41 protein-coding genes, 3 pseudogenes and 1 riboswitch are annotated in these 47,032 nt (G+C 70.4%); of the genes and pseudogenes, 29 read left to right on the plus strand and 15 right to left on the minus strand.

What is annotated here, in order from left to right:
- Nucleotides 1–944: aldehyde dehydrogenase family protein (locus VIU94_RS12335; protein ID WP_331910648.1), on the minus strand; the 944-nt coding region annotated here is incomplete at its 3' end.
- A gap of 142 nt (nucleotides 945–1,086) precedes the next feature.
- On the opposite strand from VIU94_RS12335, the gene VIU94_RS12340 reads away from it, so the two are divergent.
- The 7 genes from VIU94_RS12340 to VIU94_RS12370 all read left to right on the plus strand — a co-directional run bounded on the left by VIU94_RS12340 (nucleotide 1,087) and on the right by VIU94_RS12370 (nucleotide 8,884).
- Nucleotides 1,087–2,127: a Strvi_7410 family MBL fold metallo-hydrolase gene (locus VIU94_RS12340; protein WP_331910712.1), complete on the plus strand. Its 1,041-nt coding sequence runs from the start codon at nucleotides 1,087–1,089 to the stop codon at nucleotides 2,125–2,127.
- A 125-nt stretch (nucleotides 2,128–2,252) separates the two neighbouring features.
- A riboswitch (cobalamin riboswitch) is annotated at nucleotides 2,253–2,329 on the plus strand.
- 98 nt (nucleotides 2,330–2,427) lie between these two features.
- Nucleotides 2,428–3,690, plus strand: a complete 1,263-nt coding sequence (locus VIU94_RS12345; protein ID WP_331910650.1) for an SCO2321 family membrane protein — start codon at nucleotides 2,428–2,430, stop codon at nucleotides 3,688–3,690.
- Complete coding sequence (locus VIU94_RS12350; RefSeq protein ID WP_331910652.1) at nucleotides 3,687–4,358, plus strand: SCO2322 family protein; 672 nt, start codon at nucleotides 3,687–3,689, stop codon at nucleotides 4,356–4,358. Before VIU94_RS12345 ends, VIU94_RS12350 begins: the two co-directional genes overlap by 4 nt.
- 7 nt (nucleotides 4,359–4,365) lie before the next feature.
- Entirely contained in the window at nucleotides 4,366–5,460 is a 1,095-nt protein-coding gene (locus VIU94_RS12355; protein WP_331910654.1) for an energy-coupling factor transporter transmembrane protein EcfT, read from the plus strand.
- A gap of 2 nt (nucleotides 5,461–5,462) precedes the next feature.
- Nucleotides 5,463–7,331 (plus strand): ABC transporter ATP-binding protein, encoded by a 1,869-nt coding sequence (locus VIU94_RS12360; protein WP_331910656.1) that lies wholly within the window; start codon nucleotides 5,463–5,465, stop codon nucleotides 7,329–7,331.
- A complete protein-coding gene (locus tag VIU94_RS12365; protein ID WP_331910658.1) occupies nucleotides 7,328–8,167 on the plus strand; it encodes an ECF transporter S component in 840 nt (279 codons plus the stop codon). Before VIU94_RS12360 ends, VIU94_RS12365 begins: the two co-directional genes overlap by 4 nt.
- 309 nt (nucleotides 8,168–8,476) lie before the next feature.
- A complete protein-coding gene (locus tag VIU94_RS12370; RefSeq protein ID WP_331910660.1) occupies nucleotides 8,477–8,884 on the plus strand; it encodes an aggregation-promoting factor C-terminal-like domain-containing protein in 408 nt (135 codons plus the stop codon).
- A gap of 133 nt (nucleotides 8,885–9,017) precedes the next feature.
- On the opposite strand, the gene VIU94_RS12375 is transcribed toward VIU94_RS12370, so the two are convergent.
- Nucleotides 9,018–10,196, minus strand: a complete 1,179-nt coding sequence (locus VIU94_RS12375; RefSeq protein ID WP_331910662.1) for a steroid 3-ketoacyl-CoA thiolase — start codon at nucleotides 10,194–10,196, stop codon at nucleotides 9,018–9,020.
- A gap of 248 nt (nucleotides 10,197–10,444) precedes the next feature.
- On the opposite strand from VIU94_RS12375, the gene VIU94_RS12380 reads away from it, so the two are divergent.
- From VIU94_RS12380 to VIU94_RS12390, 3 genes are all read left to right on the plus strand, one after another.
- Nucleotides 10,445–11,686 carry a cytochrome P450 gene (locus VIU94_RS12380; RefSeq protein ID WP_331910664.1) on the plus strand — a complete coding sequence of 414 codons (1,242 nt, stop codon included), beginning with the start codon at nucleotides 10,445–10,447 and terminating at the stop codon, nucleotides 11,684–11,686.
- A 76-nt stretch (nucleotides 11,687–11,762) separates the two neighbouring features.
- Entirely contained in the window at nucleotides 11,763–12,863 is a 1,101-nt protein-coding gene (locus VIU94_RS12385; protein WP_331910666.1) for a DUF2330 domain-containing protein, read from the plus strand.
- Nucleotides 12,860–13,528, plus strand: a complete 669-nt coding sequence (locus tag VIU94_RS12390) for an O-methyltransferase (RefSeq protein ID WP_331910668.1) — start codon at nucleotides 12,860–12,862, stop codon at nucleotides 13,526–13,528. Before VIU94_RS12385 ends, VIU94_RS12390 begins: the two co-directional genes overlap by 4 nt.
- Before the next feature lie 7 nt (nucleotides 13,529–13,535).
- Here VIU94_RS12390 and VIU94_RS12395 read toward each other — a convergent pair whose 3' ends face one another.
- Nucleotides 13,536–14,627: a serpin family protein gene (locus VIU94_RS12395; protein WP_331910670.1), complete on the minus strand. Its 1,092-nt coding sequence runs from the start codon at nucleotides 14,625–14,627 to the stop codon at nucleotides 13,536–13,538.
- A gap of 12 nt (nucleotides 14,628–14,639) precedes the next feature.
- Between VIU94_RS12395 and VIU94_RS12400 the strand changes: the two are divergent.
- Both VIU94_RS12400 and VIU94_RS12405 read left to right on the plus strand, forming a co-directional pair.
- Nucleotides 14,640–14,771, plus strand: a pseudogene (locus tag VIU94_RS12400) (antibiotic biosynthesis monooxygenase family protein); the annotation flags it as partial.
- A gap of 70 nt (nucleotides 14,772–14,841) precedes the next feature.
- Nucleotides 14,842–15,171 (plus strand): antibiotic biosynthesis monooxygenase family protein, encoded by a 330-nt coding sequence (locus VIU94_RS12405; protein ID WP_331910672.1) that lies wholly within the window; start codon nucleotides 14,842–14,844, stop codon nucleotides 15,169–15,171.
- 624 nt (nucleotides 15,172–15,795) lie between these two features.
- Here VIU94_RS12405 and VIU94_RS12410 read toward each other — a convergent pair.
- Together VIU94_RS12410 and VIU94_RS12415 are read right to left on the minus strand one after the other, a co-directional pair.
- Nucleotides 15,796–21,147, minus strand: a complete 5,352-nt coding sequence (locus tag VIU94_RS12410; protein ID WP_331910674.1) for a DUF6531 domain-containing protein — start codon at nucleotides 21,145–21,147, stop codon at nucleotides 15,796–15,798.
- An 889-nt stretch (nucleotides 21,148–22,036) separates the two neighbouring features.
- Nucleotides 22,037–23,389, minus strand: a complete 1,353-nt coding sequence (locus VIU94_RS12415) for an NsdA family TPR-like regulatory protein (protein ID WP_331910676.1) — start codon at nucleotides 23,387–23,389, stop codon at nucleotides 22,037–22,039.
- A gap of 171 nt (nucleotides 23,390–23,560) precedes the next feature.
- Here VIU94_RS12415 and VIU94_RS12420 point away from each other — a divergent pair, with 171 nt between their 5' ends.
- The 3 genes from VIU94_RS12420 to VIU94_RS12425 all read left to right on the plus strand — a co-directional run bounded on the left by VIU94_RS12420 (nucleotide 23,561) and on the right by VIU94_RS12425 (nucleotide 25,060).
- Nucleotides 23,561–24,109 carry an ATP-binding protein gene (locus VIU94_RS12420; RefSeq protein ID WP_331910678.1) on the plus strand — a complete coding sequence of 183 codons (549 nt, stop codon included), beginning with the start codon at nucleotides 23,561–23,563 and terminating at the stop codon, nucleotides 24,107–24,109.
- 214 nt (nucleotides 24,110–24,323) lie between these two features.
- The gene (locus VIU94_RS44930) at nucleotides 24,324–24,560 is read left to right on the plus strand and encodes a DUF7848 domain-containing protein (protein WP_524540628.1); all 237 of its coding nucleotides are present in this window, start codon (nucleotides 24,324–24,326) and stop codon (nucleotides 24,558–24,560) included.
- A 203-nt stretch (nucleotides 24,561–24,763) separates the two neighbouring features.
- Nucleotides 24,764–25,060, plus strand: a complete 297-nt coding sequence (locus tag VIU94_RS12425) for a hypothetical protein (protein WP_331910714.1) — start codon at nucleotides 24,764–24,766, stop codon at nucleotides 25,058–25,060.
- 407 nt (nucleotides 25,061–25,467) lie between these two features.
- Here the strand turns inward: VIU94_RS12425 and VIU94_RS12430 are convergent, their stop codons facing one another.
- Nucleotides 25,468–26,247 (minus strand): GntR family transcriptional regulator, encoded by a 780-nt coding sequence (locus VIU94_RS12430; protein ID WP_331910680.1) that lies wholly within the window; start codon nucleotides 26,245–26,247, stop codon nucleotides 25,468–25,470.
- Between the two features lie 164 nt (nucleotides 26,248–26,411).
- On the opposite strand from VIU94_RS12430, the gene VIU94_RS12435 reads away from it, so the two are divergent.
- From VIU94_RS12435 to VIU94_RS44700, 5 genes and pseudogenes are all read left to right on the plus strand, one after another.
- Nucleotides 26,412–26,759, plus strand: a complete 348-nt coding sequence (locus VIU94_RS12435; RefSeq protein ID WP_331910682.1) for an SCO3933 family regulatory protein — start codon at nucleotides 26,412–26,414, stop codon at nucleotides 26,757–26,759.
- Nucleotides 26,759–28,060 (plus strand): FtsK/SpoIIIE domain-containing protein, encoded by a 1,302-nt coding sequence (locus VIU94_RS12440; protein WP_331910716.1) that lies wholly within the window; start codon nucleotides 26,759–26,761, stop codon nucleotides 28,058–28,060. The genes VIU94_RS12435 and VIU94_RS12440 overlap by 1 nt, the downstream gene beginning before the upstream one ends.
- Nucleotides 28,057–28,254, plus strand: a complete 198-nt coding sequence (locus tag VIU94_RS12445) for a hypothetical protein (RefSeq protein ID WP_331910684.1) — start codon at nucleotides 28,057–28,059, stop codon at nucleotides 28,252–28,254. The genes VIU94_RS12440 and VIU94_RS12445 overlap by 4 nt, the downstream gene beginning before the upstream one ends.
- Nucleotides 28,255–28,555: 301 nt before the next feature.
- A complete protein-coding gene (locus VIU94_RS12450) occupies nucleotides 28,556–29,923 on the plus strand; it encodes a replication initiator (protein WP_414720937.1) in 1,368 nt (455 codons plus the stop codon).
- Nucleotides 29,924–30,253: 330 nt separating this feature from the next.
- Nucleotides 30,254–30,517: pseudogene (locus tag VIU94_RS44700) on the plus strand (endonuclease domain-containing protein); the annotation flags it as partial.
- A 763-nt stretch (nucleotides 30,518–31,280) separates the two neighbouring features.
- Here VIU94_RS44700 and VIU94_RS12455 read toward each other — a convergent pair.
- A complete protein-coding gene (locus VIU94_RS12455) occupies nucleotides 31,281–32,915 on the minus strand; it encodes a recombinase family protein (RefSeq protein ID WP_331910686.1) in 1,635 nt (544 codons plus the stop codon).
- A 25-nt stretch (nucleotides 32,916–32,940) separates the two neighbouring features.
- Here VIU94_RS12455 and VIU94_RS12460 point away from each other — a divergent pair.
- Nucleotides 32,941–33,147, plus strand: a pseudogene (locus VIU94_RS12460) (antibiotic biosynthesis monooxygenase family protein); the annotation flags it as partial.
- Nucleotides 33,144–33,632, plus strand: a complete 489-nt coding sequence (locus tag VIU94_RS12465) for a GNAT family N-acetyltransferase (protein ID WP_331910688.1) — start codon at nucleotides 33,144–33,146, stop codon at nucleotides 33,630–33,632. The pseudogene VIU94_RS12460 and the gene VIU94_RS12465, both read left to right, overlap by 4 nt.
- 9 nt (nucleotides 33,633–33,641) lie before the next feature.
- Here VIU94_RS12465 and VIU94_RS12470 read toward each other — a convergent pair whose 3' ends face one another.
- Entirely contained in the window at nucleotides 33,642–35,693 is a 2,052-nt protein-coding gene (locus VIU94_RS12470; protein WP_331910690.1) for an MDR family MFS transporter, read from the minus strand.
- Between the two features lie 157 nt (nucleotides 35,694–35,850).
- On the opposite strand from VIU94_RS12470, the gene VIU94_RS12475 reads away from it, so the two are divergent.
- Nucleotides 35,851–36,903 (plus strand): peptidoglycan-binding domain-containing protein, encoded by a 1,053-nt coding sequence (locus VIU94_RS12475; RefSeq protein WP_331910692.1) that lies wholly within the window; start codon nucleotides 35,851–35,853, stop codon nucleotides 36,901–36,903.
- Between the two features lie 152 nt (nucleotides 36,904–37,055).
- The gene (locus VIU94_RS12480) at nucleotides 37,056–37,703 is read left to right on the plus strand and encodes an HAD family hydrolase (RefSeq protein ID WP_331910720.1); all 648 of its coding nucleotides are present in this window, start codon (nucleotides 37,056–37,058) and stop codon (nucleotides 37,701–37,703) included.
- Between the two features lie 172 nt (nucleotides 37,704–37,875).
- Here the strand turns inward: VIU94_RS12480 and VIU94_RS12485 are convergent, their stop codons facing one another.
- Nucleotides 37,876–38,460 carry a TMEM165/GDT1 family protein gene (locus tag VIU94_RS12485; RefSeq protein WP_331910694.1) on the minus strand — a complete coding sequence of 195 codons (585 nt, stop codon included), beginning with the start codon at nucleotides 38,458–38,460 and terminating at the stop codon, nucleotides 37,876–37,878.
- A gap of 275 nt (nucleotides 38,461–38,735) precedes the next feature.
- Complete coding sequence (locus tag VIU94_RS12490; protein ID WP_331910696.1) at nucleotides 38,736–39,482, minus strand: ABC transporter permease; 747 nt, start codon at nucleotides 39,480–39,482, stop codon at nucleotides 38,736–38,738.
- A 187-nt stretch (nucleotides 39,483–39,669) separates the two neighbouring features.
- On the opposite strand from VIU94_RS12490, the gene VIU94_RS12495 reads away from it, so the two are divergent.
- The 4 genes from VIU94_RS12495 (at nucleotide 39,670) to VIU94_RS12510 (ending at nucleotide 43,499) form a co-directional block, all read left to right on the plus strand.
- Entirely contained in the window at nucleotides 39,670–40,326 is a 657-nt protein-coding gene (locus VIU94_RS12495) for an HNH endonuclease family protein (RefSeq protein ID WP_331910698.1), read from the plus strand.
- A 102-nt stretch (nucleotides 40,327–40,428) separates the two neighbouring features.
- On the plus strand, nucleotides 40,429–42,105 hold the full coding sequence (locus VIU94_RS12500; protein ID WP_331910700.1) for an alkaline phosphatase D family protein: 1,677 nt from the start codon (nucleotides 40,429–40,431) through the stop codon (nucleotides 42,103–42,105).
- A 159-nt stretch (nucleotides 42,106–42,264) separates the two neighbouring features.
- The gene (locus tag VIU94_RS12505; protein WP_414720936.1) at nucleotides 42,265–42,744 is read left to right on the plus strand and encodes a DoxX family protein; all 480 of its coding nucleotides are present in this window, start codon (nucleotides 42,265–42,267) and stop codon (nucleotides 42,742–42,744) included.
- Between the two features lie 152 nt (nucleotides 42,745–42,896).
- Nucleotides 42,897–43,499 (plus strand): DedA family protein, encoded by a 603-nt coding sequence (locus VIU94_RS12510; protein WP_331910724.1) that lies wholly within the window; start codon nucleotides 42,897–42,899, stop codon nucleotides 43,497–43,499.
- Here the strand turns inward: VIU94_RS12510 and VIU94_RS12515 are convergent.
- Together VIU94_RS12515 and VIU94_RS12520 are read right to left on the minus strand one after the other, a co-directional pair.
- The gene (locus tag VIU94_RS12515; RefSeq protein WP_331910702.1) at nucleotides 43,465–43,707 is read right to left on the minus strand and encodes a DUF2277 domain-containing protein; all 243 of its coding nucleotides are present in this window, start codon (nucleotides 43,705–43,707) and stop codon (nucleotides 43,465–43,467) included. The two genes, VIU94_RS12510 and VIU94_RS12515, sit on opposite strands and share 35 nt — an antisense overlap.
- 38 nt (nucleotides 43,708–43,745) lie before the next feature.
- Nucleotides 43,746–43,988, minus strand: coding sequence for a hypothetical protein (locus VIU94_RS12520; RefSeq protein WP_331910704.1), 243 nt, complete (start codon nucleotides 43,986–43,988; stop codon nucleotides 43,746–43,748).
- A 209-nt stretch (nucleotides 43,989–44,197) separates the two neighbouring features.
- Here VIU94_RS12520 and VIU94_RS12525 point away from each other — a divergent pair, with 209 nt between their 5' ends.
- Nucleotides 44,198–44,956, plus strand: coding sequence for a GntR family transcriptional regulator (locus VIU94_RS12525; RefSeq protein WP_331910706.1), 759 nt, complete (start codon nucleotides 44,198–44,200; stop codon nucleotides 44,954–44,956).
- Between the two features lie 6 nt (nucleotides 44,957–44,962).
- On the opposite strand, the gene VIU94_RS12530 is transcribed toward VIU94_RS12525, so the two are convergent.
- The 3 genes from VIU94_RS12530 to VIU94_RS12540 form a co-directional block, all read right to left on the minus strand.
- On the minus strand, nucleotides 44,963–45,508 hold the full coding sequence (locus VIU94_RS12530) for a hypothetical protein (protein WP_331910708.1): 546 nt from the start codon (nucleotides 45,506–45,508) through the stop codon (nucleotides 44,963–44,965).
- A gap of 291 nt (nucleotides 45,509–45,799) precedes the next feature.
- A complete protein-coding gene (gene lepB / locus VIU94_RS12535) occupies nucleotides 45,800–46,465 on the minus strand; it encodes a signal peptidase I (protein WP_331910726.1) in 666 nt (221 codons plus the stop codon).
- A 289-nt stretch (nucleotides 46,466–46,754) separates the two neighbouring features.
- Nucleotides 46,755–47,032 (minus strand): hypothetical protein (locus VIU94_RS12540; protein ID WP_331910710.1); only part of this gene is annotated, 278 nt, incomplete at its 5' end.

Here is a 47,032-nt window from a genome sequence, read left to right on the forward strand (position 1 = left end):
GCCAGCGCGCCGGCCGCCGCCGCGAACGCCTCGGCGATCTCGTCGTACCGGCTGCGCGGTACGAGGATCCGGGTCTGGGCGACGCACGCCTGGCCGTTGTTCATCCAGGCGGCGGGGACGATCCCGGCGACGGCGGTCGCCAGGTCCGCGTCGGGCAGGACGACGGCCGCGGACTTGCCGCCGAGTTCCAGCGTGACGCGGGTGTGGTTGCGCGAGGCCACCTCCATCACGCGCTTGCCCGCGGCGACGGATCCGGTGAACGAGACCTTGTCGACGCCCGGGTGCCCGACCAGGTACTCGCTGACCTCGCGGTCGGCGGGCAGGATCGACAGCACGCCCTCCGGCAGTCCGGCCTCGGCCGCGATCTCGGCGAGGATGTAGGAGTCGAGGGGGGACTCCGGTGACGGCTTGAGGATCACCGAACAGCCGGCGAGCAGCGCGGGACCGAGCTTCGCCGCGGCCGTGAACTGCGGCACGTTCCAGGGCACGACGGCGGCGACCACGCCCACCGGCTCGCGTCGCACCAGAAGCGGCCCGAGCGCGCCCGCGCGCCGCTCCTCGTACGGGAAGTCGCGCGCGACGGTGATGGCGGCCTCCCACACCATCATCGCGCCGAGCGCCTGCGCGAGCACGCTCCACGAGTACGGGGAGCCGTTCTGGGAGGAGATCGAGCGGGCGATCTCCTCGTGGCGCACGGCGACGGCGTCCTTGATGCGGCCGACGACCTCGATCCGCTCGTCCAGGGTCGTCCGCGGCCACGGCCCGTGGTCGAAGGCCGCGCGCGCGGCGGCGACGGCCCGGTCGACGTCGGCCTCGGAGGCGTGCGGCACCCGGCCGATGACCTCCTCGGTGTGGGGCGAGACGACCTCGATGACATCACCGCCGAGCGGGTCGGCCAGTGCTCCGCCGATGAACAGCTTTCCGTGCTCCACAAGCTCGGTCATGGCTGATTGCCTCCCGTGGACCGGCGACTTCGGCGTCGGCTCGGTATCGGTTCTGACGCAGTATCAGAACTGATATCAGTTCTAGTTATAGTGAGCAATGGCCGGAGACCCGGAAGAGACGAGGACGCCGATGTCGACGCTCATGCCGCAGGTGACCGAGCACGGCGGAGGGGTCTGGTCGATCCGGGTCCCCATCCCGGACAACCCGCTCGGGCACACCCTCGTCCACCTCCTCGACACCGACCGCGGCCCGGTCCTGATCGACACCGGCTGGGACGACCCGGCGTCCTGGGACGAGCTCACCGGCGGGCTCGCGACGCTCGGCACGTCGGTGCGGGAGATCCACGGGGTCGTCATCACCCACCACCACCCCGACCACCACGGGCTCTCGGAGCGGGTCCGGGAGGAGTCCGGGGCCTGGATCGCGATGCACGCCGCGGACGCCGCTGTGGTCCGCCGGACCCGCGCGTCCGAGCCCGGCGACTGGCTCGACTACCTCGCGCGCAAGCTCGCAGCCGTCGGCGCGCCCGAGGAGCACACCGCGCCGCTGCGCGCCGCGCGGGCCTCCGGCGGCCGGATGCGCACCCTGCCCGGGCTGCGCTCCGCGCTGCCCGACCGGGAGATCGTCCCCGGCGAGCTGCTCGACCTCGCGGGCCGGCGGCTGCGCGGCATCTGGACGCCCGGACACACCCCCGGGCACGTGTGCCTGCACCTGGAGGAGGACCACCCGGCGAACCTGCCCGGTCGCGGCCGGCTGTTCTCCGGCGACCACCTGCTGCCCGGGATCAGCCCGCACATCGGCCTGTACGAGGACCCCGACGACGCGACCGCGACCGACCCCCTCGGCGACTACCTGGACTCGCTGGAGCGGATCGGCCGGCTCGGCGTCGCCGAGGTCCTCCCCGCCCACCAGCACGCCTTCACGGACGCGGCCGGGCGCGTACGGGAGCTGCTGGACCACCACGAGGAGCGGCTGACCGGACTGCTCGCGCTGCTCTCCACGCCGCTGACGCCGTGGCAGCTGGCCGAGCGGATGGAGTGGAACCGCCCGTGGGACCAGATCCCGTACGGCTCCCGGAACATCGCCGTGAGCGAGGCGGAGGCGCATCTGCGACGCCTGGTGAAGCTGGGGCGCGCGGAGGCGGTGGCGGGGACGGACCCGGTGGCGTACGGGGCGGTGTGAGGGGTCTGGGCCGTACGCGGGCCGTCGGCCCGGGCCGTCCGTGCGCCGTGTGAGACCGCTCCCACCCCGGCGGCGGGCGGAGTACCTGCCGGTAGAGTGTGCGAGTCGTCATCATGCCCGTACGGGGGGAAGCCGGTGCAAATCCGGCGCTGACCCGCAACCGTGAGCCACGCCCTTCCTGACGTGGCGAGTCGGAATGCCCCGTCCGGGACGTGACCGCCGGCACCGTCGAGGAATACGGAGCCGAGCCTGGTGCCCGAAGTGTGCCGGCGCCCGGCCCCGCAGGAGAGGCCCGCCCGCATGACCACCGTCCGCCGCGCCGCCGCGGCGCTCGCCGCCACCGCCGTGCTCTGCACCGCGGGCGCCGCGATCGCCGCCCCCGCCGCGACCGCCGCGCCCTCCCCCGTACCGTCCCCGGTGATCCCGTCCGGTCTGTACGGCGCCAACGACCCCACGTACGACGGCGTCTGGCGGCAGTCGCTCGCCTTCATCGCGCAGCACTCCGTCGGCATCGAGCCCGCCCAGGAGTCCGTGGACTTCCTGATGGCCCAGCAGTGCGACAGCGGCGCGTTCACCTCGTACCGCCCGAACCCGGCCAAGACCTGCGACCCGGCGACGATGCTCGACACCAACGCCACCGCCGTGGCGGCCCAGGCGCTCGCGGGCACGGAGCGGCCGCCGGCCGTCAAGGGCGCGGAGACCGACCCGGTCACCAAGGCGTTCAAGGCGGCCGCCGGCTGGCTGAAGGGCATACAGAACCCCGACGGCGGCTGGGGCTACAACCCCGGCAGCCCGAGCGACGCCAACTCCACCTCGATCGTCATCGGGGCGCTCGCCGCGATCGGCGAGAAGCCCGGCGACGTGAAGACGGCGACGGGCAGGACCCCGTACGACGCGCTGCTCACCTTCGCCCTGCCGTGCTCCGACAAGGCGGGCCCCGGCGCGTTCGCCTACCAGCCGGACAAGACCGGCAAGCTGTTCGCGAACGCCGACGCCACGGCCGCCGCCGCGCTCGCCGGGCTCGGCAAGGGCATCATCGCCGGGAACGTGCAGCCGCAGCAGAACCCGAGCTGCGAGGACAAGACGCCGCAGACGATCGACCGGGCCGCGCTCAACGGCGCGTCCTACCTGGCCGCCGCGCTCGCGAAGACCGGCCACCTCACCAGCCCGCCGATGCCCGGCGCGGCCGACCCGACCGAGCAGCCCGACTTCGGCAACACCGCCGACGCGGTCGTCGCGCTCGGCGCCTCCGGCCACACGAAGGAGGCCACCGGGGCGCTCGCCTGGCTGGAGCAGAACGCCCCCGCGTGGGCGAGGACGGGCGGCCCGGCCGCGTACGCGCAGCTGATCTTCGCGGCGAAGGCGATGGGCGCGGACCCGCACAAGTTCGGCGGCACGGACCTGGTCGAGGCGCTCAACGCGACCGGCCCCGCGCCGCAGGGGCCGGAGACGACGGCCAACCACGAGGAGGACGAGGGCTCGTTCGACATGTGGTGGATCATCGGCATCGGCACGGTCGTCGGGGTCGGCATCGGGTTCCTGCTGAGCGGTCGCAAGAAGTGAGGAAGACGGGATACGCGGGGGGTGTCGCCGCCCTGCTCCTGGGCCTGCTGCTGTCGCTGTTCGCCGCGGCGCCCGCGCAGGCGGCCGGGTACCGCTACTGGTCGTTCTGGGAGAGCGGCGCGGGTAAGTGGACGTACGCCTCGCAGGGCCCGGCGACGGCCCGCCCGGCGGACGGCGCGGTGAACGGATTCCGCTTCGCGGTCAGCGTGGACTCCTCCGACTCGACGCAGCCGCGCAACGCCCCGGACTTCGCGGCGATCTGCGCGGACACGCCGGCGAAGGCGGGGACGAAGCGGGTCGCCGTGGTCGTCGACTTCGGCACGCCCGAGGACGCGCCGTCCGGCGAGACGCCGCCGGAGCGACGCACCGGCTGCGCGCGGATCGGCGTGGACGGGACGAGCGCGGAGGCGCTGGCGGCGGTGGCGAAGCCGCTGCGGTACAACAGCGAGGCGCTGCTGTGCGGGATCTCGGGGTACCCGGTGAAGGGCTGCGGGGAGCAGGTGGAGGGGCCGGCGACGGCGCGTCCGTCGAAGGGGAACGCCTCGCCGGTCGCGGAGAAGTCGTCCTCCGGCTCCGGCGGTCCGTCGGTCGGGATCATGGCGGGGGCGGCGGCCGTACTCGCGCTCGGCGCGGCCGGGTTGTGGCAGGCCCGCCGCCGGCGCGGCTGACCTCTCGGTGAACTCGCTCCGCGCCCCCGAGGCGAACCGTTCCAACGCGCTGCACGCCGGGGCCTGGTGGCTGTGGGCCCTGGGCCTTGCGACGGCCGCGTCCCGGACGACGAACCCGCTGCTGCTCGGCCTGATCGTGGCGGTCGCGGGTTATGTCGTGGCGGCCCGCCGCACGGATGCGCCGTGGGCGCGTTCGTACGGGGCGTTCGTCAAGCTGGGTCTGTTCGTGGTGGGCGCGCGGGTGCTGTTCACGGTGGTGCTCGGCTCGTCGATCCCGGGCTCTGACGTGTTGTTCACGCTGCCGGAGCTTCCGCTGCCGGCGTGGGCGCAGGGGGTGCGGATCGGGGGCCGGGTCACGGCGGAGCAGCTGGTGTTCGCGCTGTACGAGGGCGCGAAGCTGGCGACCCTGCTGATCTGCGTGGGCGCGGCGAACGCGCTGGCGAATCCGGCGCGGCTGCTGAAGTCGCTGCCGGGGGCGTTGTACGAGGCGGGCGTCGCGGTCGTGGTGGCGATGACGTTCGCCCCGAACATGGTCGCGGACGTGGCCCGGCTGCGGACCGCGCGGCGGCTGCGGGGGCGGTCGGCGGGCGGGGTGCGGGCGGTGCTGCAGATCGGGCTGCCGGTCCTGGAGGGCGCGCTGGAGCGGTCGATCGCGGTGGCCGCGTCGATGGACGCGCGGGGGTACGGGCGTACGGCGCAGGTGCCGACGGCGGTGAGGCGGACGACGAACGCACTGACGCTGGGCGGACTGCTCGGCGTGTGCGCGGGGACGTACGGGCTGCTGGCGGCGGAGGGCGCGGGGTATGGGCTGCCGCTGCTGTGCGTCGGGCTGGCGGCGGCGGTGGCCGGCCTGCGCCTCGGCGGCCGGCGCGCGGCGCGGAGCCGGTACCGGCCGGACCGGTGGGGGGTGCGGGCGTGGCTGGTCGCGGGTTCAGGGGTGGCGGTGGCGGCGCTGATGATCTGGGCGAACGGGTACGCGCCGGAGGCGCTGCACCCCGGGGTGGTCCCGCTGGTGGCCCCGGAGTTGCCGGTGTGGCCGGCGTTGGGGGTGCTGCCGGGCTTGCTTCCGGCATGGGTGGCACCGGTGGCGAAGGAGGCGTAGGGATGATCCACTTCGAAAACGTCGGGGTCACGTACGAGAACGAGCCCACACCGGCCCTGGATCGGGTGACCCTGACGATCCCGGAGGGCGAGCTGGTCCTGCTGGTGGGCCCGTCGGGGGTGGGCAAGTCGACGCTGCTGGGTGCGGTGTCGGGTCTGGTACCCCACTTCACGGGCGGAACGCTGCGCGGCAGGGTCACGGTGGCGGGCCGGGACACGCGCACGCACAAACCGAGGGAACTGGCGGACGTGGTGGGCACGGTCGGCCAGGACCCCCTGGCCCACTTCGTCACGGACACGGTCGAGGACGAGCTGGCGTACGGGATGGAGTCGCTGGGTCTCGCGCCGGCGGTCATGCGGCGGCGGGTCGAGGAGACGCTGGACCTGCTGGGCCTGGCGGAGTTGCGGGACCGCCCGATCGCGACGCTGAGCGGGGGCCAGCAGCAGCGGGTCGCGATCGGCTCGGTCCTGACCACGCACCCGAAGGTCCTGGTCCTGGACGAGCCGACGTCGGCTCTGGACCCGGGCGCGGCGGAGGAGGTCCTCGCGGTCCTCCAGCGCCTGGTGCACGACCTGGGCACGACGGTCCTGATGGCGGAGCACCGCCTGGAGCGCGTGATCCAGTACGCGGACCAGGTGATCCTGCTCCCCGGCCGCGGGGAGCCCCCGCTGATGGACACCCCCGAGTCGATCATGTCGGTCTCGGACATCCACCCCCCGGTGGTGGCCCTGGGCCGCACAGCCGGCTGGCACCCCTTGCCCCTGACCATCCGCAACGCCCGCCGAGCGTCGCCGCCCCTACGCACGCGCCTGCAGGGCATCAGCCCCGCGGGCCTCCTCCCCCACCCCGCCCCTTCCCGAAATCAGGAGCTCCGCCCCCGAACCCCCGGGGCAGCAGGGGCGACCGACGGGCCGCAGGCCGAGGCGGGGCCCGGGGGCGGAGACCCTGGGCCTTCCGGGACGCCCGGCCGCCCGGTCGGCGGGCCGCAGGTCTCGCCGGCCACCCGGCCCGGCACCCCCGTGCCCTCGCCCCCCACCAGCCCCCGGCAGGGTCTCGGGAAGGGGTGGGGTGGGGGGCTCTTCCGGCGGCGGGCCGCCGGGCCCCTCGCGTCCCACCCCGCGCTCGTCGACGTGCGTGGCCTCGGCGTGCGGCGGGGGCGGGTCGAGGCGTTGCGGCGGGTCGACATCTCCGTCCGCGCCGGGGAGACCGTCGCGCTCATGGGGCGGAACGGGGCCGGGAAGTCCACCCTGCTCAGCAGCCTCGTGGGGATGGTCGAGCCGACCTCCGGCAGCGTGCTCGTCGCCGGGCACACCCCCCACCGCACCGACCCCCGCGAGCTCATCCGGCACGTCGGGCTCGTCCCGCAGGAGCCCCGGGACCTCCTGTACGCGGACACCGTCGCCGCCGAGTGCGACGCCGCCGACTCCGACGCGGCCGCACCGGCCGGTACCTGCCGCGCCCTCGTCACCGCCCTCCTCCCCGGCGTCGCCGACGACACGCACCCCCGCGACCTCTCCGAGGGCCAGCGCCTCGCCCTCGCGCTGGCCGTCGTCCTGACCGCCCGCCCGCCCCTGCTCCTCCTCGACGAGCCGACCCGCGGCCTCGACTACGCCGCGAAGGCCCGGCTCGTCGACGTGCTGCGGGGTCTCGCCGCCGAGGGGCACGCGATCGTGCTGGCCACCCACGACGTCGAGCTCGCCGCCGAGCTCGCGCACCGCGTGGTGATCCTGGCCGGCGGCGAGGTCGTCGCGGACGGCCCGACCGCCGAGGTCGTGGTCTCCTCCCCCGCCTTCGCCCCGCAGGTCGCGAAGATCCTCGCCCCGGAGCCCTGGCTCACCGTCGCCCAGGTGAGGGAGGCCCTCCGGCCATGAGCCAGCGCCCCCTCCGCCTCGGCCCCCGCTCAGCCGCCGCGATCGCCCTGATCTCCCTCCTCGGGCTCATGGCCTTCGGCTGGCCCCTGCTCGCCGACGCCGACTCCGCCGTCACCTCGCACGCCGCCGACGCGCCCTGGCTCTTCGCCGCGCTGCTCCCGCTCCTCGTCGCCGTCGTCGTGGCGACCGTCGCCGACAGCGGCATGGACGCCAAGGCCGTCGCGATGCTCGGCGTCCTCGCCGCGGTCGGGGCGGCGCTGCGCCCGCTGGGCGCGGGCACGGCCGGCCTGGAGCCGATGTTCTTCCTCATGGTGCTGAGCGGCCGCGTCCTCGGCCCGGGCTTCGGCTTCGTCCTGGGCTCCGTGACGATGTTCGCGTCCGCCCTGCTCACGGGCGGTGTCGGCCCGTGGATGCCGTTCCAGATGCTCTCCATGGCCTGGTTCGCGATGGGCGCGGGCCTGCTCCCCCACAGCGCCGCGCTCCGCGGCCGCGCCGAGCTGCTGCTCCTCGCCGCGTACGGCTTCCTCGCCTCGTTCGCGTACGGCACGGTCATGAACCTGTACGGCTGGCCCGTCGTCGCCGGTCAGACCGGCGCGGACTTCGTCCCCGGCGCCCCCGTCCACGAGAACCTGCTGCGCTTCGCCGTCTACGTGCTCACCACCTCCCTCGGCTGGGACCTCGGCCGCGCCGCCCTCACCGTCGTCCTCACCCTGACCGTCGGCGGACCCCTCCTGAAGGCCCTCCGACGCGCCACCCGCCGTGCGAACTTCGAGGCCCAGGTCACATTCGAGGCCCCTGAACGGCCCCTCCCCGGTGAGCCGCCCCACAGGACCTAGGTCACATTCGACCCGGGATAGTAGACCTCCGAGGCCCCGCCTCACCCCCTGACAACCCGCCCCCACCTGCCCTTATTCGGACATTTCCCACCCCCTACCCAGAGGCCCCATCTGCGAGCCTCCGTAGTAAGAGGGGGTGATTGCCAGGGCTTCCGGACCCTGCTTCTCTGGAGTCGTCGCCGGGCAGCAGCGCAACCAGCGCAGCGCCTCGGACAGGCCACTCCCCCAGTTCCCGGGTCTCCCGGGCTCTGGTTCCGGCTTGCCTGAAACGCCCGGCGACAGCCCCAGTCCCCGACGTTAGGTCGCGTTTTGTTCCGCTCCATCGCCACCCGTGCCAACAACCGCAAGAAGACCCTCGCCGTCTCCGCAGCCGTGCTGCTGAGCGCCTCGGGTGCGGTTCTCGGCACGACGGCTTCGGCCTCGGCCGCTCCCACCGACGCCAAGTCGATCGCCAAGCAGATCGTCCCCGCCGCGCAGTTCGCGTCGTTCAGCAAGATCGTGGAGCACGAGTCCGGCTGGAACCCCACCGCCACCAACTCCTCCAGCGGCGCGTACGGCCTGGTCCAGGCCCTGCCGGCGTCGAAGATGTCCTCGGCGGGCTCCGACTGGAAGACCAACCCGGCCACCCAGATCAAGTGGGGCCTCAACTACATGAACGAGCGCTACGGCTCCCCGAACGGCGCCTGGGCGTTCTGGCAGGCCAACGGCTGGTACTAAGCCGACAACCGGCCGCACCGAGCCGTAAGCCGCCGCATCGCAGCACCGCAAGGCCCCGCCTCCCCCTCGGAGACGGGGCCTGCGGCATACCCGAAACAGCCGCTCACAGCCGCTCACGGCCACTCACGGCCACTCAGAGCCGCTGGATGATCGTCCCCGTCGCCAGCGCCCCGCCCGCGCACATCGTGATCAGCGCGAACTCCTTGTCCCGCCGCTCCAGTTCGTGCAGCGCCGTGGTGATGAGCCGCGCCCCGGTCGCCCCCACCGGGTGCCCGAGCGCGATCGCCCCGCCGTTGACGTTGACCTTCTCCAGGCCGTTCAGGTCGGACTCGAACTCCTGGGCCCAGCTGAGCACCACGGACGCGAACGCCTCGTTGATCTCGACCAGGTCGATGTCCTTCAGCGACATCCCGGCCTTGCCGAGCACCGCCCGGGTCGCGTCGATCGGCCCGTCCAGATGGAAGTGCGGGTCCGCGCCGACCAGCGCCTGGGCGACGATCCGGGCGCGAGGTTTCAGCTTCAGCGCGCGGGCCATCCGCTTGGACGCCCACATGACGGCCGCCGCCCCGTCGGAGATCTGCGAGGAGTTCCCTGCGGTGTGCACGGCGGTCGGCATGACCGGCTTGAGCCGCTCCAGGGCCTCCATCGAGGTGTCCCGCAGCCCCTCGTCACGGTCGACGAGCCGCCACATCCCCTGCCCGGCGGCCTGCTCCTCCTCCGTCGTCGGCACCTGGACCGCGAAGGTCTCCCGCTTGAACCGCTCCTCGGACCACGCGATCGCGGCCCGCTCCTGGGAGAGCAGCCCGAGCGAGTCGACGCGCTCGCGGGTCAGGCCGCGCCGGCGGGCGATGCGCTCGGCGGCCTCGAACTGGTTCGGCAGGTCGACGTTCCACTCGTCCGGGAAGGGCTTGCCCGGCCCGTGCTTGGAACCGGAACCCAGCGGGACCCGGGACATCGCCTCGACGCCGCAGGAGATGCCGACGTCCACGACCCCGGCCGCGATCATGTTGGCGACCATGTGGCTGGCCTGCTGCGAGGAGCCGCACTGACAGTCGACCGTGGTGGCCGCGGTCTCGTACGGCAGCCCCATCGCGAGCCAGGCGTTGCGCGCCGGGTTCATGGACTGCTCGCCGGCGTGGGTGACCGTGCCGCCGACGATCTGCTCGACGCAGTCGGGCTGGATCGCGGTGCGGCCGAGGAGTTCCCGGTAGGTCTCGCCCAGGAGGTAGGCGGGGTGCAGATTGGCGAGCGCGCCTCCGCGCTTGCCGATGGGGGTGCGTACTGCTTCGACGATGACGGGTTCCGCGGCCATGAGCTCGTCCTCTCCTCGCATCCGGCGGGGGCGTCCCGGCGCCCACCCCGGGGAACTAGTACGCGTTCTAGTTCTCAGTGCAGTCTTATGACTGCTACCCCGGGTACGCAAGGGTTGTGCACCGCTCCGCGCTGCTCTACGCGCGCCCCCTCCGGCAACAGTTCCCGCCGCGACCCTTGCGACTTGTAGAACTCGTTACTACCTTTCCGGCAACTTCTGACGGGCCATCAGACATGGAGTGTGCCGCGATGCCCTGCCCCCATCTCCCCGAAGGGTTCGACGCCACCGACCCCGACCTTCTCCAGGACCGCATCCCCTTCCCGGAGTTCGCGCAGCTGCGGCAGACCGCGCCCGTCTGGTGGTGCCCCCAGCCGCGCGGGATCACCGGCTTCGACGACGAGGGGTACTGGGCCGTCACCCGGCACGCGGACGTCAAGTACGTCTCCACCCACCCGGAGTTGTTCTCGTCCACCGAGAACACCGCGGTGATCCGTTTCAACGAGCACATCACCCGGGACCAGATCGAGGTCCAGAAGCTGATCATGCTCAACATGGACCCCCCCGAGCACACCCGGGTCCGTCAGATCGTCCAGCGCGGCTTCACCCCCCGGGCGATCCGCACCCTGGAGACCGCCCTGCGCGAGCGCGCCCGCGCGATCGTCGCCGAGGCGAAGCGGAACGCGGCCGCCGACGGTTCCTTCGACTTCGTCACCCAGGTCGCCGTCGAACTCCCGCTCCAGGCCATCGCCGAGCTGATCGGCGTACCGCAGGAGGACCGGTCCCGGATCTTCGACTGGTCGAACAAGATGATCGCGTACGACGACCCCGAGTACGCGATCACCGAGGAGATCGGCGCCGAGGCCGCCATGGAGCTCATCGGCTACTCCATGAACATGGCCGCCGCCCGCAAGGAGTGCCCGGCGCAGGACATCGTCACCCAGCTCGTCGCCGCCGAGGGCCAGGGCAACCTGTCCTCCGACGAGTTCGGCTTCTTCGTGCTGCTGCTCGCCGTGGCCGGAAACGAGACCACCCGCAACGCCATCAGCCACGGCATGCACGCCTTCCTCACCCACCCCGACCAGTGGGAGCTCTACAAGCGCGAGCGCCCGGCCACCGCCGCCGAGGAGATCGTCCGCTGGGCCACGCCCGTGGTCTCCTTCCAGCGCACGGCCACCCAGGACACCGAGATCGGCGGCCAGAAGATCAGGAAGGGCGACCGGGTGGGGCTGTTCTACTCCTCCGCCAACAACGACCCCGAGGTCTTCGAGAACCCCGAGGTCTTCGACATCACCCGCGACCCCAACCCGCACCTCGGATTCGGCGGCGGCGGCCCGCACTTCTGCCTCGGCAAGTCGCTCGCCGTCAACGAGATCGACCTGATCTTCAACGCGCTCGCCGACGAACTGCCCGGCCTGTCCCTGGCGGGCGATCCGCGCCGGCTGCGCGCGGCCTGGCTCAACGGCATCAAGGAACTCCAGGTCCGGATCTGAGGCACCCGGCGCGGCCGACGGCGAAGCCACGGCCCGTGGCCGGAACCGATTGCTCCGATCGGTAGTCTCACACCCCATGACGTGGGGCAGACAAAGAATCTTGGCACTGGTGTTCGCGCTCCTGGCGCTGCAGCTCGGCTCGCTGGTGTCTCCGGCGTACGCGTGCGGCTGCGGCGCCATGGTGCCCGGCCACGACCAGCAGATCGGCGTGGACCGGGAGACCTCGGTGGTGCGCTGGAACGGGCGCACCGAGCAGATCGTCATGCGCTTCACCGTGCGCGGGAACGCCAAGCAGGCCGCCTGGATCATGCCGGTGCCGGACCGGGCCGACGTGGAGCTCGGCGACCCGCAGGTCTTCACCGACCTCGCGTGGGCCACCCGGCCCGAGGAGAAGGACCGGTACTACTTCTGGCCGCGCAACGGCGACTGGCCGTTCGCCGACACCACCGCCGACGGCGCGGGGGCGCCCCCGCTGCCCGGCGCGGGCGACCCGGGCGTCGGCGTGGTCGGGCGCGAGCGCCTCGGCCCGTTCGACGTGGCACGGCTGACCGCCACCGACCCGAACGCGCTGAGCGGCTGGCTGAAGACCAACGGCTTCGAGCTGTCCGACCAACTGTCGGGCGCGCTCCGACCGTACGTCGACATGAAGTGGGAGTACGTCGCCGTCCGCCTCGCGCCCGACGAGAAGAACGCGACGCTGTACGGCGAGCTGGACCCGCTGAAGATCCGCTTCGCCAGCCATGAACTCGTCTACCCGATGCGCCTGTCCAGGCTGGCGAAGAACCCGCAGTCGCTCGGCCTGTACGTGCTCGCCGACCACCGCATGGAGCCGCAGGCCCCGATCGGCGGCAAGAAGCCGGAGGTCAAGTTCGCGGGCAAGATCACCCCTGAGGGGCCGGTGGCCGCGCTCACCGAGGGCAAGCCGGTCTATCTCACGCAGATCGACCAGGAGTTCCCGAACCCTGCGCGGATCGACGGCGACCACGTGCTGCGCGCCGCCGACGCCGACACCCCGTACCGGGAGGTCACGTACAACGACCGGCTCCAGATGTTCGGCGGCATGCCGGCCTGGCTCGCGACGGTGACGGGCGTCCCGTTCGCAGCGGCCGCCGCGGCCGCGGCGTTCGTGTTGATACGCCTTCGGCGGCGGCGCGCTGGGGTACGTTCGGCCGCATGACACAGGATCAATGGAACGCTGTGGACGGCTACTTCACCGATCTGCTCGCCCCGGCGGACGAGGCCCTGGCCGCCGCGCTCGCCGACAGCACGGCCGGCGGGCTGCCCGCGATCAACGTGGCTCCCAACCAGGGCAAGCTGCTGCACCTCCTGGCGGCCGCGCAGGGCGCCCGCAGCATCCTGGAGATCGGCACGCTCGGCGGGTACAGCACGATCTGGCTGGCCCGGGCGCTGCCCGCGGACGGCAGGCTGATCACCCTGGAGTACGACCCGCACCACGCCGACGTGGCCCGCGCGAACATCGCGCGGGCCGGCCTGGACAAGGTCGTCGAGGTGCGCACCGGCGCGGCCCTGGAGACCCTGCCGCTGCTGGAGGCCGAGGACGTGGGCCCGTTCGACCTGACCTTCATCGACGCGGACAAGGCCAACAACCCGCACTACGTGGCCTGGGCGCTGAAGCTGTCCCGGCCGGGCAGCCTGATCATCGTCGACAACGTGGTGCGCAGCGGGAAGATCACCTCCGCGCACCCGGACGACGCCGCCGTCACCGGCACCCGCGAGATGTTCGAGCTGGTCTCCCGCGAGCCCCGGCTGGACGCGACGGCCTTCCAGACGGTGGGCGTGAAGGGCTACGACGGCATGCTGATCGCCCGCGTCGTCGCATAGCCCCGTTTCAGCGGGCTTCGGGGGCGCTGGACTGCCAGCCGGCGAAGAGCGGCGTCTCGCCGGCGGCGTCCAGCACCGCGAAGCCGAAGGGGCGGTCGAAGGCGATCGGTTCGGTCTGCTTGATCCGGGGCGGGGCCGCGCCGCGGGTCATCACCACGGCGGTGACCGCGGCGGCCTCCACGCCTTCCTCGGCGACCCGTACATACGCCTCCTGCGCGGCGTCGGAGATGTGCAGCGGCACCGGGGAGAGGCCGGAGAAGTCGGCCCGCGCCGGGTCGGTCGCCGCGCCGACGCCGAGCCCGGCGAGCTGCGCGCACAGGTCGATGCGGGTACGGACGGAGAAGCGCGGCAGCGACAGGTCCACGGCCTCGGCCCGCACCGGCTCGCGCCGACGGGGCGGCGCCCAGGCCGCGGGCAGCGCCTCGGCCGGTCCGTCGCGCTCCTCGCCGAGCACGAACCGCACCCGCAGCGCGGTCTCCTCCGGGCCCTCGCAGGGCAGCTCCACGACCGTCGCCCCGCCGACCCGCCACGCCCAGGAGGCGGGGATCAGCTGGTGCATGGTGGGCACGTCGGCGGTGTCGCCGTACCCGTCGGTGAACGGCGCGTCCCGGGTGCGCGAGGGCGCGAACCGGGCGCGCCAGACCGCCTTCAGGGCGAGCGCGCTGACCAGGGCAAGATCGGCGCCCGTCCCCAGGGCGAGCGGCAGCCGGTCGATCATGCCGTCGGTCGCCGCCCGCACCCACGCGTCGATCGGCCCCTGCCCGTCGAGAACCCCGAACCCGACCCCCGGCAGCGCCTCCCGGTACGCCTCGAACACCGACACCCGGCTCCACACCCCGGTCGCCACGGCCAGCGCGTCGTTCGCGCCCAGCGCCCGGGCCACGCCGGTCACGGCCCCGGCGGCCGCCTCCCCGGACACCCCGAGCAGCGCCCCGAACTCCTTCGCGGTGTCGCCGCCCGCCCCGGCCGCGACCGCGCCGAGGGCCAGCCAGAGCCCGGCGGGCGAACAGACGAAGTCGTCGTCCCCGAGCCGCGCCAGCCAGCGCCCGGCGAGCGCCTGGACGGCGTCCGTGGGAAGGGTCGTCTCCGCAGCGGTCATATCCTGCCCTTCATGAGCATCGTGAAGATCAACGTCCTGACCGTCCCGGCCGAGCAGCGCGAGGTCCTGGAGCAGCGTTTCGCGTCCCGCGCCGGGGCCGTGGAGGGCTCCGACGGCTTCGAGTGGTTCGAGCTGCTGCGCCCGCAACAGGTGCGCTGATGTATCACTAAGCCGCTCACTTCCTCCTGACAATACTTGCGGCAGGATGGGGCCCATGAGCGTAGTCAAGATCAACGTACTGACCGTGCCGGCCGAGCAGCGTGAGACGCTGGAGAAGCGCTTCGCGCACCGCGCCCACGCGGTCGAGAGCTCCGACGGCTTCGAGTGGTTCGAGCTCCTCCGCCCGGTCGAAGGCACTGACAACTACCTCGTCTACACGCGGTGGCGCGATGAGGAGTCTTTCCAGGCCTGGCTTGAGGGCCCCATGAAGGCAGCGCACCAGGGCGGCAGCGGGGAGAGCGGTGAGCAGCCAAAGCCGGCCGCCACGGCTTCGACCCTGTGGTCCTTCGATGTCGTCCAGCAGGCTGCGCCCAAGAACGCATAGACCAGAAGGTGCTGCAACTCCTGCGATCGTGTCGGCGCGGGAGAACATCCGCGACCGCGCCCGGTACGACTCCGCGTCGGCTGGCCGGCGTCGAGCGAGAGGTCGCCGTGCCCGCCGCCGCGTAAGACCTGCGCCTTGCATGGACAGAAGCGCCCCAGATCCTCGAAGATCTGGGGCGCTTCTGCATACGAACTTGGTCCGATGTGGATGGCACCGTCCGGAGACGTGGAGTGCTGACCGCCCATGCGTGGCCGTGAGCCGATCCGCGGCCGAGGCACCAGTTGCCCCGGCCGACACCCTATGGACGGAACCTGGCGGTGCTCCCCTCCACGTAGACCATGAACGGCCGGAAGGACTCCCCTAGCTCTCGCACTGAAGGACGGAGTTCCACTCCCCTGTCAAGGATTTCCCTTGTAGCCGATGCCTTCTCCGGCGGGAATCCTTCCTTGGCCGCCTGATTGTGGAGTTCAAAGAGGCCCTGGACGGAGCCCCAAGCCTCAAGCGGCACGAAGCGACATCTGATCCACGGCTGGTCAGGGGTAGTCAGGTAGAGACGGCCAACCGGATCGCCGCCAACGTACATCGTCCAGTACGGCTCATCGGAATTCTCCGAGTCTCCCATTTCTATCCCCTACCCAGATCCGCCAGGATCTTTTCCAAGCTTGTCCCCGGCGGCCAGTAGTGGACGCTCGCTTCACTCGGCAGTCGAAATTTCACCAGAATTTCCTTATCTCGAAATGCCGTCTCCGCGACGTCGATGCCGTACATGTCTAGCACATGAGAGGGAACAGAAACGTTATCCCACGCATGAACCACCTCGGAGGAGACTCTACTCAGGTCGACGGCAATGTATCCCTGCGCACCGCTACTCGGATTCTTCGCACTTCCCGCACCGTAGATTCCGTACATCACCTTTGGGTCAGCAGTGAGTGAGATCCAGGGGGAGTCATCTGCGCTATAGGCGATATGCTGCCACGGTAGAACACTTCCCTTTCCTCCGGGTCGAACGAGACTTGCAGAAGGACCTTCGCCTGCCCGTAGAGCCCTGAAAGCATTTGCGGAAATGCCGGAGTGGGCCGAGACGATGACCTTCGGCACGAAGAGGCCGCGGAACCAGCTCATAGCGGGGCCGATCAGGCTGCTGGCCCCGCCGCCTGCTGCCCCGAGCACCAGATCCCACGGGTCGGTCGGTCGGCACAGTGCTGTGTTGACACCCCAGGAGAATCCAGCCCCGACCGCTGCGTTTACACCGGTGGATGTCGCGAGGGCGCGCCCCCCGGTCAGCCCGAGTCCCCTTACAACGGCGTTGCCGGCACCGGGCATCAGTGCACCGGCCAGGCCGCCGATTACCGCCCCTCGCCCGGTGGCCTCCGCAAAGCCGCCCCATGAGAATTGACCGTCGTTTCGGTGCTGCCAGCTGTAGATTCCGCCCTCGACGACGCCACCGATGACGGCGCCAATTCCCGCCGATATGCAGAGGGGGCAGCGGCCCGACGGGTCTGACTGATTGATCGGGTCGTTGTTGGCGTAGGCGTAGGCAGACGAGTTCGCGCTGCCCGGGCTGGTGGGTTCAGGGTCGGGCGTGTTGAAGCGGCCGGTGGCGTCGTTGTAGGTGCGGTCGCGCAGGTACAGCCAGTTGGATGTCGACGGGTCCTTGTACTCGCCGGTGTAGCCGAAGGGGCTGGTCTGGCCTCCGGTGATGCCGGCGGTGCCCTTGGTGGCTCCCCACGGGCCGTATGCATACGTGTAGTTTTCGGTGCCCGCTGCGTCGTAGACGGCCGTCACGGAGCCCTGACGGTCGTTCTGGAAGTAGTACGAGCCCTTCGTGTTGTCCATGGCCAGCGGTGTGCCGAGGGGGTCGTACTCGTAGTTCCCCATGAGCGTTCCGGTGGCGGTCCGCTCGCTGGCGATCACCGGCAGCTTGTTGTTGACGTCCCACCAGGCGGTGCGCTGCAGGGCTCCGTCGACGGTGAGGCTGGTGCGGTTGCCGTCGGCGTCGTAGCCGTAGGTCCAGGCCTTGGTCCCGATGGTGGCGGACTTCACGCGGCCTTCGGCCGTGTAGGCGTACGTGCCGGCGGAGTTCTTGGTGAGGTTGCCGTCGGCATCGTAGGTGAAGTCGCTTGTGATGGTGCCGGTGATGCTGCGGGTGAGCTGGTCGGCGGCGTCGTAGGTGTTGGTGGTCGTCGCCGTCGCGGACTGGGTGGTGAGCCGGTTGCCGACCTTGTCGTACGTGTACGTCTCGCCGGTGGTCCCGGTCAGGCAGGTGCCGCCGCCGGCGGTGTCGGTGCACGTGCGGGTCAGTCGTCCTGCGGCGTCGTAGCCGTAGCGGGTGGCGGGCTTTGTGGTGGCGAGGTCTTTGAACGTGTCGCTGATGACGCGGCCGGCTGCGTCGCGTTCGAAGGTCCGGTTGCCGTTGCCCTCGGTCATCGAGGCCAGGCGGCCGGCCTGGTCGTAGGTGCGGCTCTCCGTCCTGGCGGTGGTGGTGGTGGTGGGGAGCTTGGTGGAGGTGAGGTTGCCGGCCTCGTCCCAGGTGTATGCCGAGGTTTTGGCGTTGGTGGTCTGGCCGGTGACTCGGCCGTCGCTGTCGTAGGCGAAGGCAGTGGTGCGGCCGTCGGGGTAGGCGCGGCTGGCGAGGGTGCCGTTCGGGTTGTAGGTGTAGGTGAAGGGTTTGGTCGCTCCCGGCTGGCTGATGGTCAGCACACGGCCGTTGAGGTCGTAGGTGAGGCTCCGGGTGCCGGTGCCGTCGGTCACGGACGTGGTCTGGCCGGCCGCGTCGTACCCGTAGGACACGGTCGGCGTGCCGTCCGAGTACGTCGTCTTTGTCGGCAGACTGCGCGGACCGTAGTCGGTGGTGATGGTCTGCCCGCGGGCATTGGTGATCTTGGTGCGGTTGCCCTCGATGTCGTACGCGTAGGACGTCGAGCGGCCCAGCGGATCAGTGATCTTGGCGAGTCGGCCCACGTTGTCGTAGCCGTAGAGCGTGGACTGCTGGTTGGCGTCCGTCCGCTTGGTCATCTGACCGAGGGCGTCGTACTCGACGAGCGTGGTGCCGCCGTCCGCAGCGGTGACCTTGGTGGGGCGGTTCAGTGCGTCGAAGACGGAGAGGGTCTTGTTCCCGAGGGCATCGGTGCGCTCGGTCAGGTTTCCGACCGTGTCGTACGTGCTCGTGACCTTGCTGCCAAGCGGGTCGGTCTGTGTCGTGACGTTGCCCGCCGCGTCATAGCCGGTTCGCCAGGTGTACTGGGCGGGGACGGCGCCCGTCACGTTGCCGCGCGGGTCGGTCCTCTCCGACTGCCGTCCGTTCGCGTCGTATGCGAAGGTCGTCCTGTGCCCCAGGGGGGAGGTCTCGGAGATCTTGTTGCCGTCACGGTCGTACCCGAAGCTCATCGTCTTGCCGCTCGGATCCTTGACCGACAGGCGCCGGTTGTTGCCGTCGTACGTGTAGATGGCGACCTTGCCGAGCGCGTCCGTGGTCGTCCGGACATTGCCCGCACCGTCGTAGGCGGTGGTCTGGACCCGGCCTAGAGGATCGGTGACCTTGATCGGACGGTTCTCGGCGTCGTAGTCGGTCTTGGTGGTCTTGCCATCCGCGTCGGTGACCGAGGTGCGGTTGCCCACCTTGTCGTAGCCGTACTTCCACGTGTACGAGCCTGCGATCGCACCGGCGACGTTACCGCGCGGCATGGTCTTGCTGACCAGACGTCCGGCCTTGTCGTAGGCGTACGTGGTCTTGGCACCCGCGGCATCGGTTTCCGATGCGACGTTGCCCATGGCGTCGTACGTTTTGGTCGAGTCCCGCCCCAGGGCGTCAGTGGTCTTGGTCAGCCGGTTCGCTGCGTCGTAGGTATAGGCGGTGATCTTTCCCGCGCTGTCGGTAGTCGACGTCAGGTTGCCGGCATCGTCGTAGGCGAAGGCCGTGACGTTGCCCTTGGCGTCCTTCGCCGAAGCGACCCGGCCGCCGGCGTCGTACGTGTATGTGGTCGTGTAGTCAGCCGGGTCCGCCCCTTCGACGTTCCCACGCGGATCCACCTCTGTCTCGATGCGGCCCGCGGCGTCATGCGAACGCGTCAGACGTAGACCCCCACCAGACGTGATCGACGAGAGGTTTCCTGCAGCGTCGTAGGCGTATGCCGCTTTTCGCCCCTCAGGGGACTTCTCCGACTCCAGCTTGCCGGCAGGGGTGTAGGTGAACACCGTGCTGGCGCCGAGTGGGTCGATGATGGTCCACAGCTGACTCTTGGAGTCCCAGCCGAACCGCATCATCTTCCCGTTGCCGTCGAGGGCGTAATTGAGGCCGCCGGTGGAGGTGTACGCCCAGCTCTGGGAAGTCAGCGGTCCTCGGGACTTCGTCGGCCGTCCCTGCGGATCGAATTCGACGCTGAACCGATTGCCCAGAGCGTCGGTGACGGCTACTGGGTCGAGCTGGAAATCGTACTCGAACGCGGTCTTGTTGCCGAACGGGTCGTACTGGGCGAGGAGGACGTTGTCGTGGTGGACGTCGGTCCAGACCCCGCCGTCCGGCATCGTGACGTCGGTTTCCCCGCCGGAGTACGCGAACGAGATCCTTCCGGAAAGAAAACCGGCCTGCTGCTCGGTGACACGGCCCTGGCTGTCATACGTGTTCTGCACGGCCTGGTTTCCGCGCTTGTCGGTGACCGACTGCAGGCGCCCGCCCGTGTCGTAGCCGTAGCGCACCGGCTTCCCGTCGGGACCGGTGAAACCGGTGAGCCGACCGGCGGTGTACTCGTACGAGATCTTGCGGCCGTCCCACAGCGAGATCTCCGAGAGCAGGCTCCCGGAGTAAGCGAACGTCGCACGCTGGCCCGTGTTCGTGGTCACCCCGGCGAGGTGGCCCGAACTGTACTCGAACGACGTCTTGCGCCCCTGCCGGTCTCGCCGCTCGGTGATGTTCCCGGAATCGTCGAAACCGGTCGTGTTCCCCACCCGAGTCTTCAACTCGTACCCGGTGGCCGTCTTCGTCAGAGTCGAACCGACATGCGCCTCAGACGCGTAGGAACCGTCGGACGTCTTCGCGAACGGGTACCGGGAGCCGTCCTCCGCGCGGAAAACGACATCACCGTTCGACTGCACATCCAGCCGCGCGTCCCACGAGGCAGACCAACCAGACCCCAGCGAGCCCGACGCCGCGTTGTTCGACGAATAGCTTCGCCACAGATCGAGCGGCATCGTCCCCGGCAGGGACGTATCAGTCACCGCCTGGGAGAACGCACCGGTCGCCGTGTTGACCCCCACCCCGTGACTGCCCGAGCAGGTAGGCGCACTGGCCGAGTTGGAACCACAGGATGAACCGAGGGTCTGATTGTCGGGGAGGTCTGCGAGTGCGAGGCCCAAGACTCTGCGCGCCTGGCTGTAGGTACCATCCAGCCCCTGGCCCAACACCCGTACGTCGAAACCCATCGGAGCTACGTAGGGGTCAGGTTTTGCCTTGGCCTCGTTCCTCTTGATGTCGTCAAGGCAGTCGCCTCTCTGGAACGTGACCGAGAAGCTGACCGGGGTCCCCTCGTCTGAGGTGAGATGTGAGGGTGCCGATACGGTAACGGGGGCAGAATAGTGCCATGTTGGCATGGGGGTGTCGACCGTGTTTTGTATCGGTTCATTCAGGTTGACGCCGCAGACCCACCCCAACTTCACGTTCACCGGAGCCGACCCGGTGGCAATGCCCCCAGCGGTGATCCAGCCCTTAACGGTGAACTTTTCACCATCTCGAGGAGTGAACCCGTGCAGACTGCCCGCTGCCTTGTTCCATCCTCGAAGTTTGCCGCTCGCGTCCGATACCTCGATCCCTTCAATTTCTGCCGTGTATGGGATCTCTTCGGCGGCGGCCTCCGCCCGAAGGTTCACCTTCCCTCCGGGCTTCGAGAGCGCGGAGTTACCCGCCCGCGGCAACGCCGCAGAGGACATACGGCCGAGTGCCTTCTCGCTCGCAACCTGCGCGCGTCGCTCCTTCAGAGTCATAGCCCGCTGCCGAGCCGTCGGCTGCGGCCCCTGAGAGGACCCCTGCGGCGCGGCCGTCCTGACCGTTGTGTCTACTACGCCCGCCGCATAACTGGCTGGCGCTCCTGCAAGCAACAAGCTCCAAGCCGCCAGCAGGCCCGCCGCTGATCGGCCGTGCCTGCGTCGTCTAGAAATCACAGACCCCTCCCCCAATTCCAAACTCCCCCGGATGTCGGGCACCCCGGGGTGCCGCGCACCGTGATCGACACGCAGTCGAACGCAGATGCTACATTCCGTCCATTGGCCATGTACGCACAGTTGTTCGCCTGCATCAGGTTGGCCGAATCCGCCACTGCGGTAGGTGCAGCTCAAACCACGGCTACCGGTGCACCACCACGCCGACTTACCCCGCTCGTGCCGCACGAGTCGCCCGCTTCGTGAACCGCGATCCCGGTCCACCGACCTGGCCCGTTCGAGGTCGGGCTACGGCAGGCTCGGCACTACTTATGCGGAGCCGGCCAGTCACAAGGTCACCGACACGGCCGGCTCATCGCCCCTGGCGTGCTGCGGACACGCTATGGGCGCAGAGAAGCGTCTGGAGGGCGGCACATCCGGCGACCGAGCATGCATGCTGACGTTCGCGAGCACAAAAGATCTTCACGTCGAGGGGAAGTAGCTCAAGCACTGGTCAAATTTGGTGACTTGGCTTGAAATCGAGGGCTGCGCCATCCTTGGCGGCCCTAGACCGCCAAGGATCCCGTGAATCCCGTGTAACGGGGCAGCACGGAAGGCAGTTCGGTGAATGTGTCACCAGCCGAAGGGCCTTCCCCTGGAGTAACTATCGACGGCGCAGGGCTGCGACGTGAGCCCATTCACGATGAGAGCCGGACCGAGCCGTGCGTGCCGGTGATCAGAACGGAAGCTCTGGGATGCTCGCGCCGCGTGTGATGGTCAAGATGCGTTCGTGGAAGTCCCGTGTCGCGGTTTCGCGGGGGTAGCGGGAGCGGAGTTCCTTGTCCAGCTCGTTGGCGACCAGGAGGAGGGACGGGAGTGACTTCCGGTCGGCGTCGAGTGCCTTGTTGGCCATGCCGATGGCCTCGTCTATGTCGCCCGTGCGGGCGGCGGTCACTCCCAGGGTGAGGCGGGCTTCTGCGGCGCGCATGGGGGAGATCTCGGTGCCGTCGGGGCCGGTGCTGATTCGGATCACGGACCGGGCGTGGTTGGCGGCGCGCTCGTCGTCTCCGAGGAGACGGTAGGCATCCATCTCGTAGAAGTCCCACTTGTCCGGGTCGATGATGAAGTGGTGTTCGGGGTGCTCCGGGCGGGGAAGGCGGTCCAGCCTCGCGCGTCCGGCGTCCAGGGAGTCGCGGACCAACCGGGCGTCTCCCATCCGGGCGGCGGCGCGGGCCTTGTGCGCGTAGAGCTGCACACCGACGGAGTGTGTCTGGTCGGCGACGTGACCGGCTTCGACAGCGTCGAGCATGTTTTGCCATCGACTCTGAGTGAGGGCGAACCACGCCTCGATCTCCCACGCCCATGCCTTGATCTCGCCGTGGCCGGCCTCGTCGCCGATGCGGAGTGCGGCGGCCTTGCTCAGGTTGGCGGCCTCTCGTTGGCCCCGGTCGTACTGGACGCATGCGTTCAGCAGGAACAGCCATCCGGCGTCGACCAGAAGCTCGCGATGTTGGCGCAACGTCGTCCGGCCTTCGAGTTGCTTCACGACGTACTGCAAGCCGTTCCTAGTGCGCTCGTGCAGGTAGTCGGCGTTGGCGTACGGGTAGGCGCGGGCCAACTGGTCGATGCCCTGCTCGATGGACTCCAGGGCTGCGCTGTTGATGCTGGACATCTCCGTCTGCCGTAAAAGTTCGGCGATGTCCCATAGCCCCGCGCCGCCCTGTGCGAGCAACGTGCTCGGGTCCTCCGGCCGGGACGATTCTGCTTGCCGGTCCAGCTCCCATGGACGTGGGGCTAGGCCGGCGAGGTGGCCGGGGATGCGCAGCCCGTCCACCACTTCAAGGATCTTGCGGTACTGGGTGATCCGGGGACGGACGCCCTTGCCCTCGGTTTCGTCCCTGGCCATCTTGCCGATGTGCTCGCGCTTGTAGCCGACGGCCTCGGCGATCTTGGCGTAGCTGATCTTGCCGTGGAGCCTGGCGAGTCGGAAGACCTCGCCGAAGTCGTGGTTGGCGATCGCCGAGCGCACGTCGGCGCGTTCGAGGACGTGCGGCGGGAGTGCCGCCGGCGTCGGAGCAACTTCGGTCATCTCACTTCCCCGTGATGATTTGACCTGACTTCTCTTCGGTGTCCGTCTCGCGAGTGTACCCACGAGGGGGGTCCCCAAGAGGGGGGAGCGACACCTGGCGCAGGGCGTGCATCCTCGGTGCCCCTGCCGGGAAAGCCCCGGCAGACGTGACCGAGGACGGTCGATCGTGTCATGGAAACCGGAAAGGTCGTACGTGGCTTACTGCCGACAGCAGAGGTGGGAACCGTCGGGCGCGCTGGGGTAGCAGCAGCGGGCCGCTTCCGTGCGCTCACACTCCTTGTGGATGCGGAGGACACTCCGCGCGCCGCTCGGCGCATGGCGGTTGGGACCGTGAAGAGCTGGGGCATCGATCGCCTGGCCGACGACGTGCGCCTGTGCGTCTCGGAGCTGGTCGGCAACGTGGTGCTGCATGCGATCACCGGCCGCCGTCGGATGGAGCCTGGCCACCTCCCGTTGATCACGCTCACTCTGCGTTCCTGGCCGCGGTGGCTGTTCGTGGAGGTGGCCGACGAAGACTCCGACCCGCCCACGCTGCCGCTCGGTGACGGCTTCGGGCCGGACTTGGCCGAGGACCTGCCGGAAGCGCTGTTACCCGATCACGGGCGGGGGCTGCACATCGTGCGCACCCTGGCGGACGGCGTTTGGTGGACACCTGGGGAGAGCGGCGGCAAGAGCGTCGTCTGTCGCTTCGACCTCGACGACGAGGGGCGGTGGATGTGATGGCGCGACTGATGGCGTTGAGGCTTCAGCGTGGAGATGTGGTGAGCGACCGGGGCCGGCGGCGGGAGGTCAAGGCAGCGCGTTCGGACCGCCGCGGCTCAGGGGGTCCGTCGGTCGTGCTGGTCTTCAAGACTGGCCCCGCCCGGCGGGTGAATGCGACAGACGTAGTGAACGTGGAGCGTGGGGGCCGCGGTTCGGGGCGAGAGGAGCGGCGATGACGGCGCGGGCGGTTTGGCGCTACGCGGAGTGGACGTTGAGCCCGGACACCTCTCGGGGCGGGCCGGTCTATGAGGCGGAGTGTGTGACGTGCTGGGAGGCGTCCGATCCTTCGGATGGGACAGAGGCGCCCGAGATCTGGAGCCTCAAGCACGCAGGGCGGACGGGACACACAGAATTCCGGAACCTGAGCAGCAGCTTCTCGCGGGCCTCCATGGCAGAGGAGTCGGGCTGATGTTCATCACGTAGAAACCGGCCCGCGTAGGACAACCGCAAATAAGACCGGACCACCCCCGCGCCTGGCAGCAACCGGGGTGGTCCGGGAGGGGACGCAGCGGTCCCCGGTGCCTGATGGTACCGGGGCCGCTGTGCTGCGTTTCTGCCCTGGACCAAAAGAAGTTGATGATCCGTCATTCGGTCGGGGCAGGGGTGAGCAGGTTGACTGGCGTGGGTGAGGAGTGGCCGTTCGATGGCCTCGGCGTTGTGGGCGCAGGCTCCGGTCTCTGGGTGTCGGGCGTCGACTACGTGGCGGGCTGGCGCGATGCGCGGGAGGCTGCGGATCGGTTGAACCGGGCGCTGCTCGGTGCCGGGTTCGAGTTATCGGACGTGCGGGCCGTTGCGTCTTCGGATGACGGCGGGCGAGGGGTCGTGCGGGTCGTGGGTCGGCTGGACGCAGTGGGTCGGCTCGCGGGGTTGCTGGAGGCTGTGGCGGGCGGCGACGGCGGTGCGTCGTGAGTGGCCGTATCCCCGGTGAGTGCCGCACGTGGGCACGTCGTCGGCTGGAGAGACTTTGGGCTGGAGCTGCCATGGGGCGAGTGAACAGGGGGCCTTACGCTGGCCCGGCGAATCGGGCAGGCACCTGCCCTGCCCGCTGTTGTGCCCGATTGGCCCCCTGTTCTTCGAGGCTCGCCCCATGGTGGCTGCCTAAAGTCTCGGAGGCCGGCGACCCCCAGCCCGCAACGCCTCGGCCCGCGACGGCCGGTCGTCGCCTCAACTCCTCGCACGTGCTGCGGTGCGGGGCGTCCGGCAACCGGCCGGGACCGGCGGCCACGCCGCACGCCCGGCCGGGGCGGCCGGGCGTCCCGGCGCGCCGCAGGCGCGCCCTTGAGGAAGTGGAGAAAGTTTCGACCGGTCTACGGCTCTCATGCGCGGGCGCGTCGCGTGGGCTGCTTCTCGGCGGTGATCCGGTAGTTGAGTTCGGCGCGGTCCGCGCCGATGCGGAGCTCTTCGAGCATGAGGGCTTGGTCGTCGGTGCCGCAGGTGACGCGGGATTGGTGCAGGACGGGGGTGGCGTCGGGCAGCCGCAGTGCGGTTCGCTCGTCGGGGAGTGGCATGCGGGCCCGGACCGTCTCGGACCACCACAGCTTGTGGCCGGCCTTCGTCAGCAGCTCGTACGCGGTCGCGGGGTCGGCGTCCGGCGCTTCGGCGAGCTCCGGTACGGCCTCGGCCGTGGCGAACGGGATCAGCATGCGGTGCATCGCCCGCGTCCCGGTGGCGGGGTCGATCAACAGCCGGTCACAGCCGAAGAGCGCTTCCTCGGCGCGGAGCTCCAGGAGGTGAGCTGTGGCCTCGGTGGCGTGTGTGCGGTACGTGCTCGGCTCCTCGGCCTGTTGCCACTTGGCCACGCCGTGGAGCACGAAGTTCCCGCCGGACGTGCGGCCCACGTAGCCGGCGAGGCTGACGACGGGGCGGCCGTCGGCCCGTACGAAACTGCCCTTGCCGTGGCGGACGTCGATCAGTCCCTCTGCGCGCAGTGCGGAAACTGCGTTCCGAACGGTGGGGCGGGAGACCTTGTAGCGCTCCATGAGCTGGGCTTCCGAAGGGAGCGGGGCACCGGGCGCGTACTCGCCCGAGAGGATCGCCTCCCGGATCGCGGCGGCAACCTGCTGGTACAGCGCTCCGGGGCGCTGGATCTCCGTCATCTCGGCACCTTCGGGTCGAAGTCGTAGCCACGTCGCACACGCGACGTCACTCGTCAGCATAAGTAGTTGACCCCTCGCCGTACAGCACCACATAGTTGTCACTCGTCATAACAAGTGACGTCACATTGAGCGTGGCGTCCGGACTGGCCAAGGAGGCCGAACCAATGCAGTCCATTCCCGTGGACACGGCGCGACTGGGCGTACTGCGGTGCGCCATCGCGCCCGAAGCGAAGATCAGCAACTCCGAGACACAGGAGGTGAAGAAGGACCGCGACGGCAACACGATCTACACCGTGGCCGTCACGGTGCGGCAGGACCGGCGGCGCATCTCCGTGATCGAGATCGCCGTGGCCGGTGAGCCGAAGGGCATCGAGGAAGGTCAGATCGTCAAGGTCACGGGCCTGGTGGCGTTCGCCTGGTCGATGGGTGACCGGCACGGAATCAGCTTCCGGGCCGACGCGGTGACCCCGGTGCCCGGTGCCGCGGCTCAGGTCAAGGGCGGCGGTGCGTGATGGGTGCGATCCTGCTCGCCTTCGCGCTCGCCGTGGTCGCTTGGATATTCGTCGTCGCCGACCTGCTGCGGCGGCACCGCCCGGCCTGGCACTGGTACGTCACCGGCTACCCGGTCACCGCGTGCCGTGTGCTGTTCACCTGGCGCAAAGTCGCGATGCTCAACGACCTTGCGGTGTCCAGCCGCCCGCCGCGCGGGCTGCTCGGGGACGTGGTGGTCAAGGGCGATCCCCTGCGGCCGGTGGCTCCGCGCATCTCCTTCCCGCGCGCTACCCGCATGGGCCTGACCGTGATCGTGCGGCTGCACGCCGGCCAGACCCCGGCGACCTACATGAAGGCGGCCGACGCACTCGTGCATGCGTGGAAGGTTCACGCCGTACGGGTCACCTCGCCGGAACGCGGCCTTGTGCTCCTGACCGCGACGGCCAGTGATCCACTGGAACGCCCCGGCTTGGCGACCGCTCCCACCGCGTTGTTATCCGCGCTCATCGGCGCGCTGGAGAGCGGCGGGGCATGGGTGATGGATCTGCGGATGGTGCCGCACTGGCTCATCGCAGGGGCCACACGCTCGGGCAAGTCCACCTTGCTGGCCCGGCTGATCACTCAGCTCGCGCCGCAGCCGGTCGCCCTGGTCGGCATCGACTGCAAGGGCGGGATGGAACTCGGCCTGTTCGCCGACCGGCTGAGCGCGCTCACGACGTGCCGGCGCGAAGCAGTCGCGGTGCTCACCGCGCTCGTGGTCGACATGCAGGAGCGCATGAGCACTTGCCGGACCGCGGGCGTGCGCTCGATCTGGGAGCTCCCCGACAAGCTGCGGCCTGTGCCGGTCGTCGTGATCGTCGACGAACTCGCGGAGCTGTATCTCTCCGACGGCAGGCGTGAGAGCAAGGCAGAGGCGGAGCAGTGCTCCACGCTCCTCCTCCGCCTGGCCCAGCTCGGCGCCGCACTCGGCCTGCACCTGGTCGTCGCGGGGCAGCGCGTCGGCTCGGATCTCGGGCCCGGTGTCACCGCTCTGCGGGCCCAACTCGGCGGCCGTGTCTGCCACCGGGTCAACGACGCCGGTACGGCGGAAATGACCCTCGGCGACCTCAACAAGGACGCTGCGGCAGTCGCCCAGTCGATCAACGCTGAGGAGCAGGGCGTGGCCGTCTGCACCGGCCCGGACGGCGGTTGGAGCCGTGCCCGATCGCACCTGACAACGACCGAAGAGGCCATGGCCACGGCCCGGAAGCACTCCGCTATGACCCCGGAACTGCCCGCCATCGACCGCGCACTCGCGGGGCTGAAAGGAGACGACAAGTGATCAGCGAAGGTGTGGCGTTCACGTTCTCGGTGATCTTCGGGATCATCACCGTCCTCCTCGTCCGCTCCCGCGACGTACGCGCCTGGGAGGCGGTCTGCGTCGGCCTCTTCGGGGTCTACCTCGGCCAGACGCCCGTGCTCTTCACCGTCCACGGGCTCGTGACCTGGGTCATCAGCGGCTTCTCCCACACCTGAGCAGGAGGGACAGACATGCCCATGAGTCGCGTGAGGTGCCCTCAGTGCAAGGGCGAAGGGGCACGAAGGACCTGGACCGGACGCCGGCACCGCTGCCGCGTCTGCCGGGGCACCGGAACCATCCGCTGACCTGAGACCGGCACGACCGACCACCACACACGCAAGGAGCCCGACCCATGACCGACAACGCGCCACCAACCACCCACCGTGCCGCCTCGGCGGCCCACCCTGGAAGGTCACCACCATCACACCCGAGTTCACCTCGGCTGACAGGCGCGCCGCCCTAAATCGCGCGGCGCGCCTGCGTCAGCTCTCCGAAGCAGACCGCGACGCCATACGACTCGCCCAAGATCCTCAGTTCGCCCGATGGCTGGGGCAGATCACCGCGACCGGCGGATGCGCCCACCCCGTCCACCTCTCCGGCTCGACGACCACGCGAGACGCGCTCACGGGCGAGATCCTGCACCACTACGACACCCGTCGGGAGCCCGGCGAACGACTCTCCGTCCGCTGCCGCAACCGCCGCGCGACCGTCTGCGCCCCCTGCTCCCGCCTCCATGCGGGAGACACCTTCCATCTCGTCCGCGCGGGCCTCCTGGGAGGCAAGACAGTCCCAGCGGCGGTCTGCGAACGGCCGCGCCTCTTTGTCACTCTGACGGCCCCGTCCTTCGGCCCCGTGCACCGGACCGGGGACCGCTGCCGGCCCCGCCGCGACGGCGGTGCCTGTGAACACGGTCGCCCCGTCGGCTGCGGCACGGTCCATGCACCCGCTGACCGCCTCGTCGGTCAACCCCTCTGCGCCGACTGCTACGACTACCCGGCACATGTCCTCTGGCACGCGCACGCGGGAAAGCTGTGGGACCGCTTCGTCATCGGCGTCCGCCGTCACCTCGCCTCGTCGGCCAGCCTGCCTCAATCCCGCTTCCCAGATCACGCGCGGCTGTCCTTCGCCCGGGTCGCCGAGTACCAGAAGCGCGCCGCCGTCCACGTCCACGCGGTCGTACGCCTCGACGGCCCGGCCGGACCGGACGACGAACCCCCGGCTTGGGGCACCGTTGATCGGCTGAACGACGCCGTACGAGCGTCCGCGCACCGCGTCGTGGTCCGCACCACCTACAGTCCCGCCGTCGGCGAGCTCACCCTCCGCTGGGGCTCCCAGGTCGATGCCCGTCCCCTGCGCGCCGATGGCCACGGCCCTGACGACGAAGCCGTAGCCGCGTACGTCGCCAAGTACGTCACCAAGGGCGCAAGCGAGACAGGCGCCGGAACAGACCACCGGCTCACCGCCTGGCAGGACATCGACTCGACACCGCTGACGGACCACGTGCGCACCCTCATGCGGACCTGCTGGCGTCTCGGCGGACTGCCCGAGTACGCACCACTGCGCCTACGGGCGTGGGCCCACACACTGGGCTACCGCGGCCACATCCTGACCAAGTCGCGGGCTTACTCGACGACGTACGCAGCTCTGCGCGCTGACCGCGCCGAACACCGGGGTCACGGAGAAGCGTCCGGTCCGGACACCGTCGCCGATGCCCATTGGCGCTACGTCGGCTCCGGACACACCCCCGGCGGGGCGCTCATAGCCGCCGGAGTCGCCGCCGACCTCGCGCTCAATCGCGAAATCGCCCTCGAAGAGACGCGCGTCGTCAGGCGTGGCCCCCGGTGAACGGGCCGGATGAAGAGCTTCGCGCATGGGCACGAGCCCACGCCCGCAAGGCTCCCCGTTGGTCGGAGCGGAAGTGGCGGCGGATGAACGTCACGCTGCGCATGAACGTCACGACCCGCCGCACGTGAGGCGGATGGAACTTCCCCGGGAGAGGGGCTGCACTCCCATGACCAGAGCGATGTCAGTCCTTCCCGCTACCGTCGGGGGATGCGAGGTTCATACGGAGTCCCTTTGACGCGCGACACCTTGCGGGACTGCGAGGGGTGTGGCACCACTGTCAAGCACAGGGGAGAGGGCCGACGTTCGGGGCACTGCCTCAGCTGTAGTCAGATGGCCCGACAAGGCCGCCGATACAACCTGACAGCAGGCGACGTGAGGGCCATTCTGGAGTTTCAGGGTGGCGTTTGCGCCTTGTGCGGCGAGGAACCGGAGAGGGGGGACGCAAGCTCCTCGTACTGGCACATTGATCATGATCACCAGTGCTGTGCTCCGTCAGACGCCGCATGGTCCATCTGTGGAGGATGCGTCCGAGGCCTGTTGTGCATCGGGTGCAACACTCGGGGTGTTGCCTGGTACGAACTCCTTCCCCTTGATCGTAGGGACTGGGGCCGCATGAACGACTACCTGTCCAACCCGCCAGGCCGTCGTCTTCGCCGTGCTGGAGGGCTCAAGTTCCTGCTGGGGGACATCGTGCGTGACCGTCTGGCCTGACTCAGGTAAGCGAGGGTCGCCGCGGACAGCACTTGGGCTCCCAGGAAGGCACTCCGACTCGCCCGGATGTCAGTGGTGTTGGCTACGATGGACGTGGTTGACGAGAGCCTTGAACGGCATGGTGCATCGGTGATGATGGCCAACCGCTACAGCGCTCCGGTCGAGGAGCGATAGGCGCGCCTGGCCGGCGCTCGCCTGTCGCGACGCCCGCTGGGCGGCGACGCTGTGACGTGAAACCAGCGCAGGCTCCATCCTGCCCTGATTCCGGAGACGGCGCTCCGACGGAGTACGGGAGGGCCCTACTTGTCTTCCACCACTTCTACCTGCGACCACCGCGTGTATCACGTTGTCGTCGTCGCCCTGGTATCTGTCATCACTGGGCTGGTTGCGGGGATCGGCTCCGTTGCTCTTGGCCAGACCCCCCTCATCGCCGTAGCTTCTGGCGGTGCTGTCCTTGCCTTCACCTACGGCGCTGGCATGACCGCCGCGTCGCACGTGAGTAAGCGTCAGCAGTAGCCGCTGCACTGGGGCGGCCATCATGGCCGCCCCTTCATGGGTGCTCAAGCCAGCTCAAGATCCTGCCTGTAGTTCGCGATGCCGAGGACAGCCGCGGACTGCGCATCCGCCTCACCACATAGGACACGGTCTAAGTGACATCTTCGGTCCGGAAGAGCGGGGTCAGCCGCGTCTGGACTGGCCTGCGTCGCCCAACCGCCGGACTGACCAGGACCGCTGTGAGTGTTTGCTCGATGTACGCCCGCTGTTCCGGCAAGGTGAGCCCGTCCCACTCCGCGCGCAGATCGGCCGGCTTTCCCTGCGTAGCAGACTGCTGCTTGATCCACCGGTTGCGGTCCCGCGTCAGTCGCCGTTCCTGAGCCGTGAGTTCCTGAAGCATGGCGAAGTAGCGCTCTCTGGTGAGCAGGCGTTGCCTGCGGGCTTCCCTGGCCTCCTCGATGTCCTCGCGGATGCGTGTGAGCGTCTCCTCGCCGTCCCATTCCTTCGGCGCAGCCTCCGCCTGACGGGCTGCCGCTTCTTCCTCGTACTTGGCGATCACGAGCTCCGTCACCGCCTTGTCCGCGTCTGGACCGGGGATCTTCGTTCCGCCGCCACACCCACCTTGCCCCTTGTCGGGGCACGCGTAGTAGAAGAACCCCTCGGGCTTCTTGGCGCTCTTCGGAGCCTTGATCGCGCGATGGGCGGCGCCGCACTCGTCCTTGTCGCAACGGAGGGTGCCGGTCAACAGGTACTTGCGGGAGTTGTGCCCGTTGCCGGGCTGCATGTTCTCGCCGATGACTTCGAGTAGTGCTTCCCACTGCTCGACGGAGATGATCCGTTCCCATTGCCCACGGACCGGCTGCCCATCGTCCCCGTAGACGATCTCCCAGCGTTCGCTCTCGCTCCCCGTGTCGGGGTTGATGGCGCGCGCCTTGCGGGAACGGATTCCGCAGATGCGCGGATTACGCAACACGGTCTTGAGCTTGGTCGGAGTCCAGGCGCTTCCGCGTGGGGTCGTCACTCCGGCCTCGTTCCATCGGACCGGGTAGGCGCGTACCGGAGCGCCACCGAGAATCCCCAGTGCCGCCTCTCGCAGGAGCTTCGACTCGACAGGGTGCAGGGTCCGCTTGTCGTCGAGCCAGCCGAAAGGCCGGGCTCCGCCTGTCGGTATCCCTTCGCGTTCCAACGCCCTGTGCTTGCGGCGTACGCGCCTGGCGGTGTCGGCCGATTGCTTGTTGCTCATCGCCACGACCACGCGGGCAGTGGCACGACCGTTCTCCGTGAGCAGATCAAGGCTGCCGTTGATGTCGATGATGGGCCGTCGGTGACGCTCCACCACATCGATGGCGTCCTCAAGGTGGCGGTTGTCGCGGGTCAGGCGGTCGATGTCGTAGACGATCAGCCCATCAAGGCGCTGCCCGTTGGGCGCTCGACCAACCTTGAGGTCTTCCAACGCGCCTTCGAAGACAGGGCGAACGACGCGATAAGCGATGCGTCCGTCGGGTAGGCGAACACGCTTCTTGCGCCATGCGGACGTGTCCGGCTCGTAGTAGATGTGCACGCACGCGCCACCATGCCGGCCGATGTACTCCCGGCCGTCCCGCTCCTGCTCCTTGGTACTCTTGATGTCACGGCCTGTCATGGGACCGCGTCGCCGCTCGCCTTCGGCCGGTTCGGTGGTGGGCTCATCGTCGCCCTCGTCTGTGGACAGACGGACGAGCACAGCCCAGTTCTGCCCGTCTAAGTTCCCCCACTGCGCGCGAGAGACCAAGTCATCTTCGCTCATGCTTCGTAAGGTACATATGAACACCCTGCGCCCGGTGGAGGGCACCGACCAGTATCTGGTGTACACCCGCTGGCGCAGCGAGGAGGACTTCCAGAACTGGATGAGCGGTTCCATGAAGGCCGCCCACCAGGGCACGGCCGGCGGCGAGGGCGGGGCCGAGCGGCCGAAGCCCGCGGCGACCGGCTCGACCCTGTGGTCGTTCGAGGTCGTCCAGCAGGCGTCGCCCAAGTGACCGGGCCCGGCGGCTGGGCGCTGCGCCCCGAGGCGTACGACACCGCGGACGCGAGCGCGCTGCGCCGGGACTACTACGACGAGGTCGCGAGCCGGTACTGGCAGCGGCCCGCGACCGCGGCCGAGATCGACGAGGGCCTGACGAACGACGGCGTGGAGCAGCTGGCCGCGCCGACAGGGCAGTTCCTCGTCGGCCGGTACGAGGGCAAGCCGGCCGCGTGCGGCGGGGTGCTGCTGCTCGACGAGGAACGCGCCGAGCTGACCCGGGTCTTCGTCCGGCCGCCGTTCCGCGGCTCGGGCGGTTCGGGGCTGCTGCTGCGCGGCCTGGAGGACGCGGCCCGCGAGCTGGGCGCGCGCCGGATGGTCCTGAACACGCGGCTGGACCTCATAGAGGCGCGCACGCTCTACACGCGGCACGGGTACGCGGAGATCCCGGCGTACTGCGAAGGGCCGTACATGGACATCTGGTACGGCAAGAAGCTCTGACCGGGCCTCCTAGGCGTGGTGGTCGCGGGGCGGCTCGGGGGCGTGCGGCCGCTCCGCGTCCGAGCCGCTCATCTCCGCCGTCAGCTCCTCCACCAGCTTGACCAGGTCGGTGGGTCGCTCCGGGCCCCACCAGTCGCCGAGCAGCTCGGCCAGGCACTCCTCGCGGGCCTTCGCGAGGAGCGTCGCGGCCTCGACGCCCTCGTCGGTGAGGATCAGCTGGAGGCCCTCCCGGCGGGCAAGTCGGCGCACCTCGACCTGCCGGGCGGCCTCGGTGATGATCCGCAGCGGAACGGGCGTGATGTCGGCGAGCAGGGCGGGCTCGACCGTGCCGTGCCGTCTGATCCGCAGCAGCAGCCAGCTCGCGGCGGGCAGCAGGTCGAGCCCCGCCTTGGCGGTGATCTTCACGTAGACGGCCTTGCGGCCCTCGCGGGAGCCGAGCACGGACAGCGCGCGGGCGCACTCGTCGTACGAGGACCGCTCGACCGGGTTGGAGGCGAGGGTCTCGCTGGCGTCCGGGGCGGTGACAGAGCCGCGCAGCCGGTCCTCCTTGAGGAACCAGGAGACGGCGAAGGCGACGAGGACGACGGGCGCGGCGTACAGGAACACGTCGGTGATGGACGTGGAGTAGGCGTGCAGCACCCCGGGCCGCAGGTCGGGCGGGAGTTCGGCGATGGCGCGCGGGTCGCCGGCGATCTTGTCGGCGCTCACCCCCGGGGGCAGCTCGCTTCCGGTGAGGACGTCGTCCAGCTTGGCGCCGAGCCGGTTGGTGAAGACGGTGCCGAAGATCGCGACCCCGAAGGACGCGCCGATGGAGCGGAAGAAGGTCGCCCCGGAGGTGGCCACGCCGAGGTCCTGGTACGAGACGGCGTTCTGCACGACGAGCACGAGGACCTGCATGACCAGGCCGAGCCCGGCGCCGAAGACGAAGAACGTGACGCTCATCATCCACGTGGAACTGGTCTCCTTCAGCTCGTTGAGCAGCAGCAGCCCGAGGGCGGTGACCGCGGTCCCGGCGATCGGGAAGACCTTCCAGCGGCCGGTGCGGGAGACGATCTGGCCGGAGGCGGTGGAGGTCAGCAGCATGCCGAGCACCATCGGCAGCATGTGCACGCCGGACATGGTCGGGCTGACGCCCTGGACGACCTGGAGGAAGGTCGGCAGATAGGTCATCGCGCCGAACATCGCGAAGCCGACGATGAAGCTGATGACCGTGACCAGGGCGAACGTCCGGATCCGGAAGAGCTTCAGCGGCAGGACGGGTTCGGCGGCGCGCTGCTCGACGCGTACGAACCAGACCAGCAGGCCGGCCCCCAGGAGCGCGAGGCCGATGATCTGCTCCGAGCCCCAGGCCCAGGTGGTGCCGCCGAGCGAGGCGACCAGGACGAGGCAGGTGGCGACCGAGGCGATGAGGAAGGTGCCGAGGTAGTCGATGGTGTGCCGGGTGCCGCGGGCCGGGATGTGCAGGGCGGCGGCGATGACGAAGAGGGCGACCACGCCGATGGGCAGGTTGATGTAGAAGACCCAGCGCCACGAGAGGTGTTCGGTGAACAGGCCGCCGAGCAGCGGCCCGAGGACGCTGGTGGCGCCGAACACCGCGCCGAACAGGCCCTGGTACTTGCCGCGTTCGCGGGGCGAGACGAGGTCGCCGACGATCGCCATCGACAGCACCATCAGTCCGCCGCCGCCGAGGCCCTGGACGGCGCGGAAGGCGATCAGCTGGGCCATGTCCTGGGCGACGCCGCACAGGGCCGAGCCGATGAGGAAGATGACGATGGCGCCCTGGAAGAGCTTCTTGCGGCCGAACTGGTCGCCGAGCTTGCCCCACAACGGCGTGCCGGCGGTCGACGCCAGCATGTAGGCGGTGACCACCCAGGACAGGTGCTCCAGGCCGCCGAGTTCGCTGACGATGGTCGGCAGCGCGGTGGAGACGATGGTCTGGTCGAGCGCGGCAAGCAGCATGCCGAGCAACAGCGCGCCGATCGGGATCAGCACCCCGCGACGGCTCCCGCCCTCCACGGGTGCGCCGTCGCCGACGGCGGGAGTCCGCTGTTCCTGGGCCATGGGCGTCTCCTCCCGGGCCGGCAGCAGGGTCCGGCTCAGCTCCATCCTGGGCATTCCGTCCCGTTATGGCCTGTCGAGCGGGGTCGAGCGGGGATCCCGGCCCGGCCCGACATCCGCGGGCTGCATAATCACTGGCAGTTCAAGGGGAGGGAACACCATGGCCGGATACGTCTGTCCTGAATGCGGTACGCCGCCGAGTCCGGAGGGAATACCGGGACCGGCCTGCGCCTGCGCGGCCCGCGCCGAGCGCGCGGCCGAGGCGGCCGCGGAACTGGCGGCCGCGGAGGACTTCGATCCGCTGCGGATACGCCCGTACGTGAACTTGGACATGCCGAAGGCGGCGGGGGCCCCGGGGGTGCCGCTGCCGCCGGAGCGGGCTCCGGAGGTTTCCGGGCCTGCCGAAGTTCCCGGGCCTTCCGAGGTCCCCGAGTTTCCTCAGGTCCCCGAGGTTTCCGAGTTTCCCGAGGCTTCGGGGCTTCCCGGGACTCCGGGGCTTCCCGAGGGGCGGGATCCGGCCACGGCGACGTACCCGGCGCAGCCGCTCCCCGAGCCGGAGCCGGGCGCGGCCGAGATGACGATGCCGCTGCTGCTCGACCGGGCCGCGTTCGACGCGCCGCCGGAGCCGGAGCGGCACGGGCGGGGCCGGGGGCTGGCGGTCGCGCTGGTCGCCGCCCTGGCCGTGGCCGGTACCGCGGCCTTCGCCGTGGGGGTCTTCAGCGGCGACGACCAGGTCGACCGGGCCATCCCGAACCCCACGGCGGCCCCGTCGTCGGCGAGCATGGTGTCCGAGGCCCCCTCGCCGTCCGCGTCGGAGTCCGCCACGGAGTCGGCCTCGCCCTCCGCGTCCGAGAGCCGGTCGGCGTCGCCGTCCGCCTCCCCGTCCCGCAAGGCGACCCGCCCGCCGGCCGCACGGCCGCGCCCCTCCGCGAGCTCCCCCGCACCCACCCGCTCGACCTCGCAGCCGCCCTCCACCGATCCGGAGGACGGCGGCCCGACCCTGCGTTTCGGCGACTCCGGGCCGGAGGTTCTGGAGCTGCAGCGTCGCCTGAAGGAGATCTGGGCGTACAAGGGCCCGGAGAACGGCGAGTACAACGACCGGGTCGAGGAAGGCGTCGCGGAGTTCCAGTCGTACATGGACATCGACGAGGACCCGTGGGGCGTGTACGGCCCCGCAACGCGCGAGGCGCTGGAGGCGGTGACGGAGGGCTGAGCGGGGCTGGAGGGGGGCGGGTGGCGCTGATCGGGTTTCGTTTTGTATCGTGAAGAAACAAAGTGGCCCCGCTCGCACTCCCTGACCGGCGAGCGGGACCGCCTTGTCTCGTCGTGCCCGGCACCGCACCCGGCTCCCTGGAGACCCGCACCATGCTGACCGCCCGCGCCCTCCTCCTCGACATGGACGGGACCCTCGTCAACTCGGACGCCGTGGTGGAGCGCTGCTGGCGCCGCTGGGCGATCCGGCACGGGCTCGACCCGGAAGAGGCCCTGAAGATCGTGCACGGTCGCCAGGGCTACGCCACCATGGCCGTCCTGCTGCCGGACCGCCCCATGGAGCAGAACCTGGCCGAGAACCGCGTGATGCTCGCCGAGGAGACCGCGGACCTCGACGGCGTCGTGCCCGTACCCGGCGCTCCCGCGTTCATGGCCGCCCTCGCCTCTCTGCCGCACGCCCTGGTCACCTCCGCCGACGAGCCCCTCGCCCAGGCGCGGATGGGCGCGGCCGGGCTGCCGATGCCGGCGGTACGGGTGACCGCGGAGCGCGTCGGCGCGAGCAAGCCCGACCCCGAGGGCTTTCTGAAGGGCGCCGCCGAGCTGGGCGTCGACCCGGCCGACTGCGTGGTCTTCGAGGACTCCGAGGCCGGCATAGAGGCGGGCCGCGCGGCCGGGATGCGTGTGGTGGGCGTCGGCCCCCGCGCGGCGGCCTTCGGCCCGGACGTGCACGTGGCGGACCTGACCCGGCTCCGCGTGGAGTCGGCCGCCGACGGCACGATCACGCTCCACGTCACCGACTGACGGCTTCCCGCACCGGTACGCCACGACTTCCTGCACTGGTACGCCACGACTTCCCGCACCGGTAGGCGACGGCTTCCCGCACCGGTACGCCACGGCTTCCCGCACTGGTACGCCACGACGAACGGGCGACCCCGAGGGGCGCCCGTTCTCGTACCCGCTGCGGTCGGACCGCTCAGGGGGCGATCGCCTCGAACAGGCTGAAGCCCGCGAGCGCGATCATCAGGCAGGCCGCGATCTTGGTGATCAGCCGCAGCGGCACGTACTTCATCAGCGTCCTGCCGCCCACGATGCCGAGGCCCGCGACCGCCCACAGCGCCAGCACCGCGCCGATGCCGACGGAGACGGGGTTGTCGTAGCGGGCGGCGAGGTTGGCGGTCATGATCTGCGTCAGATCACCGAACTCGGCGACCAGGATGAGCATGAAGCCCGCGCCGGAGACCTTCCAGAAGGACTGGTCGGCCGGGGCCTTGATCGTCTCGTCCTCGTCGTCGCCCTTCTTCAGGAGCAGCATCGCCGCGCCCGCGAGGAACAGCACGCCGACCATGGCCTGCACCAGGCGGTGCGGCAGCAGGGTCAGCACGCTGCCCGCCGCGATCGCGAGGGCGACGTGGACGGCGAAGGCGGCGGCGACACCCGCGAAGACGTACGAGGCCTTGTAGCGGGTGCCCAGCATCAGCCCGGCGAGGGCGGTCTTGTCGGGCAGCTCGGCGAGGAAGACGACACCGAAGGTGATCGCCATGATCGTGAAGCTGAGCACGGGGAGATTCCTCAATCGGTAGGGCGCAGCCGCACCGAGAGATCCGTTTCAGGGGTCGCTTCGGCTCGGCGACGCCATGGAACAGACATGGACATCGCGGCCGAAGGTCTCGCTGGCGGGCCTCTGACGAGGCCGCCTCCGGGCGCCGGCTGGGACGAGCCCAGCAGTATGTCGACGTTCCGGCGAAGAGCTACTCCCCTTCTGCTCCGCCAGGATACGCGACGCCCCGCCGCGCCTCCGAGGGCCGAAGGTCCCGCAGGCTCCGTCGGCTCCCGTCAGCCCCCGCGCCCCGGTCGGGTGAGCCGACCGCGCGCGACCAGCTCCAGGGCGACGGCGACCGCGACCGCCTGCACCGCCATCAGCGCGACCAGCACGAACAGCTGCACCGCGCCCGCGTGCAGCGGCGACGCGCCGCCGAGCAGCATGCCCACGAAGGCCCCGGGCAGTGTGACCAGGCCCACGGTCCTGGTCTGGTCCATGCCCGGAAGCAGCGCGTCCGCCGCCGCCCCGCGCGCCACCTCCAGGCGGGCCTCCCGCTCCGGAAGCCCGATCGCGAGCCCCGCCTCCACCTCGCCGTGCCGGGTCTCCAGCTCGGCGAGGGCGCGCCGCCCGGCCAGCACCGTCGCGGTGAGCGCCCCGCCGATGAGGATGCCGGTGACCGGGATCAGCGCGATGCCGCGGAGCGGGACGAGCCCGGTGAGCAGGAGCGCGGCGACCACGGGGACGACGCCGGCCGCGATCGGCAGGGCGGCCCAGCGCCAGCTCGCGTCGGAGGTGATCCGGCGTCCTGCGGTGCGTACCGCCACCGCGTACATGACCAGCAGGAAGCCGAGCAGCAGCGGCAGCGTGTGGACGACCGCGCCGATCACGAGGGAGACGGCGACGAGCTGGACGGCGGCGCGCACCCCGGCGACGACGGTGTCGCGGGCCCGCCCGAGGTGCGCGAGGGCGACGACCGCGGCCCCGGCGGCGAGCAGCACGGCGAGAACGGCGCCGAACGTGACATTGACGGGCAGAAGCACCAGCCAACCCTAAGGCCGCACAGGCATTTTGGCGGTGCGTCACCGCACCGCACCCCTTGATGTGACGTGCCCATGTCGTCACCCTGTTACCTGGCGCACCCCACACAGCAACCTTGCGCCGCCACGATGGCCGCGCCGCCCCACCCGGGCGGCATGGCCAAGGTCCCCCCACGACTAGGGAGTTCGCATGTCCGGTGTCTACGCGCGTCAAGTCGCGCGCCGCATCTCCGTGCTCACCGCCACCGCCGCCCTCACCGTCACCGGCCTTCTGGCCACCGCCCCGGCCGCCCAGGCCGCCCCGCCCACCCCGGTCAGCGCTGCCACGGCCCGTACCTACCTGGCCGCCCTCACGGTCAAGGCGGAAGGTTCCTCCACCGGCTACAGCCGGGACCTGTTCCCGCACTGGATCACCCAGTCGGGCGCCTGCAACACCCGTGAGGTCGTCCTCAAGCGCGACGGCGTGAACGTCGTCCAGGACTCCAGCTGCGCGGCGGTCAGCGGCAGTTGGTTCTCCGAGTACGACGGCGCCACCTGGACCGCCGCCTCCGACCTCGACATCGACCACGTGGTCGCGCTCTCCGAGGCCTGGCGCTCCGGCGCCAACTCCTGGACCACGTCCAAGCGCCAGTCCTTCGCCAACGACCTGACCCGTCCGCAGCTCATAGCGGTCACCGACAACGTCAACCAGGCCAAGGGCGACCTGGACCCGGCCGAGTGGATGCCGTCGCGCACCTCGTACCGCTGCACGTACGCCCGCATGTGGGTGCACGTGAAGTACTACTGGGGCCTGAGCGTCGACTCGGCGGAGAAGAGCGCGCTGCAGTCCGTGCTGAACGGCTGCTGAACGCACGCCTCGCGGTAACCGGGGGCACCCCTCCGTCGTAACGTCGGCGTCCGTACCTTCGTACGCAAGGGCGTACGGCGGAACGACGGAGGGGGAGCACCCATGGCGGCCGGACTCAGACTCGGACCACTGCTGCGGTACGTCGACGGATCGGCCGGCGGGGCGGCGGATACGCCCGCGGGCGCCACCGCGACCGTCTGGGTCGAGGCCGACCGCCCCTGCACGGCGCGGGTGCGGTGCGCGGACGGCGCGGAGGGCAGCGCCCGCACCTTCCAGATCGCCGGACACCACTACGCCGTGATCCCCGTGACCGGCCTGACGCCCGGGGCCGCGACCCCGTACGAGGTGCTGCTCGACGACCACGGCGTCTGGCCGCTGCCCGGCTCCCCGTTCCCGCCGAGCACGATCCGCGTCCCGGAGACGGGCGACGGATCGGCGCTGCGGGTGGCCTTCGGGTCCTGCCGCTGGGCGGCGAAGCCCGGGAACGGGCGGCTCGCCCGGGGCGGTCCCGACGCCCTGGACACCCTGGCCACCACGCTGGCCGCCGATCCGGAGGCCGAGCGGCCCGATGTCCTGCTGCTGCTCGGCGACCAGGTGTACGCGGACGAGACCTCCCCCGCCGTCCGCCGCCGACTCGCCGCCCGCCGCGACCCGCGCGACCCGCCGGGGTCCGAGGTCGCGGACTACGAGGAGTACAGCTGGCTGTACGACGAGTCCTGGGGCGACCCCGAGGTGCGCTGGCTGCTCTCCACCGTCCCCAGCAGCATGATCTTCGACGACCACGACGTCATCGACGACTGGAACACAAGCGCCTCCTGGCTCGCCGAGATGCGGGCCACGCCGTGGTGGCGCGAGCGGATCCTGAGCGGCCTGATGTCGTACTGGGTCTACCAGCACCTGGGCAACCTCTCCCCCGCCGAACTGGCCGCCGATCCGCTGTACGCGGAGGTGTGCGCGGCCCCCGACGGCACCGAGGCGCTGCGCCGGTTCGCGTCCGAGGCCGACGCCGATCCGGCGCGGACCCGGTGGAGCAACCGCCGCGACTTCGGCCGGACCCGGCTGGTGACGATCGACACCCGCGCGGCGCGAGTCCTCGACGAGGACGGGCGATCGATGCTCGACCCGGACGAGGCCCGGTGGGTGCGCGAGCAGGTGCTCGACGCGTCCGGCTCGTACGACCATCTGCTCGTCGCCACCTCGCTGCCCTGGCTGCTGCCGCCCCTGATACACGACGCGGAGGCGTGGAGCGCGGCGCTCTGCCGGGGCGGCCGGGGGCGTCGGTGGGCCTGGTTCGGGGAGGACCTGCGTCGCCGTTCGGACCTGGAGCACTGGGCGGCGTTCCCGGCCTCGTTCGACTGGCTGTCGGGGCTGCTGACGGAGGCGGCGGGGCGGGCGGACGCGCCGGCGACGGTGTGCGTGCTGTCGGGGGACGTGCATCACGCGTACGTGGCCGAGCCGGTGGGCGACGAGGGGACCGGGGCGCGGGTGCTGCAGCTGACCTGTTCGCCGCTGCACAACGCGATACCGGCCGTGGTGCGGCTCGGGTTCCGGTTCGCCTGGAGCCGGGCCGGGCGACGGCTGGGACGGGCGCTGGCGCGTCACGGGCGGGTGCCGCGGCGTTCGTTCGGCTGGCACAGGACGGGCGGGCCGTGGTTCGGCAACCAGTTGATGACGCTGACGCTGCGCGGCAGGGCGGCGACGCTGCGGCTGGACCAGGCGCGGGCGGTGCGGGGCGGCGGGGGACGGCTGGAGCGGACGGAGGAGCGGAGGCTGGCGTAGGCATCCGGTGGGGGTGGATCCGGTGGGGGCCGGGCCGGTGGGGGTCGGGCCCACATGGTGGAATTTTGGAATGTTGAACTTGCAAGCAAAGCTCAGGCTTGCCTAACCTGAGGGCCTCGTCGGTGTCCGTCCCCCGTGACCGAAGGAGTCCCTCTCCCCATGAACACCCTGGCCCCCCGCCTGAATCAGGCGCAGCCGTACGCCCTCGGCCTGTTCCGCATCGTCATCGGCCTGCTCTTCGCCAGCCACGGCGCCGCGTCGCTGTTCGGCGTCCTCGGCGGCGCGATGGGCGGCGGCACCGTCCCCACCGGCGTCTGGCCGTTCTGGTACGCGGCGGTGATCCAGCTGGTCGCGGGCGGCCTCGTGCTGCTCGGCGTGGGCACCCGGAGCGCCGCGTTCGTCGCGTCCGGCTCGATGGCGTACGCGTACTTCAAGATGCACCAGCCGGAGGCGCTGTTCCCGCTGCAGAACGGCGGCGAGTCGTCGGCGATCTTCTGCTGGGCGTTCCTGCTGCTCGTGTTCGCCGGCCCCGGCGCGATGGCCGTGGACCAGCTGTTCTCGAAGCGCGGCGCGACGGCGGACGCGAAGGACGCGAAGGCCGAGGAGCGGCCGGAGCGCGAGGCGGCGGCAGTCGCGTAGCCGCGTGACGTCTGTCTGAAGCATGCCGTGACGCGTGCCCTGACGCGTGCCCTGACGCGTGGCTGACGTGGGGCGGGCCGGAATCGCTGAGCGGTTCCGGCCCGTTCCGCGTCGCGGCGTGATCACCGGGCGTACGCTCTACGCCTGTGAACGTGCTCGAGAGCCTGGGGCCGCTGACCGCCGGCCCCTGGATCTACGCGGCGGTCGCCACGTCCGTCCTGCTGGACGTGTTCCTGCCGGTACTGCCGAGCGGCGTCCTGGTGGTCACGGCCGCGACGGCCGCCGCGGCGACCACCGGCGCGCCGGTGCCGTCCCTGCCCGCCCTGTTGCTGTGCGCGGCCACGGCCTCGGTGCTCGGCGACCTCGCGGCGTACCGGCTCGCCTGGCACGGCGGGCCGCGGATCGACCGCGCGCTGTCCCGCTCGCGCCGTCTGCGCACTGCGCAGGAACGTCTCGGCAGCGCGCTGGCGCGGGGCGGCGGGGTCCTGGTGGTGCTGGCCCGCTTCGTACCGGCCGGGCGCTCGGTGGTCTCGCTGGCGGCGGGCGCGGCACGTCGCCGGGTGCAGGACTTCCTGCCCTGGTCCGCCCTGGCGGGCGTGGCCTGGGCCGCGTACAGCGTGGGGCTCGGCTACGTCGGTGGCCAGTGGCTGGGCGCGACGTGGTTCGGCGCGGCAGCGTCCGTCCTGGCGCTGTTCATCGCCGGGATGCTGGCCGGGTACGTCATACGACGTCCGGCACCGGCTCCGGCTTCTTGAGCCCGCGCACCTCCAGGTGCTCCAGGAGGGCGCGGGTGGCGTCGGCGATCTCGTCGACGGCCCGGTCGAACACCTCCTGGTTGTGCGCGGCCGGCGCACGGAACCCGGAGACCTTGCGGACGTACTGGAGCGCGGCGGCCCGGATGTCGTCCTCTGTGGCCTCGTGGGGCAGGACGGGCGGACGGAGCGTCTTGATGCTGCGGCACATGCTTCCAGTGTGCGCCACGGGCACGGGTGGCGCGGGGGTCAGAGCAGATCGCCCCGGCTGCGCGCATTGGCCTCGGCGGCGCGGGCGCGCAATTCGCGCAGGGGGGTGGCGAGTTCGACGTCGGAGGGCCGGGCCTCCCATTCGCATCCGCCGTGCACGGGGCGGATGAGCAGCCGGCCGGCGACGCTGTCGACGTAGAAGCCGACGCGTCCGGTGGCCGTGTCCCGGACGAGGTCGCCGACCTCGGGCAGGCCGGGACCGATTTCGGGTTCATGCGTCATGGTCCCTCCGTCCTGGCCTGGCCTGCGCCGTCCCGCCTGCGCGGATCTCCAGAGATACACCCAGAGAAGCCCTGAGACACGCCTCTGTCAATGTTTCTCTAGAGATGTCCCCCGATGGATGGATCGGCCGCACAGGACGGCGCACACCTGTGCCCCGACGCCCAGGAGCGCGCCGTAGGGTGTCCCCCGACGAAGGGAGTGGGTCCCCCATGGCTGACCAGGGCAGCGGTCGTCGGCCCAAGTACCGGCGCATCGCGGACGAGTTGAGAACCGCGATCGAGGAGGGCACGTACGCACCCGGCGACCGCCTCCCGGGCGAGAACGACCTCATGGCGACGTACGACGTGGCCAGAATGACGGCCCGTCAGGCGCTGTCGGTGCTCCGGAACGAGGGCCTGGCCGAGGCCCGCAAGGGAGCCGGGGTCTTCGTCCGCTCGTTCCGCCCGATCCGCAGACGCGGCATCCCGAGGCTCGCCCAGGGCAACTGGGGCGCCGGCCGGTCGGTCTGGTCGGCGGACATCGAGGAACGCGCGCTCCTTGTGGACCAGATCGAGGTCACGGAGACGACAGCGACGCCGCGGACCGCGGAGGCGCTGGACGTACCGGTGGACTCGCCCCTGTGCGTACGCAGCCGCCGCTTCGTCCTGGACGACAAGCCGGTACTGCTCTCGGTGTCGTACCTCCCGGCGACGGTCGCGGCCGGCACGGCGATCACGACCCCGGACACGGGCCCGGGCGGCACGTACGCGCGGCTCGCGGAACTGGGCTGCAAGCCCACCCACTTCCGCGAGGAGATCCGCTGCCGCATGCCGACGGCGGACGAGTCCGAACGCCTGGCCCTGACCCCCGGGACCCCGGTCATCCTGATCTGCCGGACGGCCTTCACGGAGCAGGGCCAGCCGGTCGAACTCAACGAGATGACACTGGACTCGGGCTCGTACGTCCTGGAGTACGACTTCGACGCGTGAGGGGGCTCACTGCTCCCAGTCGACGGTGAACGGCTTCTTGAGAAACCGGAACCCGCCGTCGTCCTCGCCCTCGACGTAGAGCAGCTCCCCGATGTCGAGATCGCCGCCGGCCTGCGGGTCTCGGACCAACTCCCCGAGAACCTTCCGGATGTACTCGGGAACCATGTCGGGAATCTCCCCGAAGTACCGCTCCGGATCGAGTTCGAGGATCTCGCACGCCCGGCGCAGGAGCCGGGGCCCCGGCGGGGCCCAGTAGAAGTTCCCGGTGCAGCTGTAGTGAGCCAGGCAGTACGCGAGCACCCCGCGCTCGATGGGCTCCGGCTCCTTGAGCCGCACGGCGAGCGACGCCATGCGCGCCGCGTACATGCCGAACATCCCGACGGCGTTCCGCGCGGTGAACCGCGCCAGCGTCTCGAACTCCCGCTGATTGCTCAAGGTCGCGATCGCGGTGTCTATGTCCGCGTCGAGCGGACACGGCAGCTCGCTCTCCTCGTACGCGCGGACCTTGAAGCGAGGCTGGTTAAGACGCTCCCAGAGGTCTTCAGAAAGCAACACTCATCTCCATCTCGGATTCTCCCTCGGAAGCGCGAACCCGCCAGCCACGTCTCCCCCCGGACATCCTCGAAGCCTACGGGGACCCCCGGACCGGGATGCCGAAGACCCCCAGTCCTGATCGACTGGGGGTCTTCGAAACGGTGGGCGCGGACGGTTTCGAACGGCCGCGCAAGGTGCGGGATGGCCCGGTAGTCCCGGTATCCCCCTAGTGGAAGCTGCCGCCGACCGCGCCCTGACACACCGAGCCGCCGCGCCCACACGCGCCACAACACGAATGCTCGAACTCGCTTAGGCCACGGGCCACGGCGGCACAGCCGCGACCTGCCGCCGGGCACGCCGCCCTGCTGCGTACCCCCCAATCCCCAGGCCGATCCCGACCAGGGTCAGCACGATCCCGAGGACCCCGAGCGCCACCAACACCGCTGGCATAGTGAAGCTCTTCTGCACTCGCCCGAGCACCCCGGAGGCCGCGACGCTGCCGGACTGCTCGTCGAGGAAGAACCGCGAGTCGTACGAATTCCCCCGGTGGTCGCCCAGCAGGAACAACCGCCCGTCCGGCACCTGCACGTCGTACGGTCTGGCTGCCGGGTTCACTTCGCCGCGCATCACATACGGTTCGTCGACCGGCTTCCCGTTCACCGTGATCCGACTTCCGTCGCACACCACGTGATCGCCGCCCATCCCGATGACCCGCTGAAGGACCGGTCTGTCCTGATAGCGATCGGGCACATGGACGAGTACGACATCACCCCGGCGTATCTCGCCCGCGTCTATGCGCTCGATGACCAGCCGCTCGTCATGGCGGTACGTGGGCTCCATCGCCTCGCTCATGACGGTGACCCCCTGGTAATTCGTGAGGAAGCACCCGATGCCCCCCAGCATCAGGGCCAGCCCGAGTGGCACCAGTACCCATGACGCGACTCTCAGCCCGCTGCCCGCTCCCCGCCGCTGCATGAACACCCCTCCCTTGAACCGCCCGAGGCCAGGCGGACCGGTAGAGGCTAAGCGGTCTCGAAGCGGGAACGCACCTCACCCCCCAAGGCTGCATTGGTCGGTGGAGTCTTTGGCCCAGTCAAGTGCTGGCGCAGCGGCCCTGGAGCACCGGTTCGGAAGATCCCGTACACCGCGGATTCCAGCTGACCTGCACGTTCGTCGACCTGGGGGAACGCGGCGAGGATGCCGTAAATCCCCGTGGTTCCCCGCTCGTCCCCCGCGATCGGGCACGCATGGGGCACGCCCGGGATCACTCCGAGGCATCCACCACGGCGACCCCCGCCGCGAGCATCCTCGTGATCACCAGGTCCGCCAGTTCGTCATCACAGATCAGCGATGCCATCGGCGGGTCTCCCTTCGAGATCGGCAGGTAGGTGTCGTCGAAGCGATGCAGTTCCCACTGGTCGCGCTCCGTGGTCCACATCGATGCGTACGCCGAAAGGTCCTGCTCGCTCATGACCGCCTCCTCGGCGGTCACCGTACAGCGACTCTGGGCCGGAGCCGTCCCGGGCCACCAGCCCACCGGCC

The organism is Streptomyces sp. (assembly GCF_036566765.1).
GTDB lineage: Bacteria > Actinomycetota > Actinomycetes > Streptomycetales > Streptomycetaceae > Streptomyces.

Coding starts and splice junctions, on each gene's coding strand:
- VIU94_RS12340 (WP_331910712.1), top strand. CDS start 1,087: ATGCCGCAGGTGACCGAGCACGGCGGAGGGGTCTGGTCGATCCGGGTC.
- VIU94_RS12345 (WP_331910650.1), top strand. CDS start 2,428: ATGACCACCGTCCGCCGCGCCGCCGCGGCGCTCGCCGCCACCGCCGTG.
- VIU94_RS12360 (WP_331910656.1), top strand. CDS start 5,463: ATGATCCACTTCGAAAACGTCGGGGTCACGTACGAGAACGAGCCCACA.
- VIU94_RS12365 (WP_331910658.1), top strand. CDS start 7,328: ATGAGCCAGCGCCCCCTCCGCCTCGGCCCCCGCTCAGCCGCCGCGATC.
- VIU94_RS12375 (WP_331910662.1), bottom strand. CDS start 10,196: ATGGCCGCGGAACCCGTCATCGTCGAAGCAGTACGCACCCCCATCGGC.
- VIU94_RS12380 (WP_331910664.1), top strand. CDS start 10,445: ATGCCCTGCCCCCATCTCCCCGAAGGGTTCGACGCCACCGACCCCGAC.
- VIU94_RS12385 (WP_331910666.1), top strand. CDS start 11,763: ATGACGTGGGGCAGACAAAGAATCTTGGCACTGGTGTTCGCGCTCCTG.
- VIU94_RS12390 (WP_331910668.1), top strand. CDS start 12,860: ATGACACAGGATCAATGGAACGCTGTGGACGGCTACTTCACCGATCTG.
- VIU94_RS12395 (WP_331910670.1), bottom strand. CDS start 14,627: ATGACCGCTGCGGAGACGACCCTTCCCACGGACGCCGTCCAGGCGCTC.
- VIU94_RS12405 (WP_331910672.1), top strand. CDS start 14,842: ATGAGCGTAGTCAAGATCAACGTACTGACCGTGCCGGCCGAGCAGCGT.
- VIU94_RS12410 (WP_331910674.1), bottom strand. CDS start 21,147: ATGACTCTGAAGGAGCGACGCGCGCAGGTTGCGAGCGAGAAGGCACTC.
- VIU94_RS12415 (WP_331910676.1), bottom strand. CDS start 23,389: ATGACCGAAGTTGCTCCGACGCCGGCGGCACTCCCGCCGCACGTCCTC.
- VIU94_RS12420 (WP_331910678.1), top strand. CDS start 23,561: ATGGAAACCGGAAAGGTCGTACGTGGCTTACTGCCGACAGCAGAGGTG.
- VIU94_RS44930 (WP_524540628.1), top strand. CDS start 24,324: ATGACGGCGCGGGCGGTTTGGCGCTACGCGGAGTGGACGTTGAGCCCG.
- VIU94_RS12430 (WP_331910680.1), bottom strand. CDS start 26,247: ATGACGGAGATCCAGCGCCCCGGAGCGCTGTACCAGCAGGTTGCCGCC.
- VIU94_RS12435 (WP_331910682.1), top strand. CDS start 26,412: ATGCAGTCCATTCCCGTGGACACGGCGCGACTGGGCGTACTGCGGTGC.
- VIU94_RS12440 (WP_331910716.1), top strand. CDS start 26,759: ATGGGTGCGATCCTGCTCGCCTTCGCGCTCGCCGTGGTCGCTTGGATA.
- VIU94_RS12455 (WP_331910686.1), bottom strand. CDS start 32,915: ATGAGCGAAGATGACTTGGTCTCTCGCGCGCAGTGGGGGAACTTAGAC.
- VIU94_RS12470 (WP_331910690.1), bottom strand. CDS start 35,693: ATGGCCCAGGAACAGCGGACTCCCGCCGTCGGCGACGGCGCACCCGTG.
- VIU94_RS12475 (WP_331910692.1), top strand. CDS start 35,851: ATGGCCGGATACGTCTGTCCTGAATGCGGTACGCCGCCGAGTCCGGAG.
- VIU94_RS12480 (WP_331910720.1), top strand. CDS start 37,056: ATGCTGACCGCCCGCGCCCTCCTCCTCGACATGGACGGGACCCTCGTC.
- VIU94_RS12495 (WP_331910698.1), top strand. CDS start 39,670: ATGTCCGGTGTCTACGCGCGTCAAGTCGCGCGCCGCATCTCCGTGCTC.
- VIU94_RS12500 (WP_331910700.1), top strand. CDS start 40,429: ATGGCGGCCGGACTCAGACTCGGACCACTGCTGCGGTACGTCGACGGA.
- VIU94_RS12505 (WP_414720936.1), top strand. CDS start 42,265: ATGAACACCCTGGCCCCCCGCCTGAATCAGGCGCAGCCGTACGCCCTC.
- VIU94_RS12515 (WP_331910702.1), bottom strand. CDS start 43,707: ATGTGCCGCAGCATCAAGACGCTCCGTCCGCCCGTCCTGCCCCACGAG.
- VIU94_RS12520 (WP_331910704.1), bottom strand. CDS start 43,988: ATGACGCATGAACCCGAAATCGGTCCCGGCCTGCCCGAGGTCGGCGAC.
- VIU94_RS12525 (WP_331910706.1), top strand. CDS start 44,198: ATGGCTGACCAGGGCAGCGGTCGTCGGCCCAAGTACCGGCGCATCGCG.
- lepB (WP_331910726.1), bottom strand. CDS start 46,465: ATGCAGCGGCGGGGAGCGGGCAGCGGGCTGAGAGTCGCGTCATGGGTA.